This is a genomic window from Amycolatopsis sp. 3B14, from assembly GCF_050958625.1.
Lineage (GTDB): Bacteria > Actinomycetota > Actinomycetes > Mycobacteriales > Pseudonocardiaceae > Amycolatopsis_E > Amycolatopsis_E thermoflava.
In genome coordinates this window covers 56,006-112,163 of sequence record NZ_JBHZEN010000002.1, presented here as the reverse complement: position 1 = coordinate 112,163, position 56,158 = coordinate 56,006, and the positions used below count along the sequence as shown (strand labels likewise).

Here is a 56,158-nt window from a genome sequence, read left to right as displayed (position 1 = left end):
GCCCTCGGCGTAGAGCTGCCGCACGCGGGCCTTCTCCTTGTTCGGCAGTCCCGACGTCATCGGCCCGGCAGGCACCAGGATCGACGGCAGGTGCCCGAAGGCCAGCGCGCCGATCAGCAGGCCGGGCACGATCTTGTCGCACACGCCGAGCAGCAGCGCGCCGTCGAACATCTCGTGCGACAGGGCGATCCCGGTGGCCATCGCGATGACCTCGCGGCTGAACAGGGACAGCTCCATCCCGGCGCGGCCCTGGGTGATGCCGTCGCACATGGCGGGCACGCCGCCGGCGAACTGGGCGACCCCGCCGGCCTCGCGCGCGGCGTCCTTGATCCACGCCGGGAACTCGTCCAGCGGCTGGTGCGCGGAGAGCAGGTCGTTGTAGGCGGACACGATCGCGATGCCGGGCTTGCGCAGCCCGCGCAGGGCGATGCGGTCTTCGCCGCCGCACGCGGCGAAGCCGTGGGCGAGGTTGCTGCACGCGAGGCCGGCCCTGGCGGGCCCCTCGGCGCGGGCGGCGGCCATGCGCGCCAGGTAGGCGCTGCGGGTGGCGGCACTGCGCGCGGCGATGCGCTCGGTGACTTCCTCGACGACGGGGTGGACGGGTGTTCGGGCTTTTCGCACGGGAGAACCACCTGGAACTCGTCGGCTGGTCCGGCTGACGACTTCGCTGGCGTCGCACGGTCGTGACAGTGGACACAGTAGCGGCCGGATCGGCCGGATCAAAATCGATTAAGAAGATCGTTTCAGGTGACCCCGATCACAACATCAACCTAGGGTGTGCTACTTGTCACATTGCACGCCGAGCGGCAGAGTCGGTACCAGCCCCGGCTCGCCGCCGAACTGACCGGAGGTAGTCATGACCACCACCGAACTCGCCGAACTCCGCCGCACGATAGGGCAGCTCAAGCAGTGCGTCGGCGCCCTGCGATCACGCTACGGTGACGCCTCCGCGGTCCGCCGCCTCGCCAACGACGTCGACCGCCTGGACATCGACGCGAGCGACCTGGAGCAGCCCAGCGTCCCGGTCCAGCCCAAGCCGCTGGACCCCTCGGCCGTCGTGAAGATCCCCGACGGCCCGTACGACCCGGCCCTGTGGCAGGGGGCCGACGACGAAGGGGTCGGCGGATACCACCGTGACCAGCGGTGAGCGCGCCCGCTACCAACGCCGCTAGCGGGCGCGCCCGGATCACCGCACGGACCCTGCGCACCGACCGGTGGTGGGTCCCGCCGCTGTTCACCACGCTCGGCCTGGCCACGTTCGTCATCTACGCGGGCATCCGCTCGTTCGTCCGCACCGCCTACTACGTGCCGGAGTACCACTACCTGACGCCGTTCTACTCGCCGTGCCTGAGCGACTCGTGCGTGCCCGGGTCGGCCCACTTCGGCACGCCGTTCGGGGAGCTGCCGGGCTGGATCCCGCTGGCGTTCCTGTCGCTGCCGTTCCTGCTCGGCTTCCGGCTGACCTGCTACTACTACCGCAAGGCCTACTACCGGTCGGTGTGGTTCTCGCCGCCCGCGTGCGCGGTCGCCGAACCACACGGCAAGTACACGGGGGAGACCCGGCTGCCGCTGATCCTGCAGAACGCCCACCGCTACTTCTTCTACGTGGCGGTGCTGATCTCGGTGATCAACACCTACGACGCGATCGTCGCGTTCCACGGAAAGACCGGCGGGTTCGGCTTCGGGCTGGGCAACCTGGTGCTGCTCGGCAACGTGGTCATGCTCTGGGCCTACACCCTGTCCTGCCACTCGTGCCGTCACGTGATCGGCGGGCGGCTGAAACACTTCTCCCGCCACCCGGTGCGGTACCGGCTCTGGACCCAGGTCACCAAGCTCAACAACCGGCACATGCTGCTGGCCTGGATCACCCTGGGGACGCTCGTCGTCACGGACCTCTACGTGATGCTCGTGGCGAGCGGCGCCATCCCCGATCTGCGTTTCGTGGACTGACAAGGACCTCAAGGACTAGGTGGCAGGCAATGGCGGAAGTCGAGCGGCACAGCTATGACGTGGTGGTGATCGGCGCGGGCGGCGCCGGTCTGCGAGCGGTGATCGAGGCGCGGCAGCGCGGGCTGTCGGTGGCGGTGGTGTGCAAGTCGCTGTTCGGCAAGGCGCACACGGTCATGGCCGAGGGCGGGTGCGCGGCCGCGATGGGCAACGCGAACGAGCGCGACAGCTGGCAGGTGCACTTCCGGGACACCATGCGCGGCGGCAAGTTCCTCAACAACTGGCGCATGGCGGAGCTGCACGCGAAGGAGGCGCCGGACCGGGTCTGGGAGCTGGAGACCTACGGCGCGTTGTTCGACCGCACCGCGGACGGGCGGATCAGCCAGCGCAACTTCGGCGGGCACACCTACCCGCGGCTGGCGCACGTCGGCGACCGCACCGGGCTGGAACTGATCCGCACCATGCAGCAGAAGATCGTCTCGCTCCAGCAGGAGGACCTGCGCGAGTTCGGCGACTACGAGGCGAAACTGAAGGTCTTCGCCGAGTGCACGATCACCGAACTGCTCAAGGACGGCGACCGCATCGCGGGCGCGTTCGGGTACTGGCGCGAGAGCGGCCGGTTCATCCTGTTCGAGACGCCGGCCGTGGTGCTCGCCACCGGCGGCATCGGGAAGTCGTTCAAGGTCACCTCGAACTCGTGGGAGTACACCGGCGACGGGCACGCGCTCGCGCTGCGCGCCGGGGCGGACCTGATCAACATGGAGTTCGTCCAGTTCCACCCGACGGGCATGGTGTGGCCGCCGAGCGTGAAGGGCATCCTGGTCACCGAGGGCGTGCGCGGTGACGGCGGCGTGCTGAAGAACTCCGAGGGCAAGCGGTTCATGTTCGACTACGTGCCGGACGTGTTCAAGGGCCAGTACGCCGACTCCGAGGAGGAGGCCGACCGCTGGTACACCGACCAGGAGAACAACCGCCGCACGCCGGACCTGCTGCCACGCGACGAGGTGGCGCGGGCGATCAACTCGGAGGTCAAGGCCGGCCGCGGTTCGCCGCACGGCGGGGTGTTCCTGGACATCGCCAGCCGCCTGACGCCGGAGGAGATCCGCAGGCGCCTGCCGTCGATGTACCACCAGTTCAAGGAACTGGCCGATGTGGACATCACGGCCGAGCCGATGGAGGTCGGCCCGACCTGCCACTACGTGATGGGCGGCATCGAGGTCGACCCGGACACCGCGGCGTCGAGCGTGCGCGGCCTGTTCGCCGCCGGGGAGTGCTCCGGCGGGATGCACGGGTCGAACCGGCTGGGCGGCAACTCGCTGTCGGACCTGCTGGTGTTCGGCCGCCGGGCCGGGCTGGGTGCGGCGTCCTATGTGGAGTCCCTGGAGACCCGCCCCGCCGTCGCGCAGTCCGATGTCGACAAGGCGGCCCGGACCGCGCTGGTGCCGTTCGACCCGCCGGCCGAAGGCGTCGAGGAGAACCCGTACACGCTGCACAACGAGCTGCAGCAGTCGATGAACGACCTGGTCGGGATCATCCGCAAGGCCGAGGAGATCGAGCAGGCGCTGGCCAAGCTCGACGAGATCAAGAAGCGGATCCGCAACGTCACCGTCGAGGGGCACCGGCAGTTCAACCCGGGCTGGCACCTGGCCGTCGACCTGCGCAACATGCTGCTGGTCAGCGAGTGCGTCGCGCGGGCCGCGCTGATGCGCACCGAAAGCCGCGGCGGCCACACGCGCGACGACTACCCGCGGATGGATTCCCACTGGCGCAACAAACTTCTGGTGTGCAGCGCGTCCGGGGACGATCCGCTGGCGCTGGAGGTCACGGTGACGCCGAAGGACCAGGAGCCGATGCGGCCCGAGCTGCTGGAGCTGTTCGAGCTCAGCGAGCTGGAGAAGTACTACACGGACGAAGAACTGACCGGTCATCCCGGGAGGCAGTCGTGAGCTACAAGGCTTCGTTCCGGGTCTGGCGCGGCGACGCGGACGGCGGCGGGCCGCAGGACTTCACCGTCGAGGTCAACGAGGGTGAGGTCGTCCTCGACATCATCCACCGGCTGCAGGCCACGCAGTGCTCGGACCTCGCGGTGCGGTGGAACTGCAAGGCGGGCAAGTGCGGGTCGTGCTCGGCGGAGATCAACGGCCGCCCGCGGCTGCTGTGCATGACGCGGATGTCGGTGTTCGCCGAGGACGAGGTCGTCACCGTGACGCCGATGCGGACGTTCCCGGTGATCCGCGACCTCGTCACCGACGTGTCGTACAACTACACGAAGGCGCGCGAGATCCCCGCGTTCACCCCGCCGGCCGGCCTGAAACCGGGCGACTACCGGATGAAGCAGGTCGACGTGGAGCGCTCGCAGGAGTTCCGCAAGTGCATCGAGTGCTTCCTGTGCCAGAACACCTGCCACGTGATCCGCGACCACGAGGAGAACAAGGAGAACTTCGCCGGGCCGCGGTTCCTGATGCGGATCGCCGAGCTGGAGATGCACCCGCTCGACGTGGCCGACCGCCGGCACGCGGCGCAGGACGAGCACGGGCTCGGGTACTGCAACATCACGAAGTGCTGCACGGAGGTCTGCCCGGAGAACATCCACATCACCGACAACGCGCTGATCCCGATGAAGGAGCGCGTGGTGGACCGCCGCTACGACCCGGTGGTCTGGCTGGGCAGCAAGATCTTCCGGCGGAAGGCGGACTGATCACCCCTCGTCCGCGAGCGCGGACAGCCAGGCGGCCAGCTCGCGCGGCGAGGTGGTGACCCCGCCCGCGCCCACCTCCCTGGCCTTCTCCAGGCGGGACGGCGTCACCTGCCCGCAGTAGAAGAACGCGGGCCCGGCGTAGTTCCCGTGCTCACGCAGGTGGCGCAGGTCGGTGAACCCGGCCTGCGGATCGCCGTCCCGGCTGACGTCGGAGATGATCACCGTCGGGTTCAGCCGGGTCAGCGTCGCCATGGCTTCGTCCCGGTTCGTCGCGGTCTCGACGCGGGCGCCTGCCGCGCGGAACAGGTCCGGGAGCGATCCGGTGTCCGCCGGGTTGTCGTCGATCCACAGCACCCGCATGCCGAGCAGCGACCCGGCCGGAGGCGCGCCGTAGGCCCGCGCGCCGGTGTGCAGGGGACGGCGCAGCCACCGGCCGTCGCGCGGCAGGCTGCGCACCAGTTCGACGAACTCCTTGTCCTTGGCCAGTTCCGGGAAGCCGACGGGCAGTTCCTGGGTGACGGTGTCCAGGTCGGCGGCGGTGCCCGCCGGCGTGACGCCGGTGGCCGCGAACAGCCGGTCCCGGGCGGCCGGGTCCAGCTCCGCGCCGCGCCGGACGTGTTCGCGGAAGTCGTGGTAGTCCAGGAATCGGGTGATCAGCGCGGGGCCTTCGAGCGCGACCATGGTGTGGAACTCGGGGTAGAAGTGCCGGAGCAGGACGACCTTGACCAGCGTCGCCGCGTCCAGGTCGTCGCTGCCGCGGCCGAGGTGGTGCTCCAGCACGAAGCTGTTGATCAGCCGCTTGATGCGCCGGGGGTTGCGGCCGGTGCGCTCGATCAGGAGCCTCTTCATGGCGTCGTCGAAGAGGTGCGCCGTGCCGGAACGGCTCACGTAACCGTCCACCAGCTTCCGCGCCAGCGCGTCGCTCGGCGGCGGCACGGGGTAGCTGACCTGGATGATCTTCTCCAGGTACCGCACGCCGGCGCCGGGGTCGTCGTGGCCGACGGCGCGCCAGAGCACGGCCTGGTCGCAGGCCAGCACGAACACGATCCCCGGCGAGTCCAGGTAGAGCTTGATCGCCTCGCAGACCTCGAAGATCCGCTCGTCCGAGCAGCGGTCTGAGCTTCGACCGCAACGTGGTGCGGCGCGTCATCCGCGGCACGTTGCGGCGCACGCACGTCGTCGGCGGGCTGCGCGCCGCTTCCCTCGTCGTGTCCCATGTCTTCGGGCTCGGCCAGGTGGTGGACGCGGTGTGGCGCGCGCTCAGCGTGGATGCCAAGCACCACGGACTTGATCAGGCCCTCGACGGCGCCCGCGCTCGGCCGTCCAGGCGTTGAACCACACCGTGCTGACCGCCGGGTCCGCGCTCAGCGCGGTATCGATGACCGTCGACTCGTGTTGCCGCCCTCGCCGACGGGGAGTCGTTGAGGACCGAGTAGCCCCCGGGCAGCTCGGTGAGGGTGAACCCGTCGTCGTCGAAAGCGGTCACCCCTGGTTTATACCGGTCAGCGCAACGCCATCGCGTCGACCGCGGCCGGGTCCAGCACCTCGTCCGCGACGATGCCGGCCACGCCGGTCAGCGTGGTGTTGACCCCGATCGTGCAGGGCCCGATGTCGAGGCTGTCCAGCGAGCTCGTGTGCGCGTTCGACAACACCACCTCGCTCAGCCCCTCCAGGAACGGCGGCAGCACCCCGATCGCCCCGCCCACCCGCAGATAGCGCGGGTTCACGATGGTCACCACGGTCGCCAGCACCGTGCCCACCAGCCGCCCGGCCTCGCGCGTCACCCGGACCGCCTCGGGGTGGCCGGCGCGCACCCGCCGCAGCACGTCCTCCGCGCTGCGCACACCCGTGGGCCGCAGCGTCCGGATCACCGCCTGCCCGCTCGCGATAGCCGAAACACAGCCCCGCCGCCCGCAGTCGCAGCGCAGGTCGGAACCCTCGATGCGGATGTGGCCCACCTCGCCGGCGCACCCGGTCTCGCCGCGGTGCACCCGCCCGGAGATCACCATGCCCGCGCCGATCCCGGTGCCGACCTTCACCCCGACCAGCGCCGCCCGCGGCCGGTCCATGTCGCAGTACGCGCCGAACGCCAGGGCGTTCGCGTCGTTCTCCAGGAACACCGGCACCGACAGCGCGTCGGCGAACGTGTCGCGCAACCGCACCCCGAGCCACTCCGACATCGACGGCGGCGCGATCGTCGTGCCGGTGTCGTGGTCAATCTGCCCCGGCACGCTCAGCCCGAACGCGCACAGGCTGTCCGCGCGCCCGGCGTCGGCCAGCAGCTTGCGGCCCGTCTCCAGCAGGAAGGACAGCGTTTCCGCGGGCCGGTGCCCCACCGGCAACGGCCGGTGGACCTGCCCGAACACCGTCCCGCGGAGGTCGACCACGGCGATCGTGGCGTGCCGCTGGCCGATGTCGCCCACGAGCGCGGTGCGACCCACGTCGTCGGCGGTGAGCATCTCGGCGGGCCGTCCACCGCTGGAGGCCCGGTGCCCGACCTGGCGCAGCAGCTTCAACCGCTGCAGCACGTCGAGCCGTTCGACCAGCGTCGGGCGGGACAGACCGGTCCGATCCTGCAGTTGCTGCCGCGTCAGCGGCCCCTCGCTGCGCAGGATCGCGAGGATGTGGCCCGGCGAGGTGGGCGAGCCGGTGCGTGCCGGGGGCATGTTGACAGGGTCTCCCGCGAGGACTTATGTTCAATGACCTGACAGAAGTGTAGACGGCGAAATCTGGGGTGGAACTGAATGCGCGCGGCCCGCCTTACCGGCAGCGGCCCCACCCGTCGTACCGTCCTCCGGGGTCTTTTCCTGGCCGGCGCCGCGTCCACGGCCGCCGGGTGCGTCGGCTTCGCGACCACGGGCGGCGACGGCATGGTCTTCCTGTCCACGCAGTTCCGGCCGGTCGCCGAGGCCGAGCGCTTCCGCTCGTTCCTGGCCGGCGCGGTCCCGGGCTCGGTGAGCTACGTCACGATCGAAGAAGGCCCGTTCGCCAGCCAGGTGCAGAGCCAGGTCGGCGCCGGGCGCACCCAGGTCGGACTGCTCGGCGGCTCGCACAGCGACCTCGCGCCGCTCGCGGGGAAGTACCTCGAAGACGTCTCCGGGGTGCAGGCGGGCCAGGGGATCCCCGAGGAGTTCCGGGCACTGGCCAGGGCGGGCACCCAGCAGTCCTGGTACGTCCCGTGGGCGCAGGCCAGCTTCGTGCTCGCCGCGCACGAGGACGCGCTGGCCCACCTGCCACCGGGCGCCGACCCGGAGACGCTGACCTACGACCAGCTCCTGGACTGGGCCATCGCCGCCCGCCAGGCCAACGGCAACCGGCCGGTGCTGGGCCTGCCGTGCGGGCCGAAAGGCCTGATCCACCGGTTCCTGCAGGGCTACCTGCTGCCCTCGTTCACCGGCGGGCAGATCACCACGTTCCGCTCGCCGGAGGCCGTCACCGCGTGGCAGTACCTCAAGGAGCTGTGGGCCAACACCAGCCCGTCCAGCACCACCTACGACTTCATGCAGGAACCGCTGCAGGCCGGTGCGGTGAAAATCGGCTGGGACCACGTCGCTCGCCTGGTTTCCGCGCCCGGCGACGAGCCGCAGCGGTGGCGCATGCTGCCCGCGCCGCGCGGCCCCCGCGGCCTCGGCTACATGGCCGTGGTGCTCGGCCTCGCGATCCCCAAGGGCAGCACCGACCGCCGCCAGGCCGAGCAGGTGATCCAGGCCCTGTCGACCCCGCAGGCGCAGGTCGGCCTGCTGCGGTCGAACGGGTTCTTCCCGGTCGTCGACGCGCAGATCCCCGCGGACCTGCCGCCCGCGCTGCAGATGGAGGCCGGCGCGGTGCAGCGCCAGCGGGACGCGCCGGGCTCCGTCCTGTCCCTGCTGCCGGTCGGCCTCGGCACCCGCGAGGGCGAGGTGACCAAGGCGTTCAAGGACTCGTTCCAGGCGATCGTCCTCGACGGCGCCGACATCCAGTCGACTTTGGACAGTCAGGCGCGGGTGCTGCAGAAGGTGTTCGACGACCTGAAGGTGCCGTGCTGGGCGCCCGACCCGCCGTCCGAGCGTTGCGAGGTGGGCTGACATGACCGTGACCACCGCACCCGCCCCGGTCGAGACCCCGGTGGCGAAGCGCCGCCGCCCGTCCGGCTCGCCGTGGCTGCTGCTCGCGCCGTCGATCGTCTTCATGCTGGCGCTGTTCGGCTGGCCGGTGATCCAGGCGCTGATCTCCGCGTTCACCGACGACTCCGGCTTCACGCTCGCCGCGTGGGACCGGCTCTTCGGCGACCCGTACTTCCTGCGGGCGCTGCGCAACACCCTGCTGCTGATCGTCATCGTGGTGCCGGTCCAGCTCGTGCTGGCCGTCGCGATGGCGCTGCTCGTGCAGGCCCGGCCGAAGTTCCTGTCCGGCCACTTCTACCTGTGGACGATCCCGCTCGCGGTGTCCGAGCTGGCGGCAGGCCTGGTGTGGCTGTCGGTGTTCGACAGCCGCGGCTACCTGAACTCGCTGCTGGTGTCGTGGGGCATCTCGGACACCGGCGTGCAGTGGCTGAACTACACCAACACCGGCACGATGCTGCTGGCCGTGGTGATCGCCGAGATCTGGCGCGCCACGTCGCTGGTGTTCGTCATCGTCGTGGCCGGGATCCAGATGGTGCCCAAGGACTTCGACGAGGCCGCGCAGGTGTTCGGCGCGAGCGCCTGGCAGCGGCTGTGGCACGTGACGCTGCCGCAGCTCAAGCCGAGCCTGCAGGTCGCGCTGATCCTGCGCACGATCCTGGCGCTGCAGGCGTTCGCGGTCGCGCAGGCCCTCACCGGCCGGGACTTCCCGTTGCTGGTCGGGGAGACCTACCAGTGGTACGTGAACCTGCAGAACCCGGCGGTCGCCAGCGCCGCGGCGCTTGTCGTGCTGGCGCTGTCCCTGGCGACGGCGTTGTTCTACCTGCGCACGATGCGGCAGCAGGAGGCGGCCAAGTGACCACGACCCTGCCTCCGATCGACCGGGCGCCGCTGCGGCGCCGCCGTCGCCGCGCCGCCGCCGTCCAGGTCGCGTGCATCCTGATCAGCCTGTTCATGCTCGTGCCGATGGTCCTGATCGGCCTGGCCGCGGTGTCCTCGCCGCAGGCGTTGCTGGAGTTCCCGAAACCGCTGATCCCGAGCGGGTTCTCCGGGGACACGCTGCTGGCGTTCATCCAGGCGACCGGCACGATCCCGGCGCTGGGCAACTCGCTGCTGGTCGGCGTCTACACGGTCGTGCTGTCGCTGCTGGTCGGCGCGCCCGCCGGGTACGCGCTGGCGCGGCAGGTGTTCCGCGGCAAGGACGCCTACCAGGTGTTCATGCTGCTGGCCCGCGCGCTGCCGATCGTCGTGCTGTCCGTGCCGCTGGCGACGATGTTCCTGAACACCGGCGTCTACGACACGGTGTTCTCGGTGACGCTGCTGCACACCACGCTCGCGATGCCGACCACCGTGCTGATCAGCGCGAGCATCTTCGTCTCGGTGCCCACCGATGTGGAGGAAGCGGCGCAGGTGTTCGGCTGCAGCCGGTTCGAGGCGGCGCGCCGGGTCGTGTTCCCGATGGCGCTGCCGGGGCTGGCGGCGTCCTCGATCTTCACGTTCGTGTTGTCCTGGAACGAGATTCTCGGCGCCGCCGTGATCACGCTCGGGCACCGGACACTGCCCGCCCAGGTGCTGGCCTCGCTCGGGGAGGCGCCGCAGGCCTACCGGTTCGCCGGCGGCTTCGCGCTGATCCTGCCCGCGCTGGTGTTCATCTTCGTGATGCGCCGGTACCTGGTGAACATGTGGGGGACCACGCTGCGATGAGGGAGCGCAATGGCTGAGGTCGTCTTGCACGAGCTCGTGAAGACCTACCCGGGCGGCACCGCCCGCGCCACTGACGAGGTGTCGCTGGAGGTGGCCGACGGCGAGTTCATGGTCCTGCTCGGCCCGTCCGGCTGCGGCAAGACCACGCTGCTGCGGATGGTCGCCGGGCTGGAGACCCCGGACGCCGGGCAGATCGTCATCGGCGGCCGCGACGTCACCTACCTGGAACCGCGGCGGCGCAACCTGTCCATGGTGTTCCAGTCCTACGCGGTGTTCCCGAACAAGAAGGTCGCCGACAACATCGGCTTCGGTCTGCGGGTGCACGGTGTGCCCGCGGACGAGGTGCGCAAGAAGGTCGAGTGGGCCGCGGAGCTGCTGCAGCTCACGCCCTACCTGGACCGGTACCCGGCGAAGCTGTCCGGCGGCCAGCGGCAGCGCGTCGCGGTGGCGCGGGCGATCGTGATGGACGCCGACGTGCTGCTCATGGACGAGCCGCTGTCCAACCTGGACGCCCTGCTGCGGCTGTCCTTCCGCGCGGAGCTGAAGAAGCTGGTCAACGAGATCGGCGTGACCACCCTGTACGTGACGCACGACCAGGTCGAGGCGCTGTCGCTGGGCGACCGGGTCGCCGTCATGCGCGACGGGCGCATCGCTCAGTGCGGTGACCCGGTCGCCGTCTACACCGAGCCCGCGGACGAGTTCGTCGGGGGCTTCCTCGGCAGCCCGCCGATGAACTTCCTCACCGGCACCGTCAGCGAGGACGGCTCGCGGATCGACTTTGGCGGCCAGACGCTGCCGGTCCCGAGCGCGCTGAAGACGTTCGGCGGCAAGGAGTTGCGGCTCGGCATCCGGCCGGAGTCGATCGCGGTGGCGCCGGGCGCGGACGGCCTGCGCTGCGAGGTGCAGGTGTACGAGCCACTGGGCTCCTCGACTCTGCTCACCACGGAGCTGTGCGGGCAGATGCTGAAAGTGCAGGCCGCGGCGGGGTTCCGGGCCGAACCCGGCCAGACCCTGTGGCTGAGCCTGCCACCGGAGCAGTGCCGGTGGTACGACCCCGAAACCCAGCTCCTGTTGGAGGCGAAGTAGATGACTGTCGACGTCACGAGTCCCTGCGAAGGAGCCGCCGGCGGCAGAAGACCGGTCCGCTACGCCAGGCCGACCCTGGCCGCGCGGGCCGCCCGGGTGCTGAGGGACAACGACACCGGTGCCGTGATCACCGCGGCGCCGCGGCTCTACCCGCACATGTGGAGCTGGGACGCGGCGTTCATCTCGATCGGGCTGGCCCGGCTGGACCTGCCGCGCGCGGTCGCCGAGCTGGAGACCCTGTTCAAGGCGCAGTGGCGCAACGGGATGGTGCCGCACATCGTCTTCACCGACGACGACGCGTACTTCCCCGGCCCGGACCGCTGGGGCACCGACACGGCGGTCGACGGGCCGCGCGACGTGCGCACCTCGGGCATCTGCCAGCCGCCGGTGCACGCGATCGCGGTGCAGCGGATGCTGGAGATCGCCCGCACGTCCTCGCCGGAGGAGCGCGCCGACGCCGAGCGGTTCGCCCGCTCGATCTGGCCCGCGCTGTACTCCTGGCACCGCTGGCTCGTCGAGTACCGCACCCCGGGGTCGAGCGGGCTGATCGCGATCGTGCACGGCTGGGAGTCCGGGATGGACAACTCGCCGCGCTGGGACGTGCCCTACGCGGCCGTCAACCCGGGCGACGAGCTGCCGCCGTATGTGCGCAAGGACGTGCGCGTCATCGGCGACCCGAGCGAGCGGCCGACCGACAAGGAGTACGACCGCTACCTGTGGCTCATCGAGGAGATGCGCCGCGCGGGGTACGACCAGAAGGAGATCGTGCGCCGCTCCAGCTTCCTGGCCGGCGACGTGTTCATCACCGCGTTGTTCGCGGTGTCCTGCGACGTGCTGATCGAGCTGGGCACGGAGTTCGGCCAGGACGAGGACAAGCTCGCTGACCTGGCATTGTGGGCGTCGCGGGCGCGGGACGCGGTGGCGGCGAGCTGCCACTCGGTGTCCGGCATGGCCCGCGACCGGGACCTGCGCGCCAACCGGTGGCTCGACACGCAGACGATCGCCGGGTTCGCGCCGCTGCTGTGCGGCGGCGCGCCGGACGAGGTCCAGTTGCGGCTGCTGTCGCTGCTGGACAGCGACCGCTGGTGCGGCCACCCCGACCTGCTGGCGCCGGTGCCGCCGTCGGTGTCGCCGATGCGGCCCGGCTTCAACCCGCGCCAGTACTGGCGCGGTCCACAGTGGCCGGTGGTGAACTGGCTGTTCGGGTGGGCGTTCGAGCGCCGCGGCTGGCACGAGCGGGCGCGCAAGCTGCGGGAGGCCGGACTGCGGCTGACCGACGACGGCGCGTTCGGCGAGTACTACGAGCCCTTCACCGGCGAACCGCTGGGCAGCACCGACCAGAGCTGGACCGCGGCCGTGGTACTGGACTGGCTCTGCGCCGACGCCGACTGAGGCGGTCACCACCAGGCCGACGCCTGGCGGCCGCCGAGGACGAGGCCGCCGTCCCGCACCTCGAAGGACGCGCCGTCGGTCAGGTTGTCCGGCAGCGCGGAGCCGTGCAGGCGCTCCAGCCGGACCGGCATCGGTTTCGACCAGATGTGCTCGCGGCCGTCGACGCGGAAGCCCAGGGTGATCTCGTACGTGGCCGACTTGACGGAGGCGAGCGCGACGTGGAAGCGCTCCACACCGCCGGGTTCGATCGCCCTGGACAACGCGTAGTTCCGCCGCTGTCCGGGCTCCGCGTCGAGCACCACCGCGTGCACCGTGGACGGGGGTACCGCGTTGTAGCTGACCTCGTGGAACTCTCCCGGTGGCCGGGTTCGTGGCCGGACTGGACAGTTCCGGGTCGAGCGAGGTGCCCACCAGGGACACCGCCGCCTGCTTGGGCCGGGTGCGGCGCGGGAGCAGCGCGGTGAGCACGAATCCCGCGAACCCGAACACCACGGCCACGACGTCGAGCCAGAACACCTTCGACACGATCGAATCGACCAGCGTGAACGTCTCGTTGCCCTGCAGCGGGGACAACACGCTGAGGTTGAGCACCTGCTGGTAGAGCAGGTAGAGGATCACCACGGCCAGGCCGGCGAGCGTGAGCGGCGTCTTCAGCTTGCCGATGATCTTGGCGAACGTTTCGAGGTGGTTCCCTTGTGGCGTCATTCCCGGCCAGGACCAGCGGATGATCCATGTTATCCGCGGGCGCGACGCCGACTGACACCGAACGAAAAGAGGGGCGTGACGGCAGCCGTCACGCCCCTCTCTTTCGTCGTGTGGATCAGGCCACGCCCACGACGTCCTCGGTCGTCGGCGGGCGCTCGACCTCCACGTGTTTCTTGCTGCGCCGCTGGCGGCGTTCGATGTAGTTCGCCAGCGCGGTGAGCAGCAGGCACAGCGCGATGTACATCGCCGCGACCACCAGCGTGGACGGCACGATCGGGCGGCCGAACGTGCCCTGCGAGCCGATGTAGCGGGCGTAGTACAGCAGCTCGGGGTAGGTGACCAGGAACCCGAGCGCGGTGTCCTTGAGCAGCACCACGAGCTGGCTGATGATGGTCGGCAGCATCGACCGGACCGCCTGCGGGATCAGGACGAGCGTCATCACCTGCGTCTTGCGCATGCCCAGCGCGTACGCCGCCTCGCTCTGGCCCTTCGGCAGCGCCAGGATGCCGGCGCGGAACACCTCCGCCAGCACCGACCCGTTGTACAGGGTCAGGCCAAGCACCACGGCGGCGAACGGCGGCAGGGAGATGCCCAGCGCGGGTGCGCCGTAGTAGAAGAGGAACATCAGGATCAGCAGCGGGATGGCGCGGAAGAACTCCACGATCCCGGTGGAGACGCCGCGGACCCAGGCGTGGTCGGACAGGCGGCCTGCGGCGAAGATCGCGCCGAACACCAGGGCCAGCACGGCGCCGAGGGCGAAGGCCTGCAGGGTGGCGAGCAGGGCGTCGAGCAGGTCGCGCTGGACCTGGGCGTACTGCAGCCACTCCCAGCGGCGGGCGGAGAACTGGCCGCTGTCGATGAACCGCCAGATGATGTAGGCGATCACCGCGGCGACGATGAGGGTGCCCAGGACGGCGAGCACGCGGTAGCGGGCGCGGGCCTTGGGACCGGGGATGTCGAACAGGACGTTGCTCATCGCGCCACGCTCCAGCGCTTCTCGAGGGTCCGCTGGATGAAGGACAGGACCGCGACCAGGATGATGAACCCGAGGGCGACCCACAGCAGGCCGACCAGCTGGTTGTCACCGCGCTCGGACAGGTACTGGCGGATCGCACCGGCCTCGGCGACGGAGAACCCGGCGGCGATGGTGGTGTTCTTCAGCAGCGCGATGAGCATGCTCATCAGCGGCGGCACCACCGAGCGGATGGCCTGGGGCAGCACGATCTGGCCGAGGATCTGGGTGAAGGTCAGCCCGAGCGCGCGGGCGGCTTCGGCCTGGCCGACGGGGACGGTGTTGATGCCCGAGCGGACGACCTCGCAGATGAACGCCGAGGTGTACAGGGTCAGCGACACGACCGCGGCGGTGAAGTAGCTCAGGTCGACGATGTCGAGCAGCGGGTAGGCGAACACCAGGAACACGAACACCAGCGTCAGCGGGGTGTTGCGGATCAGTGTCACGTAGGTGGCGCCGACGGCGCGGAACACCGGGACCGGGCTCACCCGAAGGCCGGCCAGGAAAGTGCCGAAGATCAGGCTAGCCACGCCGGATATCAGGAACAGCTTGATCGTGGTCCAGAAGAACGGACCGTAGAGGTCCAAGTTGTCGAGCAGGACGTCCATCGGGCCTTCCCCGCCGCGGTTCGATGAGTGGGTGGAAACGGGTGTGGCCGGTGAGCACGCTCGCGCTCACCGGCCACAGAGGAGTGTCAGTAGCGCTGGATCGCCGGAGGCGTCGCGGCCGAGCCAGACTTGCCGAGGGTGGCGTCGTAGATCTTCTGCCAGGTGCCGTCGTCGATGGCGGCCTGCAGCAGGTCGTCCACCTTGCCGCGCAGCGCGGCGTCGTCACGGGGCAGGCCGATGCCGTACGGCTCCTGCGAGAACGTCTTGCCGACGACCTTCAGGTTGTCCGGGTCCTGCGCGGCGAAGCCCTTGAGGATGGCGTCGTCGGTGGTGACGGCGTCCACCTCCTTGGTGATCAGCTTCTCCACGCACTGCGAGTACTTCTGGAACTCGACGATGTTCCCGGCCTCGGTCAGCTGCTGGTCGCGCACGCGCTGGATCGGGGTCGACCCGGTCACCGAGCAGACCTTCTTGCCCTTCAGCGTCTCCGGGCCGGTGATCGAGGTGTCGTCCTTGCGCACCAGCAGGTCCTGCCCGGCCATGAAGTACGGGCCGGCGAAGGACACCTGGGTCTTGCGCTTGTCGGTGATGGTGTAGGTGCCGACGTAGTAGTCGACGTTGCCGTTGGTGATCGCGGCTTCACGCGCGGCCGAGTCGACCGTGGTGAAGGTGATCTTGCTCTCGTCGAAGCCGAGGCCCGCGGCGACCATCTTGGCGATCTCGATGTCGAAACCCTGGAACTTGCCGGTCGTCGGGTCCTTCAGGCCCAGGCCCGGCTGGTCGTCCTTCACGCCGATGGTCAGCTTGCCTGCGCCCTTGATCTTGGCGAAGGTCGGCGAGCCGGCCACGTCCACGTTCTGGGCCACCGTGTAGGTGGGCAGCGCGGCGGCGTCGGTTCCGGTGTCCCCGGTGCCGCCGGAGGGGGTCCCCTCCTTGCCGCAAGCGGTCAGCGTCAGGGCGCCGACCAGCAGGCCCGCTGCCAGGGTGCGGATCTTCATCTGGATTCCTGTTCTCCCGGGATCGGGCGGCGCCTGCCGGGCGCCGCGGGAACTCAACTAGTGCGTCAGGATCTTGCCGAGGAAGTCCTTGGCGCGGTCCGACTTCGGCTTGGTGAAGAACTCGTCCGGCGACGCGTCCTCGACGATCTCCCCGTCGGACATGAACACCACGCGGTTCGCCGCGCGACGGGCGAAGCCCATCTCGTGCGTGACCACGAGCATCGTCATGCCTTCCTTCGCCAGCCCGGTCATCGTGTCCAGGACCTCCTGGACCATCTCCGGGTCCAGCGCCGAGGTGGGCTCGTCGAACAGCATCACCTTCGGCCTCATCGCCAGCGCCCGCGCGATCGCCGCACGCTGCTGCTGACCGCCCGACAGCTGAGCCGGGTACTTCTGCGCCTGGTTCGCGATGCCCACCCGGTCCAGCAGCTGCATCGCGGTCTTGCGCGCCTCGTCCTGCCCGACCTTGCGGACCTTCACCGGCGCGAGCATCACGTTCTCGACGATGGTCTTGTGCGCGAACAGGTTGAACGACTGGAACACCATGCCGACCTCGGCGCGCAGCGCGGCCAGCGCCTTGCCCTCCGCGGGCAGCGGCTGCCCGTCCACCTCGATCTCGCCGGAGTTGATCGGCTCCAGCCGGTTGATCGCGCGGCACAGCGTCGACTTGCCGGACCCGGACGGGCCGAGCACCACGACGACCTGGCCCTTGGGCACCTCGAGGTTGATGTCCTTGAGCACGTGCAGGTCACCGAAGAACTTGTTCACGCCCGCAGCCCTGATCATCGCTGGTGCTGACGTAGCTGTGCTCATCTGCCCTCCATAGCCAGGCTCACTCGGCGATCTAACACCGTGACGCGCCCCCGCGCCCGTAAATCGAATCAAACGCAACCTAGGTGTCATCCGTTCTGCCCGTTTTCGACGGACGGTGACCCCGGGTGCGGGTAACTGTAGTCAGGCGAGCGGTGCAGCTCGGACGGGGTCGCTTCGCTCGAATGGGGCACACCGCTGCGCTCGGCGTCGTCACGTTCGATACTCGGTTCGTGACCGCACGCAACCTCCGCAATCTGGCCGCCGCGCTCGTGCTCGGCGCGGGGCTGTGCACGCTCGCCGCCCCCGCCGCCCACGCCGACGGTGTCAGCCTGAAAGCCGGCCCGTACCCGACGCAGGCGGACTGCCAGTCGCAGCTGTCGTCCTGGCCGGGACACATCTGCACGTTCATCCCGGACCTGCTGCCCGGCCCGATCCCCGAAGGCTGGTACGTCGCGCTGCGAACCTGACGCGCGCGAAGGCGGGCAACCCCGAAGAGTTACGCTGGTAGCCGTCATGGCTTGTCTTACCAGCGAACACGGTGCCCGATGAACGGTGGCAAAACCTACCAGATCCGCACGTTCGGCTGCCAGATGAACGTGCACGACTCCGAGCGGCTCGCGGGCCAGCTGGAGGAGGCGGGCTACGTTCCGGCGGGCGCGGACGACGCGCCCGACCTCGTCGTGTTCAACACGTGCGCGGTGCGCGAGAACGCGGACAACAAGCTCTACGGCACCCTCGGGCACCTGCGCCCGGCCAAGGACGCCAACCCGGACATGCAGATCGCCGTCGGCGGCTGCCTCGCCCAGAAGGACCGCGGCGAGATCGTCAAGCGCGCCCCGTGGGTGGACGTCGTGTTCGGCACCCACAACATCGGCGCCCTGCCGGTGCTGCTGGAACGCGCCCGGCACAACGCCGAGGCCGAGGTGGAGATCCTCGAGTCGCTGGAGACGTTTCCCTCGACGCTGCCCGCGCGGCGCGAGTCGGCATACTCGGGCTGGGTCTCGATCTCCGTGGGCTGCAACAACACCTGCACCTTCTGCATCGTGCCGTCGCTGCGCGGCAAGGAGCGCGACCGGCGGCCCGGCGAGGTTCTGGCCGAGGTCGAGGCGCTCGTCGCCGAGGGCGTGCTGGAAGTGACGCTGCTCGGGCAGAACGTCAATTCCTACGGCGTCGAGTTCGGCGAGCGGGACGCCTTCTCCAAGCTGTTGCGCGCCTGCGGCGGCATCGACGGCCTGGAGCGGGTCCGCTTCACCTCGCCGCACCCGGCCGCGTTCACCGACGACGTCATCGACGCGATGGCCGAGACCCCGAACGTCTGCCCGCAGCTGCACATGCCGCTGCAGTCCGGTTCGGACCGCATCCTGCGCGAGATGCGCCGCTCCTACCGGTCCAGCCGGTTCCTGTCCATTCTGGACAAGGTGCGGGACCGGATCCCGGACGCGGCCATCACCACCGACATCATCGTCGGGTTCCCCGGCGAGACCGAGGAGGACTTCCAGGCCACGCTCGACGTCGTGCGCGAGGCCCGGTTCTCCAGCGCGTTCACGTTCCAGTACTCCAAGCGCCCCGGCACCCCCGCGGCCGAGCTGCCGGACCAGCTGCCCAAGCAGGTCGTGCAGGAGCGCTACGACCGGCTGGTCGAGCTGGTCAACGAGATCGCCTGGGACGAGAACAAGAAGCTGGTCGGGCGCAAGGTCGAGCTGCTGGTCGCCGAGGGCGAGGGCCGCAAGGACACCGAGACCCGGCGGATGAGCGGGCGCGCCCGCGACGGCAGGCTGGTGCACTTCACGCCGACCGGGTCCGCGATCGACGGGTCCGTGCGGCCGGGTGACGTGGTCGAAACCGTGGTCACCTACGGCGCGCCGCACCACCTCGTCGCCGACGGCGACCTGCTGTCGCACCGGCGCACCCGCGCCGGTGACAACGTGGAGGCGGGCCGCCGGCCCAAGACCGACGGGGTCAGCCTGGGGCTGCCGTCGTTCGGCCGCCCGGCGCCCCAGCCGGTGACGACGGGTGGGTGCGGGCTGTGAGCGAGAGCGACTACGACCGGCTGGGCACCGACGTCGACGAGGTCGTCACCAAGGCCTCCCGCACCGTCGAGCTGGGCCGGCGCGGGTTCGTCATCGCGGTGCTGGTGTTCGTGCTGCTGGTGGGGCAGCTGTTGCCGTGGGTCGGTCCGCACGTGGGCTGGCAGGTGCTGCTCGGGCAGGGCGGCGGCATCCCGCAGCTGTTCGCGGTCACATCCACGGTGATCGGCGTGCTGGCCTCCGCGCTGACGCTGATGACGCGCCGCTGGTGGCTGTCGTGGGTGTGCGCGATGGGCGGCTGGTTCGCCTCCGTCGACGGGCTGCTGGCGATCTGGTCGCAGCAGTCGTCAGTCGCCAACGGCGCCACCGGGCGCGGTCCCGGCATCGGCATGGTGATCGCGCTGGTCGCGATCATCCTGCTGGCCGCCCAGTGGATGCGCACCGCCTGGTCCCGCACCTGAGGCGAACCGCGGGGCCAGCGACCGGGCGAGGCCGCGGAACAGCTGCACGTGCGGGTCGCGGTCGCCGGTGCGGGTGGCGAGCACGCTGTGGTCCCACGGCGCGTCCACGACCGGCACGCACACGGTGCCGGGCCAGCGGTAGAAGCGCGCGAACGAGCTGAGGGCCGAGCCGGCGCCCCGCCCTGCCGCGACGCTCATCAGCACCTCCTGCGGGGTGACCGCGTGGTCCGGTCCCGGGCGCGGCGCCTCGCCGCCGCGGGCTTCGGTGAAGTACAGGTAGTCCGTGAACGGCCGCGGTGTGTGCGGCGGCAGCGCGACGAACGGCAGGTCCAGCACGTCCGCGAGGCGCAGCTCGCCGGCCGCGGCCAGCTCGGAGTGCGCCGGGATGACGACGATGCGGGCCTCCGTGGTGAGCACGTCGACCGTGACGCGCTCGTCGGTGACCGCCGGCCGCACGAATGCCACGTCGACCCGGTGTTCGAGCAGCGCGCTGGTGTGCTCGGTGAAGGTGAGGGCCTCCAGGGTGAGGCGCACCTGCGGCCGCAGGTGGCGGAACGCGCTGATGACGGCCGGGGTCAGCTCGGCCGAGCCGTGGCCCATGACGCCGACGCGCAGGGTGTCGTCGGAGTGCTCGGCGAGGTCCGCCATGTCGGTGATGGCGGCGTTGGCCGCGTCGACCAGGCCGCGGGCGTGGCCGAGGAAGCGGTGGCCGGCCGGGGTGAGCCGCACCGGGGCGCGCTCGAACAGCGGCACGCCCAGCTCGCGCTCGAGCTGCTGGACGTGGGCGGTCACGGCCGGCGGGGAGAGGAAAAGGCGCGCCGCGGCCCGGCCGAAGTGCCCTTCTTCGGCCACCGCCAGAAACGAGGCAAGGCGGCGCAGATCCACGCCCTGACGGTAAGCCCGCCACGCGAGGTACGCCAAGGTGATCTACCACCCGCTCCTGCCGCCCCCAGACTCCGACGGGCGCCGCCGGGAGCAACCCGCCCGGAGGAACGCACTGGCTCTCGAACGGCGCACATGGTGCGCCACCAGTGGGCACAACACGCGCGGCGGCTACCGCTGCCGCCCGCGGCGGCGCGCTGCCTGCGGCAGCAGCCGCGCTGCCCGCAGCGACGCGCAGGCTGTGACGGCCACCGTCGCCCGCGGCGGCCACCGCTGCTGCCAACGTTGGCCGCCGCTGCCTGTGGCAGCGATCGCGCTGCGCGCAGCGACGCGCCGGTTGCGGTAGCCATCGCGCGACCCGCAGCGGCTACCGCTGCCGTGCGGGCCGGCCACGCGCTGCCCGCGGCCACGCGCTGTCCGTGGCCACGTGCCGGCTGCGGCACAACCGCGCTGCCCGCGGCGGCTGCCGCTGCCTGTGGTGGCGATCCCGGTGTGCGCAGTGACGCGCCGGTTGCGGCAGGCTGCCGCCTGCGTTGGCCGCCGCTGCCCGTGGCCACGCGCTGTCTGCGGCCACGTGCCGGCTGCGGCACAACCGTGCTGCCTGCGGCGGCCGCCGCTGCTTGCGGCAGCTGCCGCGCTGACCGCAGCAGCCACCACTGCCGCCCGCCGCTGCCTGCGGCAGCGCGCCGTGCCCGCGCCGCCCGCGGTAGCCGCCAGCCCGCCCAGCCACGCCCCGCACAGCCGTTCGGGAATCGTGAACGATCCGGTTTCCACAACTCCGCGCGGGTTAGAACCGGGGTATGACGGAGTGTGCCGTGCTGCCCGCGACCCGGCGGGCCTGGCCGCGGGCCGCCTGGTTGATCACCGCCGTGGGGTGGGGTGCCAACCAGTTCTCGCCATTGCTCGGGGCCTACCGGCGCGAGATGGGCCTCTCCGCGGCGACCGTGACCGGGCTCTTCGCGATCTACGTCCTCGGCCTGGTGCCAGGCCTGCTGCTCGGCGGCCCGGGCGCGGACCGCTACGGTCGACGGCCCGTGGTGCTCGGCGCGGTCGTCCTCTCGGTTCTCGCGACCGGGGCGCTGCTGCTCGGTGAAGTGGGTGTGCCGTGGTTGGGGGTGGGGCGCTTCGCCTCGGGGTTCGCCATGGGGGCGGTCCTCGCGGCGGGCAGTGCCTGGGTGAAGGAGCTGTCGCACCCGCCGCACGACGACACAGCCGAGGGGACCGGCGCGCGCCGGGCCAGTCTGTTCCTCTCCGCCGGCTTCGGGATCGGCGGGCTGGTCGCCGCGCTGATCGCGCAGTGGGCGCCGCTGGACGTCGCCTACCTGCCGCACCTCGTGTTGTCCGCGGTCGCGCTCGTCGCGGCGCTCAAGGTGCCGGAGACCGCGCCCCGCGCACAGCCCGGCAAGCGCGTGACCGGCATCCGCGACCCGCGCTTCCGGCGGATGGTCGTCCCGGTGGCGCCGTGGGTCTTCGCCGCGCCCGCGACCGGGTTCGCCGTGCTGCCGTCACTGGTGGAGTCGCGCCTCGGCGACGTCGAGACGGTCTTCGCGGGCGCCGCGATAGCCGTCGTGCTGGGGGCCGGGCTGCTGATCCAGCCGGTCGGCAGGCGGCTCGCCGCACGCGCGATCCTGCTGCCCGCGCTGATCGGGCTCGCCGCGGTCGGCACCGGGATGCTCCTCGGCCTCGCCGCGGCCGTGTCCGCGCAACCCGCCGTCGCGTTGCTGGCCGACGCGGCACTTGGCTGTGGGTACGGGCTGTGCGTGACCTTCGGCCTCACCGAGATCGCGCGCATCGCCCCGCCCGCGGGCCTGGCCCGGCTGGCCTCCGTGTGGTGGGCGCTAACCTACGTCGGGTTCTGCGCGCCGTACGTGTTCGCGCTGCTCACGCAGGTCACGACACCACCGGTGATCCTCGGGTCCGCGGCGGCGCTGGCCTTCCTGACCGGCGCGGGCGTGGCGCTGCGGCACCGGACAGCGCCATCATGACCGGGTGGACATCGCCGTCGAGCTGCGGGCGATGGACGGCCCCGCGGACTTCCGCGCCGGGTGGGCCACCCTCGAATCGCTGTGGGCGGACACCGTCGCCCGCGCCCGGCTACCCGGAGGAGCCGCAGCCGGTGGGGAAGTGTCTGCGCGTGGTGATGAACGAGGAGTGCGAGCACCGCCGGTACGCCGTGCGCGACCTGGCGGTGCTGGAGGGTCACTTCGACCGCACCAGCGGCAGGTAGACCTCGTCGACGATCTCGACCAGCACCTCGTCCGGCGCGGTGGGCACGCCCCGCACGACGAACTCGTTGCGCAGCAACACGATCGCCACCGTGGCGACGCGCTGGTTCAGCGCGGCCGGTGACACCTCCCCGCGTTCGGCAGCGCGTTCCAGGATGGTCAGCCACGGCGCGGCCGCCTCCTCGGCGGGGTCCTGCAGTTGCCCCAGGAGTTCCGAGGCGCCCCCGGCCGCGGCGATCAGCTCGCGCAGGATCGCGCCGAGCGGGGAGCTCCAGTGCCGGTTGGCGTCACGCAGCAGGGCGAGGGCGTCGTCGCGGAGGTTGCCGGTGTCCGGCACCGGCACCGATCTCGTGAGCCGCTGGTAGGCGGCAACTCCGAGAGCGAGCCGGTTCGGCCAGCGGCGGTACAGGGCGTTCTTGTTGGTGCCCGCGCGCGCGGCGACCTTGTCCATGGTCAGCGCGGCGAACCCGGACTCGGTCAGTTCGTCCGCCGCCGCCTGGAGGATCGCGTCCTCCAGCGCGGCTCCCCGCCTGCGGGTCCGGGACGGCTCCATGGGTACGCACAGTACCTTATCTCTGCTAAGGTACGGACAGTACCCTATTTGAGGAGATGGAAATGCGAGCCAAGGGCATCAGCTATGACACCGGTTTCCTGCAGAACGGGAAGTTCTCCCGGAAGCGGTTCGATCCGGACGTGGTCGAGCGCGAGCTGCGGGTCATCCGCGACGACCTGCACTGCAACGCGGTGCGGATCATGGGCGGCGATCCGGAGCGGCTGGAGGTGGCCGCCACCCGCGCGGCCGAGCTGGGGCTGGAGGTCTGGTTCTCGCCGTACCCGCTGGAGCTGACCGAGGAGGAGACGCTGAAGCTGTTCGCGGACTGCGCCGAGCGGGCCGAGCGGATCAGACGGCGGGGCGCCGAGGTCGTGTTCGTGGCCGGGGCCGAGCTGAGCCTGATGAACAAGGGTTTCCTGCCCGGCGACGGCATCCGGCAGCGGATCGCGTTCCTGATGGACAACCGCGAGCGCATCCCCGAACTCGGCTCCCGGGTCGGTGACTTCCTCGCCAAGGCGGTCGCTGTCGTGCGGGAGCGGTTCGGTGGCCAGGTGACCTACGCGTCCGTGCAGCTGGAGCGCGTCGACTGGACGCTGTTCGACTTCGTCTCGGTGGATCTGTACCGGACGGCCGCGATCGCCGACCGCTTCGCCGACGGGGTCCGGGCCCTCGTCGAGCAGGGCAAGCCCGTCGCGATCACCGAGTTCGGCGCCGCGACCTACCGCGGCGCGGGCGATCTGGGGGCGAGCGCGCTGGACGCCGTCGAGTACGAGGAGGACCGCGGCCCGGTCCGGCTGAACGGCGAGTACGAGCGCGACGAGGAGGGGCAGGCCGCGTACGTGCGCGAACTGCTGGAGACGTTCGACTCCGCGGGCGTGGACAGCGCGTTCGTGTTCACCTTCGCGTTGTACGACCACGTGCACCGCCCTGGCGGCGACCCGCGGGACGACCTGGACCTGGCCAGCTACGGGGTGGTGAAGGTCTTCGAGGACCGCGACGGGCAGGAGCTGCCGTGGGAGCCGAAGGCCGCGTTCACGGCGATCGGCGAGTACTACCGGGACCACTGAACGACGGCGGCCCCTCCCCGCACCGGGAAGGGGCCGCCACTCGAACCGAAGACCTCAGCGAATCGAAGACCTCAGCGGTCCGCGACCGCCTGCTCCGCCGCCTGCATCCACTCGCGCCACTGCGCCGCCTGCTCCTCGGCCTTCTTGGCGCGCCGCTCGTCGCCGGCGGCGCGGGCCTTCGCGGCCTGCGCCTCGAACTGCTCGACCCGCTCGCGGAACTGCGCGGCCCGCGCCTGCGCCTCCGGGTCGCTGCGGCGCCACTGGCTGTCCTCGACCTCGCGGATCCGGTCCTGCACCGCCTTGAGCCTGCCGTCCAGCTCGCGGATCCGCTCCCGCGGCACCTTGCCGATCTCGTCCCACTGCTCCTGGATCCGCCGCAGCTGCGCCTTCGCCGCGTCGAGGTTGGCGCCCGGGTCGATCTTCTCGGCCTCGGCGAGCAGCTCCTCCTTGCGCGTGGCGTTCGCGGCGAACTCGGCGTCCCGCTCGGAGAACGTCGCGGAGCGGCGGGAGAAGAACGCGTCCTGCGCGGCGCGGAAGCGCTGCCACAACGCGTCGTCGGCCTCCTTGGGCGCCCGGCCCGCCGCCTTCCACTCCGTCATGAGCTCCTTGTAGCGCCCGGCCGTCGGGCCCCAGTCGGTCGAGTCGGCGAGCGCCTCGGCCTCCGCGATCAGCTCCTCCTTGCGGGCCTTCGCGGCCGCGCGCTGCTTGTCCAGCTCGGCGAAGTGCGAGCCGCGGCGCCGGTTGAACGCCTCCCGCGCCTTGGAGAAGCGCTTCCAGAGCTCGTCGTCGGTCTTGCGGTCGACGCCCTTGATCGTCTTCCACTCGTCGAGGATCGCGCGCAGCCGGTCGCCAGCGGCCTTCCACTGCACCGACTCGGCGGCGATCTTCTCGGCCTCCTCGGCCAGCGCCTGCTTACGCCCGACCGCGGCCGCGCGGGCCTCCTCGCGCTCCTGCTTCGCCGCCGCCAGCGCGGTTTCGGCGTGCGCGACGATCTGGTCGATCCGCGCCGACAGCGCCGCGAGGTCGCCGACCACGGCCGCCGTCGGCAGGCTTTCCCGCAGCTGCGTCGCGGTGGCGAGCGCGTGCTTCGGGTCGCCCGCGCCGGACGACAGCCGGGTGCCGAGCAGTTCGACCTCGGTGCGCAGGTCGTCGAAGCGCCGCGCGTAGTGCAGCAGCCCCTCCTCCGGCGAGCCGGCCTGCCACACGCCGACGGCGCGTTCCCCGTCCGCGGTCCGGACGTAGACGTTGCCCTCGTCGTCCACCCGGCCCCAGCGGGAGGGGTGCGGCTCGGCCGGCGGGACCGGCGCGCCGTGGCCGGCGGCGGGCGTGTGGCCGTGGGGCACCTGGTGGGGTGCCGGGGTGCCGGTGTTCTCGTCGGACATCGCAGGCTCCTTATCGCCTGTCGGCCCGCCTCGTGGCGGGCGCCCCGCTGGCGGGCGGGGCCGGGTCATGCGGGTCTCGTTCCCTCTGGCCGCATTCAAGCAGTTCAGCGCCGCTCGTGGTACTCGGTTGGGGGGTCGGAGCGGGTGATTCTACTTCCGGGCCACGTGGGATCGCTGTGATCGTCGATCTCGCTGCTCTCCGTGGTCGTGGGTTGCCCGAGCGTGGCTGCCGGTAACCTCGACGGGTGTGATCGTGCAAGCCGTGGTGGTACCGCAGCCCCCGCTGCTCGTGCCGGCGCTGTCCCCGGGGGCGAACGCCGAGCTGGAGGCGTTGCGCGCGGCCTGCCGCGCCGCCGTGGGGCGTCTCGCCGCCGTGACCCGGGAGTGGGTCGCGGTGGGCGCCGGTGACCACGAACGGGTCATCGAGCCCGACACGTCCGGGTCGTTCCGCGGATACGGAGCCGACGTTCCGGTCTCGTTGAGCGCGGCGCCCGCGTCCCCGGCCGAACTCCCGCTGCCCGCCCTCGTCGCGGGCTGGCTGCGGGAGCAGGCGGGCGCGGATTCGGTGCGGGTGCACCTCGTGGACGGCGATCCGGCCGAGTGCGAGCGCCTCGGCAAGCTCCTCGCCAACGGCGACCGGACCGGCCTGCTCGTGCTCGGTGACGGCTCGAACCGGCACGGCCCCAAGTCCCCGGGCAGTGAGGACGAGCGCGCCCCCGCCTTCGACGAGGCGGTCGCCCGCGCGCTCGCCACCGCCGACACGGCCGCGCTGCGGGCGCTCGATCCCGGGCTGGCCGCCGAACTGGGCGCGGGCGGCCGCGCGCCGTGGCAGGTGCTGGCGGGCGCCGGCGACGACTGGCGCGCCGAACTGCTCTACTCCGCGGCGCCGTTCGGCGTCGGCTACCACGTCGCGGTGTGGGAGCGCGGGTGAACCCGATCGCCGTCGTCGGCCCCACCGCCACCGGCAAGTCCGAACTCGCCATCACGATCGCGCGCGCGGTCGGCGGCGAGGTGGTCAACGCCGACGCCCTGCAGCTCTACCGCGGCATGGACATCGGCACCGCCAAGGTTTCGGCGGCGGAACGCCGCGGCGTGCCGCACCACCTGCTCGACGTCCTCGACGTCACCGAGACCGCCTCCGTCGCCGCCTACCAGCGCGACGCCCGTGCCGTCATCGAGCGCCTGCTGGCCGAGGGCAAGGTGCCCGTGCTGACCGGCGGCTCGGGCCTCTACGTGCAGGCCGTCCTCGACGACCTCCGCTTCCCGGGCACCGACCCGGCCGTGCGGGCGCGGCTGGAGGCCGAGGCCGCCGAGGTCGGCGCCGCGGCCCTGCACAGCCGGCTCACCACGCTCGATCCGGCCGCGGCCACCGCGATCCTGCCGACCAACACGCGCCGGATCGTCCGCGCGCTGGAGGTCATCGAGATCACCGGACAACCGTTCTCCGCCAACATGCCGCGTCCCGGCCCCGCTCGGTACGGCACCGTGATGATCGGGATCGACCGGGACACCGAGGACCTCGACCGGCGCGTGGAGCTGCGTGTGGACCGCATGTTCGCGGCCGGCCTCGTCGACGAGGTGCGGTCGCTGGTGGAGCGCGGGCTCCGGGAGGGCAAGACGGCCTCCCGCGCGCTGGGCTACCAGCAGGTGCTCGCCGAACTGGACGGCGACGGGGACTTCGCCGCCGCGGCCGAGGCGACGAAGCAGGCGACGCGCCGATTCGTTCGCAGGCAACGATCCTGGTTCCGCCGGGACGCGCGGATCCGGTGGTTCGACGGAGCCGATCTTGACGTGGCCGAGCGGGTGCTCTCCGTGGTGGCCCAGTAGTCTGATCGTGTGGTTATCGAGTTCCTCAAGGGGCATGGCACCCAGAACGACTTCGTGGTGCTCCCCGACCCCGACGCCCGGCTGGACCTGACGGCGAGCCGGGTCGCCGCGCTGTGCGACCGGCAGCGCGGGCTCGGTGCCGACGGTGTCCTCCGCGTGGTGCGCAAGGAGGCTCTGGACCTGCCCGCCGCGGCCGATTCGGCGGGGGAGTGGTTCATGGACTACCGCAACGCCGACGGGTCGATCGCCGAGATGTGCGGCAACGGGACGCGGGTGTTCGCGCGGTACCTCGTCGAAGCGGGACTGGTGTCCGGGCGCGAGTTCGTGATCGGGACCCGCGCGGGCGACCGGCCGGTGGTGGTGCACCCGGACCTCACGGTGACCGTGCAGATGGGGCCGGCCGCGATCACCGGCGCCTCGGTCGCCATCGTCGACGGGCACAACTTCTCCGGTGTCGCGGTGAACGTGGGCAACCCGCACCTGGTGTCCATTGTGGACGACGACATCGACGAGCTGGACCTGACCCGCGCGCCCCGCTACGACAGCGACTTCTTCCCCGACGGCGTCAACCTGGAGTTCGTCAACCCGCTCGGCGAGCAGCGCCTGAAGATGCGGGTGTATGAACGGGGAGTCGGCGAGACCCGCGCGTGCGGCACCGGCACGGTGGCCGCGGTCGCGGCCGCGCTGCACCTGGCGGGCACCGACACCGGGAAGTCCGCTGTGGACATCCCCGGCGGCCGGGTCGAGGTCACTGTGGAGCGGGGGGCGTCGACGCTGACGGGCCCGGCGGAGTTCGTGGCGCGGGGTCAGCTGGATCCGCAGTGGTGGGAGCGGGCGGGCTGACCGGCAGGTCGCGCATCCGCCGCAACGGGGACAGCAGCACCGGCAGCATCGTCACCGCCATGAGCGCGCACCCGGTCCACACGGTGGACCGGACGCCGATCAGCTCGCCGAGCGCGCCGCCTGCCAGTCCGCCGAGCGGCATGGTGCCCCACACCACGAACCGCACGGTCGCGTTCATCCGGCCCATCAGCCGGTCCGGGCAGATCGCCTGCCGGTAGCTGACCTGCGCGACGTTGTAGACCACGATGCCGTAGCCGCTGGCCACCATCCCCAGCACGCCCAGCGTCACCGACCAGCCCGGCTGGGACAGCGGCAGCAGCAACTGGAGCGGCCAGGTGGTCATCGGCACCAGCCAGATGGCCCTGGCCTGCCCGATCACCCTGGTCCAGAACCCGGCGGTGAGCGCGCCCAGGATGCCGCCGCCGCTGGCGACGGCGAGCACCAGGCCGACGCCGGACGGGCTCAACCTGAGGTCCCTGGTGAGGAACAGGACCTGCATCGAGATCACGATCGTGCCGGCGAAGTTGCCGCTCGCGGTGCACAGCACGATCGCGCGCAACGCCGGATTGCCGAACACGAACCGCAGGCCCTCGGCGATCTGCGCGCGCAGCGGGGTGCCGTCGTGTGGTTCCGGCTCCGGTTCGGGCGTCCGGATGCGCAGCAGGAACAGTCCGGACGCGACGTAGCCCGCCCCGGTCGCGAGCACCGCGTTGGCCGCGCCGAACAACTGGGTCAGCCCCCCGCCGAGCCCCGGCCCGACCACCTGCGCGACCGACTGGCTGGCCTGTAGCTTCGCGTTGCCCTCCACCAGGTGCTCACGCCCGACCAGGGACGGCAGGTAGGACTGGTAGGCGACGTCGAAGAACACCGTCCCGACGCTGACCAGCAACGCCACCACGACCAGCTGGGCCAGCGTCAGCCGGCCTGCCCACCACGCCAGCGGGATCGTCAGCAGCAGCGCGGCGCGGGCGAAGTCGGCGCGCAGCATCAGCGGACGCCGTTTCATCCGGTCCACCCACACCCCGGCCGGCAGCCCGATCAGCAGGAACGCGGCGTTCTCCGCCGCGGTGAGCAGGCCCATCTCGCCGGGCGTCGCGGACAGCACGGTCGCGGCCAGCAGCGGCAAGACGGTAATGCCCACGAACGTGCCCGCCTGGCTGACCGTGTCGCCCGCCCACAGCAGCCGGAACCCCGAGTGGAACCAGAGCGAGTCTCGTCGTGGCACACCAACAGAGTGACGCAGTGATTGGAATCCGTCAATCACTTCGCCCGACTACGCTGGGGCGGTGCGAGACCGCCGCCCCCCGAGTGAGGCCGAGGCAGCCGCCCTGGCCTCGGGAATACGCCTGCGCATCATCCGGTTGACCTATGCGGAGGCGTTGACGAACAAGGAAATCGCGCAGCGCCTGGGGCGGGACCCGGCGACCACGTTGCACCACGTGCGCAAGCTGGTCGACACCGGTTTTCTGGCCCCGCAGCCCGCCCGCAGGGGCAATCGCGGCGCGAAGGAGATCCCGTACCTGTCGACCGGCAAGTCCTGGGAGCTGTCCGGGGAGGACGACAGGGCGTTGTCCGAGGCCATGCTGGAGGCCTACCTGTCCGAGATCGCCGAGCTCGACCGCGGCGAGCTGGACCAGTCCCGGCTGGTGGTCCGGGTCGACGCCGAGGCCAGGCGCGAGTTCGAACAGCGGCTGCTGAGCCTGCTGGACGAGTTCCGCGACCGCTCGACCCCGGAGGGCGCCGAGCAGTTCGCGATCTACGTGGCGGTGTACCCGAGCCGCTAAAGGATTCGGACAATCCCGCGAATCGTGGGACCATGGAAGGACGATGACAGAACTGACCTACACAGACCTCGTGGAAGACCCGTCGACCGGCGACCTGGAACTGTCCGAGCGCGCATCCCTGCGCCGCGTCGCGGGCCTGTCGACCGAACTGTCGGACATCACCGAGGTCGAGTACCGGAAACTCCGCCTCGAGCGCGTGGTCCTGGTCGGTGTGTGGACCGAGGGCACCGCGGAGCAGTCCGAGGCTTCGCTAGCCGAACTCGCACGCCTGGCCGAGACCGCCGGTTCCGAAGTGCTCGAAGGTCTCGTGCAGCGCCGCTCCAAGCCCGACCCGGCCACCTACATCGGCTCGGGCAAGGTGCGCGAGCTGTTCGACATCGTCGTCGCCACCGGGGCCGACACGGTCATCTGCGACGGTGAGCTCTCGCCCGGCCAGCTGCGCCAGCTGGAGGAGCGGCTCAAGGTCAAGGTGATCGACCGGACCGCGCTGATCCTCGACATCTTCGCCCAGCACGCGCGCTCGCGCGAAGGCAAGGCGCAGGTCGAGCTGGCCCAGCTGCAGTACCTCATCCCGCGGCTGCGGGGCTGGGGTGAGTCGCTGTCCCGGCAGGCCGGTGGCCGCGCCGGTGGCGCGAACGGCGGTGTGGGCCTGCGTGGTCCCGGTGAGACCAAGCTGGAGACCGACCGGCGGCGCATCAACAAGCGCGTGGCGAAACTGCGCCGCGAGATCGCCGCGATGGACACCATCCGGGCGACCAAACGGGGCCGCCGCGTGGCCAACGAGGTGCCCAGCGTCGCGATCGTCGGCTACACCAACGCGGGCAAGTCGAGCCTGCTCAACGCCATCACCGGGGCCGGTGTGCTGGTGGAGAACGCGTTGTTCGCCACCCTGGACCCGACCACCCGGCGGGCGGCCACCCCGGACGGGCGCACGTTCACCCTGACCGACACGGTCGGGTTCGTGCGGCACCTGCCGCACCAGCTGGTCGACGCGTTCCGCTCGACGCTGGACGAGACGGCCGACGCGGACCTGTTGCTGCACGTCGTGGACGGGTCCGACCCGGCCCCGGAGGAGCAGGTCAACGCCGTGCGCCAGGTGCTCGCCGAGATCACCAAGAGCCACGAAAGCCCGCTGCCGCCGGAGCTGATCGTGATCAACAAGGCGGACGCGGCCGACGAGCTGTCGCTGGTCCGCCTCCGGCACCTGCTGCCGGGCGCGATCGTGGTGTCGGCCAAGACCGGCGAGGGTGTCCCGGAACTGGTCGAGGCGCTGGCCGAGCGGCTGCCGCGGCCCGACGTGGTCGTGGATGCGCTCGTGCCGTACACCCGCGGTGAGCTGGTGGCGCGCGTGCACTCCGAGGGTGAGGTCCTCACCGAGGAGCACCTTGCGGAGGGCACCCGCCTGAGCGCCCGGGTTCGCCCGGACGTGGCATCCGCGCTGGAGGCCTACGCCGTGAACGGATCACCGGCCTGAAATCGGTACCGTGGCTCTGGTGAGCCTCGGTAGAGCTGCGCTGGCGCCGGTCCTGTCGGTCCTTGTCTTGCTGGGGCTGGCGGGGCCGGCGCACGCGGCGCAGGCCCCGGAACCGGTGTGCTCGGTGACGGACAAGCGGCTCGGCGAGCTGTCCGGCCTGGTGAGCGACGGCTCGCGGTGGTACGCGATCAACGACGGCGGCACCAAGGTGCAGATCTTCGTGCTGGGCCGCGACTGCGCCGTGCAGCGGATCATCTCCGGCTCGACCGACCCGTACGACGTCGAGGACCTCGCCCGTGCCGCGGACGGCACGTTCTGGCTCGCCGACACCGGCGACAACCGCAAACAACGCGAGACCATCGCCCTGCTGGCCGTCACGCCGCAGGGCAAGGTGACGCTGCACCGCCTGACCTACCCCGACGGTCCGCACGACGCGGAGGCGCTGCTGCTCGACGCGTCGGGAACGCCGTACCTGGTCACGAAGAACCCGCTGGGGGAGGCGGGGATCTACCGGCCGGCGAAGGCGCTGGCCAGCCCTGGCCCGACGCCGCTGGAGCGGGTCGGGTCGATCAACATCAAGTCCACGGACACCCCGGGCGGACCGGTCGCGGGGTTCGGCTCCGTGCTGGTCACCGGTGGCGCCGTGAGCGCGGACGGCAAGGTCGTCGCGCTGCGGACCTACACCGACGCCTACCTGTTCCCGGCCCCCGACCGGGACGTGGCCGCCGCGCTGCAGCGCGAGCCGGTGCGCGTGCCGCTGCCCGACGAGCAGCAGGGGGAGGCGATCGCCTTCGACCCGGACGGCACCCTGTTGTCGGCGTCCGAGGGGGTCGGCCCGATCCGCGCGGTGCGCGGGGCGGCGGCCCTGGTGGCGGACAGCGCCGAGGAGGAGGGCGGCCAGTCCGCGGGCTCCGGCGGCGAGGCCGCCGGCGGGGCGTCCGGCCAGGGCGGCGTGGACACGGTGCCCGGCCTGTTGCTGGCCGTCGTCGTCGCGGGCGGCGTGGTGTTCGCCTGGACGAAGTTGCGGAAGCGGTCCGGCTGATCGTTTCGAACGGCCGATCGACCGGCTAGAGACGGCGGATGACCGCCACGACCTTCCCCAGAATGGTGGCTTCGTCGCCGGGGATCGGGTCGTAGGCCTCGTTGTGCGGCATCAGCCACACGTGTCCGTCCTTCTGCTTGAACGTCTTCACCGTGGCCTCGCCGTCGATCATCGCGGCCACGATCTCGCCGTTGTTCGCCGTCGGCTGCTGGCGCACGACCACCCAGTCGCCGTCGGTGATGGCGGCGTCGACCATCGAGTCACCGGTGACGCTGAGCAGGAAGACCTCGCCCTCGCCGACGATGTCCTTCGGCAGCGGGAAGACCTCTTCGATGGACTGCTCGGCCAGCACCGGGCCACCGGCTGCGATGCGGCCGACCAGCGGCACGTACGCGGGCTTCGGCAGCGGCGTGGTCTCGGCCTCGGCCTGTGCGGTCAGCACGCCGACGGCGCGGGGACGGTTCGCGTCGCGGCGCAGGTAACCCTTGCGCTGCAGCGAACGCAGCTGGTGCGACACCGACGAGGTCGAGGTGAGCCCGACCGCCTCGCCGATCTCGCGGACGCTGGGCGGGTAGCCGAAGCGGTCGATCCACGCCTTGATGACTTCGAGGATCTGCTGCTGGCGGGGGCTGAGACCCTCTTCGACGTCCTCGGGGTCGGGGAGGGGATGCACGTCCCCGAACCGGCCGCCTGGCCTGCGGATCGTCTCGCCCGTCTCTTCCGACACCGTGCTGCCTCCCAGCTCTGGAGCGGCCGGGACCGCGCACCCGCGCGACCGGCGCTGTCCGCCTCTGCTGGTCACCCACAGTAGTGCACCCGACAGCAAACATCAAACAACTGTTCGACGACACGCCGGGGCGCGCTCGATTTTGTCGTACCCGGGTGGTACACATTCGCACGGAGGTTCGATAGAACGGTTGTTCGACCGGCGGCGCGCTCGTCGCGGGTCGCGGATCTGCGAGGAGGTTCCGCCATGTCGGTGCTGACACTTGAGGAGTGGCTGGTCCGGCGCGCGCCGGAGGAGGGCGCGGGCGGGCGCGTGCCGGTGCGGCCGCGTCGTCCGGAGGTGCGCCGTCCGGAGGTGCGCCGCCCGCCGACTCGGGCGCGCGTGGTCGCGGGGCGCCGTCCCGGTCCGGTCGCCGCCTGCCCCCGGCGGATCGCGCCGCGGTGGCCGTGGCTCGCCGCGGTCGGGGTCGCCATCGCGCTCGCCGTCACCGGGTTGGGTGTTTTCGCCGGCTCGTTCGCGCCGGACGTCCCGGAGCGGACGGTCACCGTCGCGGTCGCGCCGGGGGAGACGCTGTGGGATCTGGCGCGGCAGTACACGCCGGGGAGCGACACGGGCGCCGTGGTCGAGCGCATCGAAGAGCTGAACCACCTGCCGGCCGAGTCGGTCGTGCCGGGTCTGTTGCTCACCGTGCCGGTCGAATCCGGCTCCGTGATCACAGGCTCGTGAAGGCTGTCGCCATACCTCATCACTCGCTCGTGTCGCTTGCGCCCCGCCTGCGCGCGTTCTAAGGTCCACCGCTATATCTAGTAGTTACATGGCTGTAGTTGGTCCACAAGTTGGGGTAGACTGAGGACGAGTTGTCCACAGGCGGTGGGTGTTCACCCACCGGATATCCACATGTTGATCACCAGGTTCGAGCCGTAGCGTGGCGGCGCGGGCCGGGGTGGATGTCACCCGCGGGACGAGAGGGGAAGGTGTTCGGAAAGTGCGTTGCCCGTTCTGCCGTCACGCCGACTCCCGGGTCGTCGACTCGCGGGAAGTGGACGAGGGGCAGGCCATCCGCCGCAGGCGGTCCTGCTCGGCCTGCGGTCGCCGGTTCACTACGTCCGAGACGATGGTGCTGGCGGTCGTCAAGCGTTCCGGGGTCACCGAGCAGTTCAGCAGGGACAAGGTGGTCCGGGGAGTGCGCCGGGCCTGCCAGGGCAGGCCGGTCGACGACGACGCGTTGCAGCAGCTCGCCCAGCGGGTCGAGGAGTCGATCCGCGCGGCCGGAGTCGCCGAGATCCCGAGCCACGAGGTCGGCCTCGCCATCCTCGGGCCGCTGCGGGAACTCGACGAGGTCGCCTACCTCCGGTTCGCCAGCGTCTACCGCTCCTTCTCCTCGGTCGAGGACTTCGAGAAGGAGATCGCGGACCTGCGCAAGGCCATGGCAGACAAGCACGGCGACGAAAGCGCGGCCGGGGAATGAGCCCGGCGCGCGGCGGGAGGGACGAATCGATGACCGAGACCGTGGGTGCGAGCACGGCGAGCGGCAAGTCGGCGAAGCGGGGCAAGCGGGGGCTGAAGATCAGCCGGGTGTTCACGACCGAGGGCGTGCACCCGTACGACGAGGTCGCCTGGGAGCAGCGCGACGTCGTCATGACCAACTGGCGTGACGGGTCGATCAACTTCGAGCAGCGGGGCGTCGAGTTCCCCGAGTTCTGGTCGATGAACGCGACCAACATCGTCACCAGCAAGTACTTCCGCGGTGCGGTGGGCAGTCCGCAGCGCGAGCGCAGCCTCAAGCAGCTCATCGACCGCGTCGTGCACGCCTACGTGAAGGCCGGCACCGAGCACGGCTACTTCGCGACGGCCACCGACGCCGAGGTCTTCGAGCACGAGCTCACCTGGATGCTGCTGCACCAGGTCTTCAGCTTCAACTCCCCGGTGTGGTTCAACGTCGGCACCTCCTCCAAGCAGCAGGTCTCCGCCTGCTTCATCCTCGCGGTCGACGACACCATGGAGTCGATCCTCGACTGGTACAAGGAAGAGGGGATGATCTTCCGCGGCGGGTCCGGCGCGGGCATCAACCTCTCCCGCATCCGGTCCTCCAAGGAGCTGCTGTCCTCCGGCGGCACCGCGTCCGGCCCGGTGTCCTTCATGCGTGGCGCCGACGCCTCGGCGGGCACCATCAAGTCCGGTGGGGCCACCCGGCGCGCGGCGAAGATGGTCGTCCTCGACGTCGACCACCCGGACATCGAGGAGTTCATCCAGACCAAGGCGCGCGAGGAGGAGAAGATCCGCGTCCTGCGCGACGCCGGCTTCGACATGGACCTCTCCGGCGCCGACATTACGTCGGTGCAGTACCAGAACGCCAACAACTCGGTGCGCGTCAGCGACGAGTTCATGCGCGCCGTCGAGTCCGACGCCGAGTTCGGGCTGCGTGCCCGCCTCACCGGCGAGGTCATCGACACCGTGAACGCGCGGAAGCTGTTCCGCTCGATGGCGCAGGCGGCGTGGGAGTGCGCCGACCCTGGCCTGCAGTACGACGACACGATCAACGACTGGCACACCTGCCCCGAGTCGGGCCGGATCACCGCGTCGAACCCGTGCAGCGAGTACATGCACCTGGACAACTCCAGCTGCAACCTGGCGTCGCTGAACCTGCTGAAGTTCCTCAAGGACGACGGCACGTTCGACGGTGAGCTGTTCGTCAAGGCGATCGAGTTCGTCATCACCGCGATGGACATCTCGATTTGCTTCGCGGACTTCCCGACCGAGGCGATCGGCGACACCACCCGCAAGTTCCGCCAGCTGGGCATCGGCTACGCCAACCTGGGCGCGCTGCTGATGGCCACCGGGCACGCGTACGACTCCGACGGCGGCCGCGCGCTCGCCGCCAGCATCACGTCGCTGATGACCGGCACGTCCTACCGTCGCTCGGCCGAGATGGCCGGCGTGGTCGGCGCGTACGAGGGCTACAGCCGCAACGCCGAGGCGCACCAGCGCGTCATGCGCAAGCACGCCGCGGCCAACGACGCGATCCGCACGATGCACACCAACGACGCGGCGATCCGCGACCTGGCCACCCGCGAGTGGCAGAAGGGTATCGAGATCGGCACGAAGAACGGCTGGCGCAACGCGCAGGCCAGCGTGCTCGCGCCGACCGGCACCATCGGCTTCATGATGGACTGCGACACCACCGGTATCGAGCCGGACTTCTCGCTGGTGAAGTTCAAGAAGCTCGTCGGTGGCGGCTCGATGCAGATCGTCAACCAGACCATCCCGCGCTCGCTCAAGACCCTGGGCTACCAGGACGAGCAGATCGAGGCGATCGTCGAGTACATCGCCGAGCACGGCCACGTGGTCGACGCGCCGGGCCTGCGCCCGGAGCACTACGAGGTGTACGACTGCGCCATCGGCGAGCGGTCCATCGCCCCGATGGGTCACGTGCGCATGATGGCCGCGGTGCAGCCGTTCCTGTCCGGCGCGATCTCCAAGACGGTCAACATGCCGGAGACGGCGACGGTCGAGGAGATCGAGGAGATCTACTTCCAGGGCTGGAAGCTGGGCCTCAAGGCGCTGGCGATCTACCGCGACAACTGCAAGGTCGGCCAGCCGCTGTCCAGCGCGAAGAAGAAGGCCGAGACCGCCGACGTCGCCGAGCCGGAGAAGGTCGTCGAGTACAAGCCGATCCGCAAGCGGCTGCCGAAGAAGCGCCCGAGCCAGACGCTGTCGTTCACGGTCGGCGGCGCGGAGGGCTACCTGCACGCCGGCTCGTACCCGGACGACGGGCTGGGCGAGATCTTCGTCAAGCTGGGCAAGCAGGGTTCGACGCTGGCGGGTGTCATGGACGCCTTCTCGATGTCGATCTCGGTGGGCCTGCAGTACGGCATCCCGCTCGAGTTCTACGTCTCGAAGTTCTCGAACCTGCGCTTCGAGCCGGCAGGCATGACGGACGACCCGGACATCCGGATCGCCACCAGCGTGCTGGACTACCTGTTCCGCCGCCTCGCGCTGGACTACCTGCCGTACGAGAAGCGGGCCGAGCTGGGCATCTTCACCGCGGCCGAGCGCGCCGCCCAGGTGGAGACGGGCTACGGTTCGCAGCCGGCCGAGCAGGTCGACCTGGAGGCGCTGCGCAGCACGGTCGACTCGAGCCCCGCGAAGGCCGAGCCGGCCGAGCAGCCCCACGCGGCGCACAGCACGGCCGAGCTGATGGACCTGCACCTCGGCAAGGCGGCCGACGCCCCGCTGTGCATGACCTGCGGAACGAAGATGCGCCCCGCGGGCTCGTGCTACGCGTGCGAGGGCTGCGGCGCCACCTCCGGCTGCAGCTGACCTGATGATGTGACACAGCGGCCGGGTGCTTTCGCGCCCGGCCGCTGTCACGTTTCGGCGGCCTGCCGAGTCTTCTCAGCATGAGCGAAACGATCCTCGTCACCGGTGGTACCGGTGTGCTCGGCCGGGCGGTCGCCCGGCGTCTCCTCGCGCCGGAGCGGGAGGTGCGGGTGCTGAGCCGTCGTCCGGCGCCGGACGGCACGGCCTACGCCTGGCGCACCGGCGACCTCCGCACCCGGCAGGGCATCGACGCGGCGGTGGCGGGCGCGGACGTGATCGTGCACTGCGCGACCACGCTCGGCGGCAAGGACGTCGCCACCACCAGGACTCTCCTCGACATCGCGCGGCGCCACGGTGACCCGCACGTCGTGTACATCTCGATCGTCGGCGTCGACCGGGTCCCGCTCCCGTACTACCGCGCGAAGCTCGCCGCGGAGGAGGCCGTCGTCGCGTCGGGGCTGCCGTGGACGATCCTGCGGGCCACGCAGTTCCACGACCTGATGTGCCGCGTCGTGGAGATCCAGCGCCGCCTGCCTGCCGTCCTGTACCCCGCCGGGTTCCGGTTCCAGCCGGTCGACGCCGGCGAGGTCGCCGCGCGCCTCGCGGACCTCGCCCTCCACGACCCCGCCGGCCGGGCGCCGGACATGGGCGGCCCCGAGGTGCGGGACTTCGCCGACCTGGCCCGGAGCTACCTGCGCCACCGGGGCCGCCGGCGCGTGCTCGTGCCGGTCCCGCTCCCCGGCGCCACCGCCCGCGCCTACCGGGCCGGTCACCACCTGACGCCGAACACCTCGGGCCGCACCACGTTCGAGGAGTTCCTGGCCGCTCAGGCCGCCATCGCGTAGAGGACCTCGCGCAGGTCGTCCTCCCGGTCGGTGCGCCACACCACGCGCAACGCCAGCTCGGCGCGCTCCGCGAGCGGCTGCGCGACGAGCGTGCCGTCGGCGAGGTCGCCGCCGACCGCGAAGTCCGGCAGCAGCGCGACGCCGAGGCCCTGCGCCACCCACGACCGGATCGTCGACACGCTGTCGAACTCCAGGCGCCTACCGCCCGTGCCCAGCAACCGGTCGGCGGCCATCCGGAACGAGCACCCGTCCGGCGTGACCAGCAGGGCGTCGCCGTCGTACCCGGGGCGGGCGACCAGGTGCAGCCGGACCGTCTCGATGTCCACAAAGGACAAATCGCCGCCGTCGAACCCCAGTGTGCCCAGCGTCGTTCCGGTGTCCAGGAGGAGACCCGCGTCCAGCGAGCCGTCCGCCACCGCGCGCAGCAACGGTTGTCGCATCAGGGACCGCACCGACAGGTCGACGTCGGGCCGGCGATCCCCGAGCCGGGCGACGACGGCGGGCAGCCGCGTGGCGACGAGCGTTTCGAGCGCGCCGACGGTGAACCGGGTGCGCTCGTCGCTCACCAGGCGCCGGATCGACTCGGCCTGGTCGAGCAGCCGCCGCGCCTCGGGCAGCAGCAGGCGCCCGCGCTCGGCGAGCGCCATACCGGTCGGTTTGCGCTCGAACAGCACCACCCCGAGCGAGCTCTCCAGCGAGCGCACGTGCTCCGAGACCGTCGCGGGCGACAGTTCAAGCAGCGAGGCCGCGCCGGTGACCGAGCCGGCGGACGCCACCGCCACGAAGGCCCGCAACTGCCGCAACTCCATGAGATCCACTCTAGCCAGGAGGTGTTCGGAAAAACCGAACGCAGCCTGCGGAGCAGCCCCACGGCCGCCCGGGCACCGCGACGACGCGGCGGGGCAACCCGGCGCAGCCCGACTCCGGTTCGACAATCACGCACCCAGCAGTGCTGAGATCCTCTCCCGTTGCGGCGGCCCCGGCCGGCATCCGCAAGGCCGGACGCCGCAAGGTCACCGCCATCGCGGCGACTCACGCGCCCCGCACGGGCGAAAAACTCGTCGCCGACATCTGGACCGCGCTGGGCGAGCAGACCGTCACCGTCCCCGGAACGGCCGCAGCCGACACCGTCCTGCCCCGGCGCGCCGACAGCCTGAAAACCGTGCTCCAGCAACGCAAACAGGTCGCCACCGAGGTAGAGGACATAATTGATGTGCACCCTCCTCGAGATCGGCGACGCCTCCGCCGTCAAGTCCTCGGCACACCAGGCCGCCTACGCCGGCATCGCCTCCACCACCCGCAAATCCGGCACCAGCATCAACGGCGAACACCCCACCAGAGCTGGCCTACTGCCAGCGCAAACGCGAAGAAGGCAAGAAACACAACGCCGCCCTCATCTGCCTAGCCCGACGCTGCTGCGACGTCCTCTACGCATGCTCCGCCACCACACCCACTACCGCCACCCCCAACCAACCCCGGCGTCCGGAAAAACCTGACGCCGCATCCGGTCGCGCCCGTTGAGCGAACGCCGCCGGAACCGGAGAGTCGCCGCCGTGACGACAACCGCTACCCGGGGCAGCCTCCTCGGCGTCTCCCTCGCCTACTTCCTCGTCCTGCTGGACACCACCGTCCTCACCGTCGCGCTGCCCGGCATCCGCGCCGACCTCGGCGGCTCGGTCGCCGGGCAGCAGTGGGTGGTCAACGGCTACACCGTCTCGTTCGCCGCGTTCCTGCTCGGCGGCGGCGCCCTCGCCGACCGGTTCGGCCCGCTGCGCGTGTTCCGCTGGGGCGTCGCGAGCTTCGGCGCCCTCTCGCTGGTCTCGGCGTTCGCGCCGAACCTGACCGTCCTGGTCGTGCTGCGCGTCCTGCTCGGCGTCGCGGGCGCGGCGTGCCTGCCCAGCTCCCTCGCGCTGATCAGCCGCCTGCATCCGGACCTGGCCGCGCGGGCGAAGGCGCTCGGCGCGTGGGCGGCCATCACCGGCGTCGCGCTCGCCGCCGGGCCCATCGCGGGCGGGCTGCTGGTCGACCTCGCGGACTGGCGGGCGGTGTTCCTCGTCAACGTGCCGCTCGCGGCCCTCGGACTTGCCCTCACCCGCGGCCGCGAAACGGCGCCCGCCGGTCGCGGCTTCGACGTCCGGAGCCAGCTCGCCGCGTGCGTGTTCCTCGGCCTGCTGACCGAGGCGATCGTCGACGCCCAGCCTCTCGCGGCCGTCCTCGCGCTGCTGGTGCTCGCGTTCTTCGTCCACCGGGAGCGCCGCTCGGCGGCCCCGTCCGTGCCGCCGGTCCTGGTGCGCAGCCGGGGCGTCGCGGTGAACCTGTTCGCCGGCGCGGCGGTCAACTTCGTGCTCTCCGGCGCGTTGTTCGCGGTGACCCTGCTGCTGCAGGACGAACGCCACCTCACCCCGGTCGAGACCGGGCTGGCGTTCCTGCCGCTCACCTTGCCGACCGCGTTCAACCCGCTGCTGACCAGCCGGATCGTCGCCGCCCGCGGCCCGCGCCTCCCGGTCGTCGCCGGGCTGACCCTGCTGACCGCAGGCGCCGCTGTCCTGGCCGCGACCGTCCACGCGCCCTACCCGCTGCTGGCGTGCGGGCTCCTGCTGCTCGGCCTCGGTGTCTCCCTCGCTCTGCCCGCGCTCGTCACCGGCGTGGTGACCGCCGCGCCCGACGGCTACGCCGGAACCGCCGGTGGCCTGCTCAACGCCGTCCGCCAGGTCGGGGCGACCGTCGGCGTCGCGGCGATGGGCGCGGTGGTGGCCACCGGCGCGTTCGGCTGGGCGTTCGTGCTCGCCGCCGCGGTGGCGGCGAGCGGTCAGCTGCTGAGCTTCTGCCAGAGGAACTCGAACAGCAGGGCCCACTTGTAGGCCAGCTGCTCGTTGTCCGCCGCGGCGCCGTGCCCGCCCTCGATGTTCTCGTAGTACCGCACGTCGTGCCCCTGCTCGAGCATGCGCGCCATCATCTTGCGCGCGTGCGCCGGGTGCACTCGGTCGTCGCGGGTGGACGTCATGAACAGCGTGGGCGGGTACTTCCGTCCCTTGTGGACGTTCTGGTAGGGCGAGTACTTCGAGATGTACTCCCATTCCGCCGGATCGTCCGGGTCGCCGTACTCGGCCATCCAGGACGCGCCGGCCAGCAGCAGGTGGTAGCGCTTCATGTCCAGCAGCGGAACCTGGCTGACGATCGCGCCGAACAGCTCGGGGTAGCGGGTGAGCATGACGCCCATCAGCAGGCCGCCGTTGCTGCCGCCGTGGATGCCCAGCCGGTCCGGCGTCGTGATGCCGCGCTCGACGAGGTCCGCGGCGACCGCGGCGAAGTCCTCGTAGACCAGGTACCGGTTCTCCTTGATCGCACCGGTGTGCCAGCCCGGCCCGTACTCGCCGCCGCCGCGGATGTTCGCGAGCACGTACGTGCCGCCGCGCGCGAGCCAGCCGCGGCCGGTCACACCGCTGTACGCGGGCAGGCGGGACACCTCGAACCCGCCGTAGCCGGTGAGCATCGTCGGGCCGTCCCCGTTGCGCGGCCGCACCACGAAGTACGGGATCCGTGTGCCGTCCTTCGAGGTGGCGAAGTGCTGCTCGACGGTGATGTCCGAGGCGTCGAAGCGGGCCGGGGCCTGCTTCAGGATCTCGGTCGCGCCCCCGACGTGCCCGTAGGAGAGTGTCGCGGGCTGGGTGAAGCCGCTGGTGTTGAGCAGGTACTCGTCGCTGTGGTCGGGATCGGTGTCGACGATCTCCGCGGTGCCCAGCTCCGGCGCCCCGGCCAGCGGCTCGCGGCGCCAGCCGTCCTCGCCGGGGGTGAGCACGTGCAGCTCGGTGTGCACGTCGGCGAGGGTGGTGAGCAGCAGGTGGTGCTTCGTCCAGTCCCAGGCCTCCAGCGAGGTGCGCCCGTCCGGCTCGAACAGGACGGTGAGGTCGCGCTCGCCTGCCAGGTAGTCGTCGAACCGCGCGGCGAGCAGCGTGCCGGGCGCGTAGTCGCGGCCGCCGACCGTCCAGGCCGTGCGGGTGCGGATCAGCAGCCACTCCTTGTGGGTGCTGGTCTGCGCGTCCTCCGGCACGTCGAGCTTGACCAGGCCGTCGGGTGTGCGCAGGAACTTCTCCGTGCGGTAGAAGTCGATGGCGCGGCCGACGAAGTCGCGCTCGAACCCGGGCGTCGGGTCGTGGTAGGCGAACACCGCGACGTCGTCCGGCTTGCCTTCGAAGACCGTGTCGGCCTCGGCGAGCGGCGTGCCGCGGCGCCACTCCTTCATGATCCGCGGGTAGCCGGACGCGGTCATCGAGCCGGGGCCGAAGTCGGTGCCGACGTAGATGCGGTCCTCGTCGATCCAGCCGACGCGGCTCTTGGCCTCGGGCAGTTCGAACCCGCCCGCGACGAACTCACGCGCTTCCAGGTCGAACTCGCGCACCACGGCGGCGTCCGCGCCCCCGCGGGACAGCTCGGCCAGCCCGCGCCGGTACGACGGCCGCAGCACCGCCGCGCCCTGCCAGACCCAGTTCTCGCCCTCGGCCTCGGCCAGTGCGTCGACGTCGAGCAGGACCTCCCACTCGGGCCGCTCGGTGCGGTAGGAGTCGAGCGTGGTGCGCCGCCACAGGCCGCGCGGGTGCGCCGCGTCCTGCCAGAAGTTGTAGAAGTACTCGCCGCGGCGGCGGATGTAGGGGATCCGGTCGTCGGCGTCGAGCACCTCGCGGGCCTCGTCGCGCAGCTGCTCGAACCGCGTGCCGCCGGTGAGCTCGGCGACCGATTCGGCGTTGCGCTGCCGGACCCAGTCGAGCGCCCGCTCGCCGGTCACGTCCTCGAGCCACAGGTACGGGTCTTCGTCAGCCATGTCCCCATCCTGCCAGGTGGGGATGATTTTCAACGCCAGGCGGGGTCGCGGCCGGTCAGCGCGAGGAACCGGTCCAGTTCACCGGCGTCCGGGGTGATCGTCACGGCGGGCGCGAAGACGTCGTCGTCCGGGCGCGGCCGGGTGCGCATCCGCTCGGCGAACCGCAGCGCGACGTGCACGGCCTCCGGGTCGGGTTCGTAGGGCGCGTCGAGGGTGCGGGCGAGGTCCCAGCCGTGCGCGACCGAGTCGACCAGGTGCATGGTGAGCGCGACCGGGGCGGGGAAGGTGCCGAACTCGCGGACCGTCACCTCGCGGTCCAGCACCGCGTCGTCGGCGGAGGCGGCGAGGAAGGCGTCGACCGACTCCGCGTAGGCGCGGTACGGGTCGTCACCCGGCGTTCCGGACGTCCAGTCCGGCGCGGCGCCCTCGCGCAGCGCCACCGCGAAGGCGTGATTTTCGCTCACCTGGTGGGTGAGCAGGTCACCGAGCGTCCACCCCGCGCACGGTGTCCGCAGTCTGAGGTCGGTTACCCCGGAAACGATCTTGTCCACCTCGGCGAGGACCCGCCGGTCGAGGTCTCGGATGTCCATGTCGTCAACCTAGGAGTGCCAGTGGCCCTGCTGAAGGTCCAAAGCTGGGCCAACGGAGTTGGGCCAATTAGGCTGGCGAGGTGGACATCCAGATCGAGCTGGGGGCCGGCCGGAGCCGGCGGGATGCCATCTACCGCCAGATCCGCGAAGCGATCCTCGACGGCCGCCTGCGCGACGGGGACGCCCTGCCGCCCACCCGTGAGCTGGCGCAACGGCTCGCGGTGTCGCGCAACACGGTCAGCGCCGCGTACGACCGGCTGGTCGCCGAGGGGTTCCTGGAATCGCGGGTCGGCGCGGGCACGTTCGTCGGCGCGGGCGCCCGGCGGGACGGCCGGCCACCGGACAGCGGGCCGGCTTCGCTCACCGCGGTCCCGGTGTGGGACGACGTGCCCCGCCCGCCGGACCGGTTCCGCGAGCAGCCGTCGTTCGACTTCCGCTCCGGCGCCCCGGACGTCTCGCTGTTCCCGTTCGACACCTGGCGCCGCCTGGTCACGCAGCAGCTGCGGCGGTCGCGGCACGACCTGCTCACCTACGGCGATCCGCAGGGGCACCCCGGTCTGCGGGAGGCGATCGCACGGCACATCGGCGTGTCGCGGGCGGTCCGGGTCACGGCGGACGACGTGCTGGTCACCAACGGATCGCAGCAGGCGGTGGATCTCGCCGCCCGGGTGCTGGTCGAGCCGGGAGCCCGGGTCGCCGTCGAGGATCCCGGTTACCCGCCGCCGCGTCAGCTGTTCGCGACGCTGGGTGCGCGCCCGGTCGGGGTGCCGGTGGACGACGAGGGCATCGTCGTCGACGCCATCCCCGATGACTGCCGCCTGGTGTACGTGACGCCGTCGCACCAGTTCCCGCTCGGGGTGTCGATGTCGATGGCGCGGCGGGTGGCCCTGATCGACTGGGCCCGGCGGCACGACGCGGCGATACTGGAGGACGACTACGACACCGAGTTCCGCTACACCGGGCGGCCGCTGGAACCGTTGCGCAGCTTGGATTCCAGTGGACGGGTGCTCTACATCGGATCGTTTTCCAAGGTGCTCCTGCCCGGGCTGCGCCTCGGGTTCCTCGTCGCGCCGCCGGGGTTGCGGCCGGCGCTGGCGAAGGCGAAGTACCTGACCGACTGGCACTCGGCGAGCCTCACGCAGGCGGCGCTGGCGGAGTTCATGGACAGCGGCGAGTTCGCGCGGCACATCCGCCGCACGCGCCGCGAGTACGCCGCCCGGCGCGAGGTGGTGTGCCGGGTCGTCGCGCGCGAGTTCCCGGAGCTGCGGTTGATCCCGTCGTCGGCCGGACTCCATGTGAGTGCGTTCAGCGCGACGCCGGTACGCCCGATGGTGCGAGCCGCGCGACGGGCGGGGGTGCGGATCTACACGCTCGGTGACTTCACGGGCGTGCGGGATGCCCTGGACGGACTCGTTTTCGGCTTCGGCGCGATCCCCCGTGACCGCATCGAGCCGGGGCTGCGGGAGTTGCGGGCTTTCGCGGACAGCGACCGGGCTCTAACCTGATGTGAGCCGGGTCACGAGCAGCTTGGAGGCTGTCGATGCGGATCGCCGACTTACTGCGGAGCAAGGGGAACTGGGTGGCCACGGTGCGGCCCGAGTCGTCCATCACCGATCTGCTCGCCGGGCTGGCGGAGCACAACGTGGGCGCGATGGTCGTGGCCGGGGAGGACGGCATCGCGGGCATCGTGTCGGAGCGGGACGTGGTGCGGAAGCTCAACGACCACGGGCCCGCCCTGCTGAAGCGGCCGGTGTCGGAGATCATGACGACGGTGGTGGCGACGTGCACCCCGCGTGATTCGGTGGACGACCTGAGTGTGCTGATGACCCAGCGCCGGGTGCGGCACGTGCCGGTCGTGGAGGGCGGGCGCCTGGTCGGGATCGTCAGCATCGGCGACGTGGTGAAGAGCCGGATGGAGGAACTGGAGGCGACGCAGCAGCAACTGGCCGCCTACATCGCGCAGGGCTGAGCCGGCCGGACCGCCTCTCTCGCCGTCGCGGTTCACCCGGCTGAAGGCTGGGCCCACCCTTCCAGCACCCGGTCCAGATCCGCCCGGATCCGCTCCCGGGCGTCGGCGCGCGGCACGCCGTCCATGAGCAGCCGGTCGTAGGCGGTGTCGAGGTGCCGTACCGAGGCGATCACCGCGAGCCGCACGGCTTCCTCGTCGAGCGCCCGCCCGGCCGCGGACCGCCCGACGCGCCCGCTGCCCCTGGTCCCCGCGTGCTCGGCGATCAACTGGGCCCGCTCGGCCGGGCAGCCCGGGTACAGCCGCCGGACGACCTCCGCGAACGCGGCCTGGAACTCGACGTCCTGTGCGGCCCGGCGGTACGCGTCCCGTTCCCGGCGCCGGGCGCGGACGTCCTCGTCGGCGAGGCACTGCTGTTCGGCGCGTTCGAGCGCGGCTTCCTCGACCAGGATCCCTTGCCGCTCATGGCGTTTGCGCCGCCGGTTGAACCGCAGGACCAGCACGGCGAGGGTGCTCTCCAGCTTCGCGCGGCGGGACAGCGCGGCGTTGCCGGCGGGCAGGAAGACCAGGTGGTCGAAGTCGGCGCAGGCGAGGCACAGGTGGCCGTCACCCTCGGGCAGGTGCAGGTCCCCGGTCGCGCCACGGGTCGCGCACCCGGCGCAGGTCCAGTCGTTGCCGGCGATGGTCACGGCGAGGTCCGGCGCCTTGTTCTGCCGCTCGGTGAGACGTGCGCGTTGCTTGTCCGTCAGTCCTGGGGCCAGCCAATGGGTGCGGCACAGCTGATCGAGCGCGTCGTCCTCGGTGAACCGCAGGTCGCGGCGATCTCGGGTGCCCGCGACGTAAGCGCTGTCGGACGGGCTCAGCCCGTTCGCGCGCGCCCAGTCGCCCAGGCACTCCAGGGCTTCGGCGATGCGCGCGGTGCCGACGGGCAGTTCCTTGGCGAGGGGGCTGAACCGCCCGCGGCGCCACTCTTCGACGCGGGAGGGATGCACCCAGCCGAGTGCGGTGAACACCTCGACTGGGGCGACGTACTTGCGCTGGGCGAGCGCGGCGCCCGCCACGGAGGCGACGCGGTTGTGCAGTTTGGCGGCCATCGGCCCGGAATTCTAACCGCGGTCCCTGCTTCCACCAGGAGCCGCGGTAGCAGGTCAGGGCAATTCGCTCACGGTCGGCCGCAGGGCGCTGATCCCGGCCGTCAGCGCGGCACGTCCCCTGCCGAAGCTCGTCCCCAGCGGCAGCTCGGTCAGCAGCACGGCGACGTAGCGGTAGTCCTGCCCCACGAGCCCGGTCGTGTTCAGCACGACGGCCCGGTTGATCTCCATCCAGCCCTGCTTCACCGCGCGCGGAAGCCCAGGCAGGCCGTCGGGGATGCCGAAGTACTGCGGGAAGCCGTCCGCGGCCGGGGTCCGGATCGCCGCCAGCCCGTCGAGGATCGGCTGCCGCGCCTCGGGTGGCACCTCGGTGGCCAGGTAGCGGTAGATGGCCACCAGGTCGTTCGGGGTCGTCCTGGTCATCTCCCACTGGTCGGAAATCCGCGGCGGATGCGTGTTCTGCAGGTTCATCAGATCAGCCATCCGCGTGATGATCGATCCGCGCCCGCCCGAGTTCCAGAGCGATTCGGCGTCGCCGTCGTGGCTGAGCGACAGCATTTCGACGATGCGCTCGCGCTGTCCCTCGCTGGGGGCGTGCCACCCGCCGGTGTGCAGCACGTCGATCGCCATCAGGAGCTTGACCACCGACGCCGCGTAGAACTGCCGGTCCCCGTTCGCGGAGGCCAGCAGTTCACCGGTGGCCGTGTCGTACAGGGCGAGGCCGACGGTGGTCCCGGACACCTCGTGGGTGACCGCACCGGTCGCGGCGGCGGCGAGCCGCGTGCGCTCGTCGGCGGTCAGCGTCGAGTGCGTGGTGCTGACCGGTGTGCTCGACGACGCCGTGCCGGACGGTGGCAGGGTGCTGGGCGGCGGCAGGGTGCTGGGCGCCGCGACGGGCACCGAACCGGTGTCCGCCTCGCCGATCGTCAGCGAGGTGACGACCACGGCTGTGGCGACTCCCGCGCCCACCCCGGCGAGCACGACGCGCCATTTCATGCCCCGCATAACGTCCACCTAATCGGATTCGTGCCCCGCGGAGGTAACCGTACGGTAAAACCGCGCGATCTCATGTCGATCTTCGTCAGGTCGGGTGGAATCTACTGTGGACCGAACGGAGCAGGGCGGGCACCCTACCGCACACCCCTGACAGGAACGCGTCAGCGGCCCGCGCGGGCGGGAAGTTGTCCACATCGTCCTGAACCATCCACAGAATCCCGTTCTGTTTCGGGAAGACCGGTTTTTTGCCCCATAGTGGATTCATGACTTCCACGACCACCGACACCGGCACGGACGGCCGGATCACCGTCCGCATCTCCGACCCGGGCGAGCTGATCGCGGCGGTGCCGCATCTCCTGACGTACCGGCCCGGCCCGTCCGTCGTCCTGCTCAACCACGGCGGCCGGGAAAGCCCGATCACGCCCGTGATCCGCGCCGATCTGCCCGACTCGACGTGCGAGCCGGATGCGGCCCGTGAGCTCGTGCGCGCCGTGCTCCGACATCCCGGCGCCGGGGTGACGGTCGTGATCATCGGCCGCCGCCCCGGCCACCGGGCGCCGCCGGGCCGGATACCGCACCACGGCCTGGCCCGCCGGTTGATGTCCGCCTTCGGGGACGCCGGACGGCCGGTCGACCACGCACTGTGGGTGCCGGAGATCCGCGGTGGAGCGCGGTGGCGGTGCTACCACGAGGTGTGTCTGCGGGGCGTGCTGCCGGACGATCGGGAAACCGTGCTGGCCGCGACGATGGCGACGACGGGCCAGGTGACCTACGGCAGCCGCGGGGAAGTGGCACGACTGCTCGACCCGGACGACCCAGCCGCCATCACCCGGCGACAACGCATGCTGGACGCAGCGATCGACAATTGGCCGACGAGACCGGACTTTGCCGCTACGGACAGCCCCGACGAGCCCAAACAGGCCACGGGGGGCAGTGCCGCACGGGACTGGTTCGGCGCGACGGAGGTTGCTGATCGGACTGCCGCGGGTGGTGCCGCGCCGGGCGGTTTCGGTGAGGTGGCGCCCAGTGGGCTGGCCGCGGCGGGCAGTTCCGCACCGGAGTGGTTCGGTGCGACGGAGGTTGCTGATCGGACTGCTGTGGGTGGTGCCGCGCCGGGGGGTTTCGGTGAGGTGGCGTCCGGTGGGCTGGCCGCGGCGGGCAGTTCCGAGGAGGCGAAGCGTGCCGCGGCGAGCAGTTCCGCAGTGGACTCGCACGTCGAGGCGGAGCGGGCAGCTGAGGACCGGGTCGCACCGGACTGGTTCGGCGAGGCGCAGTCGGCCGAGCACCTCGCCGTCGTCCGCGCCGCCCTGGCGCGGGCCGTCGCGGGCGACTTCGACCTGAGCGACGAGGACGTGGTGTCCCTGGCAATGGCCCTGTCGGACCTCACGGTGCGCGACCGTTGCCTCACGACGGCCGACCCGCCCGGCGAACCCCCGGCCACCGCCGCCGAACGGCTGTGGCTCGAACTCGTGCGCCGCACCCCGATGCCGGAACGCGCCGAGCCGGCCGTGCTGCTCGGCTACTCGGCCTACCGCCGCGGCGACGGCGTCCTGGCCGCCCTGGCGTTCGACAACGCGCTGGCCGCCCACCCCGGCCACCGCCTCGCGGAGCTCCTCCGGATCTGCCTCAGCCACCAACTCCCACCCGAAACGCTGCGCCGCCTGAGCGACTGCCAGGAAGGAGGCCTCATGCCCACATGACCCAGTCGTAAGCGCCAGCGCGCAAACGCATGACGATGGGCCCCTGGGGAGGTCGGCTACGGCAGGGCCAGCTGTGGAGGCCGGTCAGGCACATCAGTGGCGGAGCAGACTCCCGACCGGCATCAGCCGCCCAGGCCAGGCCGTTCGGGCGGCGCCGACCCCAGCCACCGAGTGGATCAGCCGCCGAGTGCCTTGCGCTCCTGCGTGAAGCGCCAGGCGTCGCGGACGATGCCTTCCAGGTCGGCGCGCTCGGGCTTCCAGCCGAGCTCCTCGCGGGCCCGGTCGCTGGCGGCCACCAGGATCGCGGGGTCCCCGGCGCGGCGCGGCGCAACCTCGGCCGGGATCGGGTGCCCGGTCACGGCCCGGCACGCCTCGATGACCTGGCGCACGGAGAACCCGGTGCCGTTGCCCAGGTTGTAGATGCGGTGTTCACCGGCCCGCGCGTGCGTCAGCGCGAGCAGGTGGGCGTCGGCGAGGTCGGCGACGTGGATGTAGTCGCGAACGGCCGTGCCGTCGTCGGTGGGGTAGTCCTCGCCGAAGATGCCGATGTGCGGGCGGTCCCCGGTGGCCACCTGCAGCACCAGCGGGATCAGGTGGGTCTCCGTGGTGTGCCGCTCCCCGAAGCGACCGTACGCGCCGGCGACGTTGAAGTACCGCAGGCTCACGGCAGCCAGTCCGTGCGCCCGCGCGTAGCTGGTGATCGCGTGGTCGATGGCGAGCTTCGACGCACCGTAGGTGTTGGTCGGCATCGTGGGCGCGGTCTCCGGGATCGGGCTGCGCTCCGGCTCACCGTAGGTGGCCGCCGTGGAGGAGAAGACCAGGCGCGGCGTGCCGTGCGCACGCATCGCGTCCAGCAAACGGATGGAGGTGATCACGTTCCCGTGCCAGTACTTGGCCGGGTCCTGCATCGACTCGCCGACGAGGGACTTCGCCGCGAAGTGCAGCACGCCGTCGAAACCCTCGCCGAGCAGGGACGCCGTCGCGTCGGCGGCGTCGCCCTCGACGAAGCGCGCGCCGTCGGGGACGGCGTCCGCGTGGCCGGTGGACAGGTCGTCCACGACGACGACCTCGTGCCCGGCCTCCAGCAGGCGGGCCGTGCAGACGCTGCCGACGTAACCGGCACCGCCCGTGACGATCAGCTTGAGGCGCGAGGAGTCGGAAGCCATGGTCTCGTCGGAAGCCTTTCTCGAGAACGAAAAGGAGGTGTCGCCAGTGTGGACCAGCAACCTGTGAGCCACGCACAGGTCCGGCCCCGCCGAATTACAGCTCGTCGCGTCCGGCGCCGGGCGACGGGACCGCCACGAAGGCACGCGGCGCGCGGTAGCCCGCGCGGTCGAAGGCCTCCGTGACCGCCACCTCGACGGTGTCCACAGCGGACTCGGGCACGAGGGCGATCGCGGTGCCGCCGAACCCGCCGCCGGTCATCCGCGCGCCGAGGGCGCCGTTGGCCTCCGCGACCTCCACGGCGAGGTCCAGCTCCGGGCAGGAGATCCGGTAGTCGTCGCGCATGCTGACGTGCGAAGCGGTGAGCAGCGGTCCGATGTCGCCGATCCGGCCGTCCCGGAGCAGGGCGACGACGTCGAGCACGCGCTGGTTCTCCGTCACCACGTGGCGGACGAGCGGGCCGAGCTCGGCGGGCAGCTGCGCGAGCGCGCCGTCCAGGTCGCCGGGGTCCACGTCCCGCAGCGCCTTGACGCCGAGCAGGTCGGCCGCGCGTTCGGTGCCCTTGCGGCGCTCGCCGTAGCCGCCCTCGCTGTGGGCGTGCTTGACGCGCGTGTCGATGGCCAGGATGCGCAGGCCCGCGGCCGCGGCGTCGAACGGCACCTGCTCCATCTCGCCGGAGCGGACGTCGAGGAACAGCACGTGACCGTCGACGCAGCACAGCGAAGCGGTCTGGTCGAGCACGCCGGTCGGGGCGCCGACGAAGTCGTTCTCGGCGCGCTGGGCCCAGCGGGCGATCTCAGCTCGCCGCTCCAGGCCCGGGTCGTCTTCGCCGGCCAGCCCGAGCAGGGCCAGCGCCACCGCGCACTCCAGCGCGGCGGAGGAGGACAGCCCGGCTCCGGTGGGGACGTCACCGGCCAGGACTACGTCGGCGCCGCGCTCGACACCGTGGTCGCGCAGCACCCACGCCACCCCGGCCGGGTACGCGGCCCAGCCGTCGACACCACCAGGACGGAGATCGGGGATCGTGACCGGCCGGGCTTCCTGGATGCGCCCGTCGGAGCCGAGGGTGGACACGGTGAGGACCTGGTCGGCGCGCGGGGACGCGGCGGCGGCCAGCCGGTGCGGCAGGGCGAACGGCAGCACGAAACCGTCGTTGTAGTCGGTGTGCTCGCCGATCAGGTTGACCCGGCCCGGCGCGGACCACACGCCGGACGGGGGCCGCCCGTGCACGGACCGGAACGCCTCCGCGGCCTCGCTCGCGGAGCTCACTTGGCCTGCGCCAGAACCGCGTGCAGCACCGACATGGGCACCTGGACCGCGCCCAGCTCACCGGTCAGCTCCGCGGTGCCGCCGCCGTCCGCGCGGCGTACCGACACGACGCTGCCGGGGGCGACTCCCGCCTTCTTCAGGTCCACCATCAGCTTCTCGTCGAGCTGGATGTGCTCGGCCAGGCGCCGGATCTCCGCCTTGCCGCCGCCGGACCGCGCGAAGTCGTCCAGCCGCACCAGGTCGGCCTCGGCGGGCGGCGCGGGCAGCCCGCCCTCGCCGAGCTTGTCCAGACCAGGGATCGGGTTGCCGTAGGGCGAGGTGGTCGGGTGGTCGAGCAGCCGGACCAGCTTGCGCTCCACCGCCTCGCTCATCACGTGCTCCCAGTGGCAGGCCTCGGTGTGCACGTGCTCCCACTCCAGCCCGATCACGTCGAGCAGCAGCCGCTCCGCGAGGCGGTGCTTGCGCATGACGGCGATGGCCAGCTCCCGGCCGTGGTCGGTGAGTTGCAGGTGGCGGTCGTCGGCGACGCGCACCAGTCCGTCGCGTTCCATGCGGGCCACCGTCTGACTGACTGTCGGACCGCTCTGCTGCAGCCGCTCGGCGATGCGGGCGCGCAGCGGTACGACACCTTCCTCTTCGAGCTCGAAGATGGTCTTCAAGTACATCTCTGTGGTGTCGATGAGATCGTTCACGATGTCCCCTTCGTCCGCGACAATCCATGGTAGTCGTTCCGGGCGACGGTCACCCCAGGTGACCGGGAGGATAATCCCGCTCCTCACGGCTACCATCGGACGTCATGCAGCCCGCCGTCGTCTGGGATCCCGCCCTCCTCGGTTACGACCTCGGCGGTGAGCACCCGTTCAACCCGGTCCGGCTCGACCTCACCGTGCGGCTCGCCACTGAGCTGGGGGTCCTCGACGGCGTGGAACTGCTCGTGCCCGAGCCCGCCACCGATACCGAGTTGTACCGCATCCACGCTGAGGAGTACCTGGCGGCGGTCAAGCTCGCGCCGACCGCGGGCTGGGACGTCGGCCACGGCCTCGGCACCGCCGACAACCCGGTGTTCAGCGACATGCACGACGCCTCCGCCCTGGTGGTCGGCTCGACCCTGCTCGGGGCGCGCAAGATCGCCGACGGCGAGGCGCGGCGTGCGGTGAACATCGCTGGTGGCCTCCACCACGCCATGCGCGACCACGCCGCCGGGTTCTGCGTCTACAACGACTGCGCGGTGGCCATCTCCTGGCTGCTCGACCACGGTTTCGACCGCATCGCCTACGTCGACACCGACGTCCACCACGGCGACGGCGTGCAGGCCGCCTTCTACGGCGACCCCCGCGTGCTCACGGTCTCGCTGCACCAGCACCCGTTCACGCTGTGGCCGGGCACCGGGTACAGCGCCGAGACCGGGTCCGGCGAGGCCGAGGGCACGTCGGTGAACGTGCCGCTGCCGCCCGGCACCCGCGACGCCGGCTGGTTGCGTGCCTTCCATGCGGTCGTGCCGTCGCTGCTCGAGGTGTTCCGGCCACAGATCCTGGTCACCCAGTGCGGCGTCGACTCCCACGAGGAGGACCCGCTCGCGGACCTCGCGTTGTCCGTCGACGGTCACCGGACCATTTACGCTACTCTCCGTGACCTCGCTGAGCGTCACGCCGAGGGCAGGTGGCTCGCCGTCGGCGGGGGCGGGTATCAGCTGATCCGGGTCGTGCCGCGCTCGTGGACGCACCTCATGGCGACGGTCCTAGACCGCGACGTGAAGCCCGAGACGCCGCTGCCGCCCAACTGGGTCAACACCGTCCTGCGGGCCGCGCCGAGCGCTGAGCTGCCGCCGGAGATGACCGACGGCCGGGACACCACGTTCCGCTCGTGGGGGGACGGGGCGGACGACCCGGTCGATGTCGCGATCCGGGACACGCGCCGCGCGCTGTTCCCGCTGCACGGCCTGGACCCGGACGACCCGAGGGACTGACCCGACCGATCCGAGGAATCGACGTGAGATGAGCAGGAGCGACAAGCCCGACGGCCCCCACGAGGACGAGCCCCGCGGAGCCGCACCGGCCGGCAGGCCCGACCAGGTTCAGGGGGATGGCGCGCCGGAGGAGGAGAGCACGGAGGGCGACCTCGGCGCGACCGCGGGTGCCGGCGGACGGGCCGCTGCCGGCCGGAATCGGGGCGACAGCGCGGGCGGTGGCCAAGCCGCCCGTGGCGGCTCCGGGCCGAGCGGGGTGGGCAGTGTCGGTGGTGGCGGGGCCTCCGGTGGTGCGCAGGCCGCCGGTGGTGGGGCCTCTGGTGGTGGCCAGGCCGCCGGTGGCGGCTTGGGGTCGGGCGGCGGTGTGGGCAGTGTCGGTGGTGGCGGGGCCTCCGGTGGTGAGCGAGCGGCCGGTGGCGAGGTCGCCGGTGGTGCGCAGGCCGCCGGTGGCGGCTTTGGGTCGGGCGCCGGTGTGGGCAGTGTCGGTCGTGGTGGGGCCTCCGGTGGTGCGCGAGCGGCCGGTGGCGAGGCCTCCGGTGGTGAGCGAGCGGCCGGTGATGAGGCCTCTGGTGGTGCGCAGGTCGCCGGTGGCGGCTCGGGGTTGGGCGGCGGTGTCGATCAGGAGCAGGTGGGTGGCGCTGACGTGGGCAGTGATCAGGGCAGTGCGGGCGGCAGCGGGGAGCAGGAGCAGCTGACCGGTGCCGGCGAGCGTGGGGGCGCGGGGCAGACGCAGGTGAGCGGCGCCGGTGAGCGCGGTGGTGCTGGCCGCGGTGGTGCTGGTGGGCCGAGCGGTGCTGGTGAGCGCGGCACTGGTGGCCGCGGTGGTGCTGGTGAGCGGAGCGGCGCCGGTGAACGCGGCACTGGTGGCCGCGGTGGTGCTGGTGAGCGGAGCGGCGCCGGTGAACGCGGCAGCGCTGGCCGCGGTGGTGCTGGTGGGCCGAGCGGTGCCGGTGAGCGCGGTGGTGCCGAGGAGCGTGGTGCTGCCGGTGCGTCCAGCGATGCCGGCCAGGAGCCAGCCCCCCGTGGCGCGTCCGGCGGCGCCGGTCCCGGGCGGGCGGCCGGCGCGGGTGAGGGCGCGAACCGGGAGAAGCACGGGCCCCGTGATCCCTACGACTATCCCCGCCATTGGGAGGCCGACGTCCTGCTCAGCGACGGCGGCACCGTCCACTTGCGACCCATCGTGCCGAGTGACGCCGACGCCCTCGTCGCCTTCCACGGCAAGCTTTCCGAGCGCACCCGGTACCTCCGCTACTTCGGCGCCTACCCGCGCATCCCGCAGCGGGACCTCGAACGGTTCTCCGTCGTCGACCACCACGACCGCGTGGCGTTCGTCGCCCTGCTCGGGGACGACATCATCGCCGTGGGGCGGTACGAGCGGCTCGGCGACGGGCCCTCGGCCGAGGTGGCGTTCGTCGTGGACGACGCGCACCAGGGGCGCGGCGTCGGGTCGATCCTGCTGGAACACCTGGCCGCCGCCGCGTCCGAGAGCGGCCTGCGCCGGTTCGTCGCCGAGGTCCTCGCCGAGAACGCCGCCATGGTGCGCGTCTTCCGCGACGCCGGTTACCAGGTCAGCCGCGCCATCGAGGAGGGCGTGCTGCACCTGGAGTTCGACATCGACCCCACCGAGGAGTCCCTCGCCGTCGCCCGCGCTCGCGAACAGGCCGCCGAGGCGCGCAGCGTCTACAACCTCCTCCACCCGCGGTCGGTCGCGGTCATCGGCGCCTCGGCCGACCCCACGAAGGTCGGCTACTCGGTTCTGTCCAACCTGCTCGCCGCGGACTTCGCGGGCACCGTCTACCCGGTCAACCCGGAGCACCGCTCGGTGCGCGGCGTGCGCGCGTATCCGTCCGTTGTGGACATCCCGGACCCGGTGGACCTCGCCGTCGTGGCGGTGCCCGCGGACCAGGTCGAGTCCGTGTTGGACGGTGCGCTCGCCAAGGGCGTCAAGACCTTGCTGATCGTCACCGCCGGTTTCGGCGAGGCGGGCCCGCACGGCCTGCACGCCGAGCTGCGCCTCGTCGGCGAGGCACGCGCGCACGGCATGCGCGTGGTCGGCCCGAACGCCCTCGGCGTGC

At 71.5% G+C, this 56,158-nt stretch carries 53 protein-coding genes and 1 pseudogene (2 of these 54 cut by a window edge); 33 read left to right on the top strand and 21 right to left on the bottom strand.

What is annotated here, in order from left to right; translation table 11 throughout:
* Positions 1-621: the beginning of a phosphogluconate dehydratase gene (edd, locus tag ACCP09_RS01045; protein WP_123685423.1), read on the bottom strand. The gene continues 1,248 nt to the left of window position 1, outside the view; only the first 621 of its 1,869 coding nucleotides appear in the window; it begins with the start codon at positions 619-621; its stop codon lies beyond the left edge, outside the window.
* Between the two features lie 235 nt (positions 622-856).
* On the opposite strand from edd, the gene ACCP09_RS01040 reads away from it, so the two are divergent.
* From ACCP09_RS01040 to ACCP09_RS01025, 4 genes are read left to right on the top strand one after another with little or no spacing between them, the layout of a single operon-like run.
* Positions 857-1,147 (top strand): hypothetical protein, encoded by a 291-nt coding sequence (locus tag ACCP09_RS01040; protein ID WP_017983947.1) that lies wholly within the window; start codon positions 857-859, stop codon positions 1,145-1,147.
* Positions 1,144-1,950, top strand: a complete 807-nt coding sequence (locus ACCP09_RS01035; protein ID WP_017983946.1) for a hypothetical protein — start codon at positions 1,144-1,146, stop codon at positions 1,948-1,950. The genes ACCP09_RS01040 and ACCP09_RS01035 overlap by 4 nt, the downstream gene beginning before the upstream one ends.
* A 29-nt stretch (positions 1,951-1,979) precedes the next feature.
* Positions 1,980-3,893 (top strand): fumarate reductase/succinate dehydrogenase flavoprotein subunit, encoded by a 1,914-nt coding sequence (locus tag ACCP09_RS01030; RefSeq protein WP_027934879.1) that lies wholly within the window; start codon positions 1,980-1,982, stop codon positions 3,891-3,893.
* Entirely contained in the window at positions 3,890-4,645 is a 756-nt protein-coding gene (locus ACCP09_RS01025; protein ID WP_433742550.1) for a succinate dehydrogenase/fumarate reductase iron-sulfur subunit, read from the top strand. Before ACCP09_RS01030 ends, ACCP09_RS01025 begins: the two co-directional genes overlap by 4 nt.
* On the opposite strand, the gene ACCP09_RS01020 is transcribed toward ACCP09_RS01025, so the two are convergent.
* Positions 4,646-5,707 carry a P-loop NTPase fold protein gene (locus tag ACCP09_RS01020; RefSeq protein ID WP_433742597.1) on the bottom strand — a complete coding sequence of 354 codons (1,062 nt, stop codon included), beginning with the start codon at positions 5,705-5,707 and terminating at the stop codon, positions 4,646-4,648.
* Positions 5,708-5,781: 74 nt separating this feature from the next.
* Between ACCP09_RS01020 and ACCP09_RS01015 the strand changes: the two genes are divergently transcribed.
* On the top strand, positions 5,782-5,979 hold the full coding sequence (locus ACCP09_RS01015) for a hypothetical protein (RefSeq protein WP_433742547.1): 198 nt from the start codon (positions 5,782-5,784) through the stop codon (positions 5,977-5,979).
* A gap of 168 nt (positions 5,980-6,147) precedes the next feature.
* On the opposite strand, the gene ACCP09_RS01010 is transcribed toward ACCP09_RS01015, so the two are convergent.
* Complete coding sequence (locus ACCP09_RS01010) at positions 6,148-7,311, bottom strand: ROK family transcriptional regulator (protein WP_123685426.1); 1,164 nt, start codon at positions 7,309-7,311, stop codon at positions 6,148-6,150.
* A 78-nt stretch (positions 7,312-7,389) separates the two neighbouring features.
* On the opposite strand from ACCP09_RS01010, the gene ACCP09_RS01005 reads away from it, so the two are divergent.
* The 5 genes from ACCP09_RS01005 to ggh are packed head-to-tail and all read left to right on the top strand — an operon-like array spanning position 7,390 to position 12,927.
* On the top strand, positions 7,390-8,709 hold the full coding sequence (locus tag ACCP09_RS01005) for an ABC transporter substrate-binding protein (protein ID WP_027934884.1): 1,320 nt from the start codon (positions 7,390-7,392) through the stop codon (positions 8,707-8,709).
* A 1-nt stretch (position 8,710) separates the two neighbouring features.
* Entirely contained in the window at positions 8,711-9,604 is an 894-nt protein-coding gene (locus ACCP09_RS01000; protein WP_433742544.1) for a carbohydrate ABC transporter permease, read from the top strand.
* Positions 9,601-10,449 carry a carbohydrate ABC transporter permease gene (locus ACCP09_RS00995; protein WP_027934886.1) on the top strand — a complete coding sequence of 283 codons (849 nt, stop codon included), beginning with the start codon at positions 9,601-9,603 and terminating at the stop codon, positions 10,447-10,449. The genes ACCP09_RS01000 and ACCP09_RS00995 overlap by 4 nt, the downstream gene beginning before the upstream one ends.
* Before the next feature lie 9 nt (positions 10,450-10,458).
* Complete coding sequence (locus ACCP09_RS00990) at positions 10,459-11,535, top strand: ABC transporter ATP-binding protein (protein WP_433742542.1); 1,077 nt, start codon at positions 10,459-10,461, stop codon at positions 11,533-11,535.
* The gene (gene ggh, locus ACCP09_RS00985; RefSeq protein ID WP_433742540.1) at positions 11,536-12,927 is read left to right on the top strand and encodes a glucosylglycerate hydrolase; all 1,392 of its coding nucleotides are present in this window, start codon (positions 11,536-11,538) and stop codon (positions 12,925-12,927) included.
* Between the two features lie 5 nt (positions 12,928-12,932).
* Here ggh and ACCP09_RS00980 read toward each other — a convergent pair whose 3' ends face one another.
* A complete protein-coding gene (locus tag ACCP09_RS00980; RefSeq protein WP_148085731.1) occupies positions 12,933-13,229 on the bottom strand; it encodes a hypothetical protein in 297 nt (98 codons plus the stop codon).
* A gap of 158 nt (positions 13,230-13,387) precedes the next feature.
* On the opposite strand from ACCP09_RS00980, the gene ACCP09_RS00975 reads away from it, so the two are divergent.
* The gene (locus ACCP09_RS00975) at positions 13,388-13,528 is read left to right on the top strand and encodes a hypothetical protein (protein WP_433742537.1); all 141 of its coding nucleotides are present in this window, start codon (positions 13,388-13,390) and stop codon (positions 13,526-13,528) included.
* 219 nt (positions 13,529-13,747) lie between these two features.
* Here ACCP09_RS00975 and ACCP09_RS00970 read toward each other — a convergent pair whose 3' ends face one another.
* From ACCP09_RS00970 to ACCP09_RS00955, 4 genes are all read right to left on the bottom strand, one after another.
* Complete coding sequence (locus tag ACCP09_RS00970) at positions 13,748-14,608, bottom strand: amino acid ABC transporter permease (RefSeq protein WP_027934891.1); 861 nt, start codon at positions 14,606-14,608, stop codon at positions 13,748-13,750.
* A complete protein-coding gene (locus ACCP09_RS00965) occupies positions 14,605-15,252 on the bottom strand; it encodes an amino acid ABC transporter permease (protein WP_027934892.1) in 648 nt (215 codons plus the stop codon). The genes ACCP09_RS00970 and ACCP09_RS00965 overlap by 4 nt, the downstream gene beginning before the upstream one ends.
* 86 nt (positions 15,253-15,338) lie before the next feature.
* Complete coding sequence (locus ACCP09_RS00960) at positions 15,339-16,250, bottom strand: glutamate ABC transporter substrate-binding protein (protein WP_027934893.1); 912 nt, start codon at positions 16,248-16,250, stop codon at positions 15,339-15,341.
* Positions 16,251-16,307: 57 nt separating this feature from the next.
* Positions 16,308-17,036 (bottom strand): amino acid ABC transporter ATP-binding protein, encoded by a 729-nt coding sequence (locus ACCP09_RS00955; protein ID WP_208722417.1) that lies wholly within the window; start codon positions 17,034-17,036, stop codon positions 16,308-16,310.
* A gap of 257 nt (positions 17,037-17,293) precedes the next feature.
* Between ACCP09_RS00955 and ACCP09_RS00950 the strand changes: the two genes are divergently transcribed.
* The 3 genes from ACCP09_RS00950 to ACCP09_RS00940 all read left to right on the top strand — a co-directional run bounded on the left by ACCP09_RS00950 (position 17,294) and on the right by ACCP09_RS00940 (position 19,551).
* Complete coding sequence (locus ACCP09_RS00950; RefSeq protein ID WP_433742534.1) at positions 17,294-17,530, top strand: hypothetical protein; 237 nt, start codon at positions 17,294-17,296, stop codon at positions 17,528-17,530.
* 78 nt (positions 17,531-17,608) lie between these two features.
* Positions 17,609-19,093 (top strand): tRNA (N6-isopentenyl adenosine(37)-C2)-methylthiotransferase MiaB, encoded by a 1,485-nt coding sequence (gene miaB / locus ACCP09_RS00945; RefSeq protein WP_378363978.1) that lies wholly within the window; start codon positions 17,609-17,611, stop codon positions 19,091-19,093.
* A complete protein-coding gene (locus tag ACCP09_RS00940; RefSeq protein ID WP_027934897.1) occupies positions 19,090-19,551 on the top strand; it encodes an Rv2732c family membrane protein in 462 nt (153 codons plus the stop codon). The genes miaB and ACCP09_RS00940 overlap by 4 nt, the downstream gene beginning before the upstream one ends.
* Here the strand turns inward: ACCP09_RS00940 and ACCP09_RS00935 are convergent.
* Positions 19,438-20,436, bottom strand: a complete 999-nt coding sequence (locus tag ACCP09_RS00935) for a LysR family transcriptional regulator (RefSeq protein ID WP_084022771.1) — start codon at positions 20,434-20,436, stop codon at positions 19,438-19,440. The two genes, ACCP09_RS00940 and ACCP09_RS00935, sit on opposite strands and share 114 nt — an antisense overlap.
* A 797-nt stretch (positions 20,437-21,233) precedes the next feature.
* Here ACCP09_RS00935 and ACCP09_RS00930 point away from each other — a divergent pair.
* Complete coding sequence (locus ACCP09_RS00930; RefSeq protein ID WP_433742531.1) at positions 21,234-22,418, top strand: MFS transporter; 1,185 nt, start codon at positions 21,234-21,236, stop codon at positions 22,416-22,418.
* Positions 22,419-22,632: 214 nt separating this feature from the next.
* On the opposite strand, the gene ACCP09_RS00925 is transcribed toward ACCP09_RS00930, so the two are convergent.
* Positions 22,633-23,211, bottom strand: a complete 579-nt coding sequence (locus ACCP09_RS00925) for a TetR/AcrR family transcriptional regulator (protein WP_433742529.1) — start codon at positions 23,209-23,211, stop codon at positions 22,633-22,635.
* A 62-nt stretch (positions 23,212-23,273) separates the two neighbouring features.
* On the opposite strand from ACCP09_RS00925, the gene ACCP09_RS00920 reads away from it, so the two are divergent.
* Complete coding sequence (locus ACCP09_RS00920; RefSeq protein WP_433742527.1) at positions 23,274-24,278, top strand: hypothetical protein; 1,005 nt, start codon at positions 23,274-23,276, stop codon at positions 24,276-24,278.
* 71 nt (positions 24,279-24,349) lie between these two features.
* Here the strand turns inward: ACCP09_RS00920 and ACCP09_RS00915 are convergent, their stop codons facing one another.
* On the bottom strand, positions 24,350-25,660 hold the full coding sequence (locus tag ACCP09_RS00915) for a DUF349 domain-containing protein (RefSeq protein WP_020419597.1): 1,311 nt from the start codon (positions 25,658-25,660) through the stop codon (positions 24,350-24,352).
* 247 nt (positions 25,661-25,907) lie between these two features.
* Here ACCP09_RS00915 and ACCP09_RS00910 point away from each other — a divergent pair, with 247 nt between their 5' ends.
* Genes ACCP09_RS00910 through dapF form a run of 3 tightly spaced genes read left to right on the top strand, consistent with a single transcriptional unit; the run spans position 25,908 to position 28,330 of the window.
* Entirely contained in the window at positions 25,908-26,591 is a 684-nt protein-coding gene (locus tag ACCP09_RS00910; RefSeq protein WP_123685438.1) for a class III extradiol dioxygenase subunit B-like domain-containing protein, read from the top strand.
* Positions 26,588-27,487, top strand: coding sequence for a tRNA (adenosine(37)-N6)-dimethylallyltransferase MiaA (gene miaA, locus ACCP09_RS00905; protein ID WP_027934902.1), 900 nt, complete (start codon positions 26,588-26,590; stop codon positions 27,485-27,487). Before ACCP09_RS00910 ends, miaA begins: the two co-directional genes overlap by 4 nt.
* 9 nt (positions 27,488-27,496) lie before the next feature.
* Complete coding sequence (dapF, locus tag ACCP09_RS00900; protein ID WP_123685439.1) at positions 27,497-28,330, top strand: diaminopimelate epimerase; 834 nt, start codon at positions 27,497-27,499, stop codon at positions 28,328-28,330.
* Here the strand turns inward: dapF and ACCP09_RS00895 are convergent.
* Positions 28,236-29,555: an MFS transporter gene (locus tag ACCP09_RS00895; protein ID WP_433742524.1), complete on the bottom strand. Its 1,320-nt coding sequence runs from the start codon at positions 29,553-29,555 to the stop codon at positions 28,236-28,238. The two genes, dapF and ACCP09_RS00895, sit on opposite strands and share 95 nt — an antisense overlap.
* A 103-nt stretch (positions 29,556-29,658) precedes the next feature.
* Between ACCP09_RS00895 and ACCP09_RS00890 the strand changes: the two genes are divergently transcribed.
* Genes ACCP09_RS00890 through ACCP09_RS00880 form a run of 3 tightly spaced genes read left to right on the top strand, consistent with a single transcriptional unit; the run spans position 29,659 to position 32,630 of the window.
* Positions 29,659-30,114: an ArsR/SmtB family transcription factor gene (locus tag ACCP09_RS00890; protein ID WP_123687248.1), complete on the top strand. Its 456-nt coding sequence runs from the start codon at positions 29,659-29,661 to the stop codon at positions 30,112-30,114.
* Positions 30,115-30,157: 43 nt separating this feature from the next.
* Positions 30,158-31,588, top strand: a complete 1,431-nt coding sequence (gene hflX / locus ACCP09_RS00885) for a GTPase HflX (protein ID WP_433742522.1) — start codon at positions 30,158-30,160, stop codon at positions 31,586-31,588.
* Positions 31,589-31,607: 19 nt separating this feature from the next.
* Complete coding sequence (locus ACCP09_RS00880) at positions 31,608-32,630, top strand: hypothetical protein (protein WP_378333990.1); 1,023 nt, start codon at positions 31,608-31,610, stop codon at positions 32,628-32,630.
* 25 nt (positions 32,631-32,655) lie between these two features.
* Here ACCP09_RS00880 and lexA read toward each other — a convergent pair whose 3' ends face one another.
* The gene (gene lexA, locus ACCP09_RS00875; protein ID WP_017983913.1) at positions 32,656-33,357 is read right to left on the bottom strand and encodes a transcriptional repressor LexA; all 702 of its coding nucleotides are present in this window, start codon (positions 33,355-33,357) and stop codon (positions 32,656-32,658) included.
* A 246-nt stretch (positions 33,358-33,603) separates the two neighbouring features.
* Here lexA and ACCP09_RS00870 point away from each other — a divergent pair, with 246 nt between their 5' ends.
* The 4 genes from ACCP09_RS00870 (at position 33,604) to ACCP09_RS00855 (ending at position 38,522) form a co-directional block, all read left to right on the top strand.
* Entirely contained in the window at positions 33,604-34,083 is a 480-nt protein-coding gene (locus ACCP09_RS00870) for a LysM peptidoglycan-binding domain-containing protein (protein ID WP_433742519.1), read from the top strand.
* Positions 34,084-34,342: 259 nt separating this feature from the next.
* Positions 34,343-34,825 (top strand): transcriptional regulator NrdR, encoded by a 483-nt coding sequence (nrdR, locus tag ACCP09_RS00865; RefSeq protein ID WP_017983911.1) that lies wholly within the window; start codon positions 34,343-34,345, stop codon positions 34,823-34,825.
* A gap of 29 nt (positions 34,826-34,854) precedes the next feature.
* Positions 34,855-37,677, top strand: coding sequence for a vitamin B12-dependent ribonucleotide reductase (locus ACCP09_RS00860; protein ID WP_123685442.1), 2,823 nt, complete (start codon positions 34,855-34,857; stop codon positions 37,675-37,677).
* Positions 37,678-37,757: 80 nt separating this feature from the next.
* Positions 37,758-38,522 carry an SDR family oxidoreductase gene (locus ACCP09_RS00855; RefSeq protein WP_433742516.1) on the top strand — a complete coding sequence of 255 codons (765 nt, stop codon included), beginning with the start codon at positions 37,758-37,760 and terminating at the stop codon, positions 38,520-38,522.
* Here the strand turns inward: ACCP09_RS00855 and ACCP09_RS00850 are convergent.
* Complete coding sequence (locus ACCP09_RS00850; protein ID WP_123685444.1) at positions 38,504-39,331, bottom strand: LysR family transcriptional regulator; 828 nt, start codon at positions 39,329-39,331, stop codon at positions 38,504-38,506. The two genes, ACCP09_RS00855 and ACCP09_RS00850, sit on opposite strands and share 19 nt — an antisense overlap.
* A 116-nt stretch (positions 39,332-39,447) precedes the next feature.
* Here ACCP09_RS00850 and ACCP09_RS00845 point away from each other — a divergent pair.
* Both ACCP09_RS00845 and ACCP09_RS00840 read left to right on the top strand, forming a co-directional pair.
* Positions 39,448-40,018, top strand: a pseudogene (locus tag ACCP09_RS00845) (IS110 family transposase); the annotation flags it as partial.
* Positions 40,019-40,075: 57 nt separating this feature from the next.
* Complete coding sequence (locus ACCP09_RS00840; RefSeq protein ID WP_433742514.1) at positions 40,076-41,383, top strand: MFS transporter; 1,308 nt, start codon at positions 40,076-40,078, stop codon at positions 41,381-41,383.
* Here the strand turns inward: ACCP09_RS00840 and ACCP09_RS00835 are convergent.
* Together ACCP09_RS00835 and ACCP09_RS00830 are read right to left on the bottom strand one after the other, a co-directional pair.
* Entirely contained in the window at positions 41,332-43,341 is a 2,010-nt protein-coding gene (locus tag ACCP09_RS00835; protein ID WP_433742512.1) for a prolyl oligopeptidase family serine peptidase, read from the bottom strand. The genes ACCP09_RS00840 and ACCP09_RS00835 overlap by 52 nt on opposite strands.
* A 29-nt stretch (positions 43,342-43,370) precedes the next feature.
* Positions 43,371-43,931 carry a TIGR03086 family metal-binding protein gene (locus ACCP09_RS00830; RefSeq protein WP_433742510.1) on the bottom strand — a complete coding sequence of 187 codons (561 nt, stop codon included), beginning with the start codon at positions 43,929-43,931 and terminating at the stop codon, positions 43,371-43,373.
* 80 nt (positions 43,932-44,011) lie between these two features.
* Between ACCP09_RS00830 and ACCP09_RS00825 the strand changes: the two genes are divergently transcribed.
* Both ACCP09_RS00825 and ACCP09_RS00820 read left to right on the top strand, forming a co-directional pair.
* Positions 44,012-45,436 carry a PLP-dependent aminotransferase family protein gene (locus ACCP09_RS00825; protein ID WP_433742508.1) on the top strand — a complete coding sequence of 475 codons (1,425 nt, stop codon included), beginning with the start codon at positions 44,012-44,014 and terminating at the stop codon, positions 45,434-45,436.
* A 35-nt stretch (positions 45,437-45,471) separates the two neighbouring features.
* Entirely contained in the window at positions 45,472-45,900 is a 429-nt protein-coding gene (locus tag ACCP09_RS00820; protein ID WP_027934916.1) for a CBS domain-containing protein, read from the top strand.
* A 32-nt stretch (positions 45,901-45,932) separates the two neighbouring features.
* On the opposite strand, the gene ACCP09_RS00815 is transcribed toward ACCP09_RS00820, so the two are convergent.
* Together ACCP09_RS00815 and ACCP09_RS00810 are read right to left on the bottom strand one after the other, a co-directional pair.
* Positions 45,933-46,991, bottom strand: a complete 1,059-nt coding sequence (locus ACCP09_RS00815; protein ID WP_433742505.1) for a DUF2293 domain-containing protein — start codon at positions 46,989-46,991, stop codon at positions 45,933-45,935.
* 54 nt (positions 46,992-47,045) lie between these two features.
* Positions 47,046-47,993: a hypothetical protein gene (locus ACCP09_RS00810; RefSeq protein ID WP_431905690.1), complete on the bottom strand. Its 948-nt coding sequence runs from the start codon at positions 47,991-47,993 to the stop codon at positions 47,046-47,048.
* Positions 47,994-48,247: 254 nt separating this feature from the next.
* On the opposite strand from ACCP09_RS00810, the gene ACCP09_RS00805 reads away from it, so the two are divergent.
* The gene (locus tag ACCP09_RS00805) at positions 48,248-49,684 is read left to right on the top strand and encodes a DUF4192 domain-containing protein (RefSeq protein ID WP_433742502.1); all 1,437 of its coding nucleotides are present in this window, start codon (positions 48,248-48,250) and stop codon (positions 49,682-49,684) included.
* A 176-nt stretch (positions 49,685-49,860) separates the two neighbouring features.
* Here the strand turns inward: ACCP09_RS00805 and galE are convergent, their stop codons facing one another.
* The 3 genes from galE to ACCP09_RS00790 form a co-directional block, all read right to left on the bottom strand.
* On the bottom strand, positions 49,861-50,850 hold the full coding sequence (gene galE, locus ACCP09_RS00800) for a UDP-glucose 4-epimerase GalE (RefSeq protein ID WP_378334001.1): 990 nt from the start codon (positions 50,848-50,850) through the stop codon (positions 49,861-49,863).
* Positions 50,851-50,944: 94 nt separating this feature from the next.
* Positions 50,945-52,117 carry a galactokinase gene (gene galK / locus ACCP09_RS00795; RefSeq protein WP_433742500.1) on the bottom strand — a complete coding sequence of 391 codons (1,173 nt, stop codon included), beginning with the start codon at positions 52,115-52,117 and terminating at the stop codon, positions 50,945-50,947.
* Positions 52,114-52,809, bottom strand: coding sequence for a metal-dependent transcriptional regulator (locus tag ACCP09_RS00790; protein ID WP_020421072.1), 696 nt, complete (start codon positions 52,807-52,809; stop codon positions 52,114-52,116). Before ACCP09_RS00790 ends, galK begins: the two co-directional genes overlap by 4 nt.
* Before the next feature lie 104 nt (positions 52,810-52,913).
* On the opposite strand from ACCP09_RS00790, the gene ACCP09_RS00785 reads away from it, so the two are divergent.
* The gene (locus tag ACCP09_RS00785) at positions 52,914-54,083 is read left to right on the top strand and encodes an acetoin utilization protein AcuC (RefSeq protein WP_020421071.1); all 1,170 of its coding nucleotides are present in this window, start codon (positions 52,914-52,916) and stop codon (positions 54,081-54,083) included.
* A gap of 1,141 nt (positions 54,084-55,224) precedes the next feature.
* On the top strand, positions 55,225-56,158 hold the 5' end (the start) of the coding sequence (locus ACCP09_RS00780; protein WP_051363145.1) for a bifunctional GNAT family N-acetyltransferase/acetate--CoA ligase family protein. Its footprint extends 1,694 nt past the window's final position; only the first 934 of its 2,628 coding nucleotides appear in the window; it begins with the start codon at positions 55,225-55,227; its stop codon lies beyond the right edge, outside the window.

Bases quoted from the DNA above. Each gene is read 5' to 3' on its own strand.
- ACCP09_RS01005 (WP_027934884.1), top strand. From the start codon at position 7,390: ATGCGCGCGGCCCGCCTTACCGGCAGCGGCCCCACCCGTCGTACCGTC.
- ACCP09_RS00870 (WP_433742519.1), top strand. From the start codon at position 33,604: ATGTCGGTGCTGACACTTGAGGAGTGGCTGGTCCGGCGCGCGCCGGAG.
- ggh (WP_433742540.1), top strand. From the start codon at position 11,536: ATGACTGTCGACGTCACGAGTCCCTGCGAAGGAGCCGCCGGCGGCAGA.
- ACCP09_RS00960 (WP_027934893.1), bottom strand. From the start codon at position 16,250: ATGAAGATCCGCACCCTGGCAGCGGGCCTGCTGGTCGGCGCCCTGACG.
- galE (WP_378334001.1), bottom strand. From the start codon at position 50,850: ATGGCTTCCGACTCCTCGCGCCTCAAGCTGATCGTCACGGGCGGTGCC.
- ACCP09_RS00925 (WP_433742529.1), bottom strand. From the start codon at position 23,211: ATGGAGCCGTCCCGGACCCGCAGGCGGGGAGCCGCGCTGGAGGACGCG.
- ACCP09_RS01010 (WP_123685426.1), bottom strand. From the start codon at position 7,311: ATGCCCCCGGCACGCACCGGCTCGCCCACCTCGCCGGGCCACATCCTC.
- ACCP09_RS01000 (WP_433742544.1), top strand. From the start codon at position 8,711: ATGACCGTGACCACCGCACCCGCCCCGGTCGAGACCCCGGTGGCGAAG.
- ACCP09_RS00855 (WP_433742516.1), top strand. From the start codon at position 37,758: ATGAGCGAAACGATCCTCGTCACCGGTGGTACCGGTGTGCTCGGCCGG.
- ACCP09_RS00970 (WP_027934891.1), bottom strand. From the start codon at position 14,608: ATGAGCAACGTCCTGTTCGACATCCCCGGTCCCAAGGCCCGCGCCCGC.
- ACCP09_RS00920 (WP_433742527.1), top strand. From the start codon at position 23,274: ATGCGAGCCAAGGGCATCAGCTATGACACCGGTTTCCTGCAGAACGGG.
- ACCP09_RS00830 (WP_433742510.1), bottom strand. From the start codon at position 43,931: ATGGACATCCGAGACCTCGACCGGCGGGTCCTCGCCGAGGTGGACAAG.
- ACCP09_RS00955 (WP_208722417.1), bottom strand. From the start codon at position 17,036: ATGATCAGGGCTGCGGGCGTGAACAAGTTCTTCGGTGACCTGCACGTG.
- ACCP09_RS00965 (WP_027934892.1), bottom strand. From the start codon at position 15,252: ATGGACGTCCTGCTCGACAACTTGGACCTCTACGGTCCGTTCTTCTGG.
- hflX (WP_433742522.1), top strand. From the start codon at position 30,158: ATGACAGAACTGACCTACACAGACCTCGTGGAAGACCCGTCGACCGGC.
- ACCP09_RS00785 (WP_020421071.1), top strand. From the start codon at position 52,914: ATGCAGCCCGCCGTCGTCTGGGATCCCGCCCTCCTCGGTTACGACCTC.
- ACCP09_RS00835 (WP_433742512.1), bottom strand. From the start codon at position 43,341: ATGGCTGACGAAGACCCGTACCTGTGGCTCGAGGACGTGACCGGCGAG.
- ACCP09_RS00850 (WP_123685444.1), bottom strand. From the start codon at position 39,331: ATGGAGTTGCGGCAGTTGCGGGCCTTCGTGGCGGTGGCGTCCGCCGGC.
- ACCP09_RS00915 (WP_020419597.1), bottom strand. From the start codon at position 25,660: ATGTCCGACGAGAACACCGGCACCCCGGCACCCCACCAGGTGCCCCAC.
- ACCP09_RS00860 (WP_123685442.1), top strand. From the start codon at position 34,855: ATGACCGAGACCGTGGGTGCGAGCACGGCGAGCGGCAAGTCGGCGAAG.
- ACCP09_RS00820 (WP_027934916.1), top strand. From the start codon at position 45,472: ATGCGGATCGCCGACTTACTGCGGAGCAAGGGGAACTGGGTGGCCACG.
- ACCP09_RS00990 (WP_433742542.1), top strand. From the start codon at position 10,459: ATGGCTGAGGTCGTCTTGCACGAGCTCGTGAAGACCTACCCGGGCGGC.
- ACCP09_RS00815 (WP_433742505.1), bottom strand. From the start codon at position 46,991: ATGGCCGCCAAACTGCACAACCGCGTCGCCTCCGTGGCGGGCGCCGCG.
- ACCP09_RS01030 (WP_027934879.1), top strand. From the start codon at position 1,980: ATGGCGGAAGTCGAGCGGCACAGCTATGACGTGGTGGTGATCGGCGCG.
- ACCP09_RS01040 (WP_017983947.1), top strand. From the start codon at position 857: ATGACCACCACCGAACTCGCCGAACTCCGCCGCACGATAGGGCAGCTC.
- ACCP09_RS00930 (WP_433742531.1), top strand. From the start codon at position 21,234: ATGACGGAGTGTGCCGTGCTGCCCGCGACCCGGCGGGCCTGGCCGCGG.
- ACCP09_RS00810 (WP_431905690.1), bottom strand. From the start codon at position 47,993: ATGCGGGGCATGAAATGGCGCGTCGTGCTCGCCGGGGTGGGCGCGGGA.
- miaB (WP_378363978.1), top strand. From the start codon at position 17,609: ATGAACGGTGGCAAAACCTACCAGATCCGCACGTTCGGCTGCCAGATG.
- ACCP09_RS00805 (WP_433742502.1), top strand. From the start codon at position 48,248: ATGACTTCCACGACCACCGACACCGGCACGGACGGCCGGATCACCGTC.